The sequence below is a fragment of the Methanococcoides seepicolus genome (assembly GCF_023684405.1).
GTDB lineage: Archaea > Halobacteriota > Methanosarcinia > Methanosarcinales > Methanosarcinaceae > Methanococcoides > Methanococcoides seepicolus.
The window spans coordinates 1-57,671 of sequence record NZ_JAGSOI010000008.1 but is presented as its reverse complement, the minus strand read 5'-3'; the positions used below and the strand labels follow the sequence as shown (position 1 = coordinate 57,671).

Sequence of the window (57,671 nt, the reverse complement as noted above, 5' to 3'; positions counted from 1 at the left end):
CACATCCAATGGGTCTTTTATCTTATCAACCTCCCTCTGAATATCAGCGATAGAAATAAAGGGCTACCCATTTTCCTTTAAGGTCCTCTAAAGAGATCTCATTGCCTTCTGGATCTGGAAGGCAGAGTTGTGGGGCTTTTTCCCCTGCAGAAAGTGATGTTTTAGCCATTTTTGTACCTCACATTTATTTTAGGCATCCAGCTACAAAAAACCATCTACGAATAAAATGATCCATCCATAAGATATGCTTTACATTAGCCTTTTCTTAAAGAATCCACAGGGTCAAGCTTTGAAGCTTTGTTTGCAGGATAGACACCTGCGATCAAACCTACACCAACGGCTATGCCAACGCCCAGAACGAAAAGGTACATGGGGAAAATGTAAGGCAGACCAAGGATAGTCACTGCAGCATAAGAACCGACTAAACCCAATATCGTCCCCAAGATACCTCCTATAAGCCCAAGTATTATTGATTCTGTGATAAAAAGGGAAAGGATATTGGACTTCGTAAAACCCAATGACCTTAACAGACCGATCTCTTTTGTCCTTTCGGTAACGGTCACAAGCATAATGTTCATGATCCCAATGGAGCCGACTATCAATGAGATGAGTGCAACTGAGATAAAAAGAGAAGTAAGACCAGCTGAAAGCTCATCAAGCTGATCAAGAATGTCAGCCTGATTGAATATGGTATAAGGCTTTACATCCTCATTATCAAGCTCCCTTTCAGAAACTCCCAGGCTTCTGGCGATCTTCTTATCGATCTCATCAGAAACAGGACGTACCGATTCAGCATCTTCAACTGTTATTGAAAATCCACCATAATCTTCAATTCCCAGCATCTCGTTCATCGTATCTATCGGAATGAATATCCTTACATCGGATTCAGCCCCGGTCTGTATAAAAGTAGTATCCGGACTATCAATGATACCAATTACTTTGAAACTGTGTTTTACAGGTGTACCATCCCTGCGTATGAACTCGATATCAATAGAATTGCGATAAGAGATCTTCTGGTCGAACTTTTCATATGCAACATCTGAACCCAATACAGCAGCATATTTATCCTGGTCCGAAAAGAAATTCCCAACCTCCAACTGTATATTGCCGATCTTTTCATAATCAGCCGAGCTCCCTTGTATATCGATCTGTCTGATAGTACTGATATAAGTAACACCCGCCAATTGCTGCCGTATAGGGGAAACACCTTCGACCTTTGGAGTGTTTCTTATAGCTTCAAGCTGGTTGTCATAGAGTAGATTGATGTCCTCACTATAGATGACAATGAAGTTCGAGCCCTGAGACCCAAGCTCATCAACAAAGAACTGATTAAAACTTGCACCAAGAGATACATTTGCAACAACAGCAGCTATCCCTATGATGATACCAAGAGTTGTTAATGCAGATCGAAGCTTGTAGCTACTGATACTACCGATCGATAAATGCAGAGCCTGTGAGAACTTCAGCATACCGGAACACCCCTTTCATTCATAGCTCAGTGATTCCCCCGGGTCCATTTTAGCCGCTTTATTGGCAGGATAAACGCCTGCTACCACACCAACAAAAAGTGCGATCCCAAATCCCAGGAAGATAAGAGATATCGGGAAAACGAACGGCACATCTATGTACTGATTTACGAAGTAAGAAGCTATAACTCCCAGGATAACACCAAAGATGCCACCTAAAAAACCAATGATGGCTGCCTCTACAACAAAAAGTGTAAGAATATCCCTGTAAGTGAATCCCAGAGACTTAAGGATGCCTATCTCTTTTGTCCTTTCAGTGACCGTCACGAGCATGATGTTAGTTATACCAATGGAACCAACAAGAAGGGCTATCAGTGCAATAACTGTCAATATCGAGGTGAGTGCAGTGGAGATCTGGTTGAGCTGTTCAAGAATATCCTGCTGGCTGAAGATCACATAAGGTTTTGCGTCCTCATTATCGAGATCACGGCTGGGGACACCAACAGATCTTGCAAGGTTCTCGTCGATCTCATCAGTAACGGTTTCAAGGACTTCAAGGCTCTCAGCTTTTATGAAAAAAAAACCAATATCATTTACACCCTGCATCTCCTGCATCACATCCAGGGGAATAAATACCCTGAACCTTGGATCGAGCTCAGGGGCAACATAAGTAGCATCTGGATCCAGAACTATACCCTTCACCGTGAACTTGTGGGTGCTTACAGTACCATCGATATTATTAATGGAAATATTGATGGAGTTCTTTACAGAAAGGTTCCTTTCAAATTTATCATATGCTATATCCGAACCTATCACAGCAACGAATTGGTCCTGATCAGTGAGGAACTGACCTTTTTCCATGACAATATTCCCAACTTCCCCATATTCGGAACGGACACCATTTATTGTGGCACTTCGACTCGAAGATTGATACGTGACAGTACCTATTTGTCCATTGACAGGCGATACCGCCTCAACACCCTGTGTGTTCCTTACAACTTCAAGCTGGTTATCATGGAAGACATTGTTCTTTTGCGTAAAAACAACAATGAAATTAGAGCCTACAGCTCCAATGTTATCTTCAAAGCTCTGGCTAAACCCCACGCCCAATGAAATGTTCACAATGACAGCAGCCACACCTATGATAATACCAAGTGTGGTCAAGGCAGAGCGTATTTTAGCACTACGTATGCTTCCAAGTGCGATCTTCACAGCGTGTGAGAGTTTTACCATGATCTCAGCTTTCCATGGATATCCTTAGACCTTTCTTTCGGTACAAGTAATAAGCAACAACTACAATGACACCTCCAATTAACAGGACCACCAGTGTAGTGTGATCGTTGTCCTCCCCCACATGTTTCAATGTAAGGACACGTGTTCCAACAACTTCATCGTGTTCATTCAACCCATTCCTGTAGTTCGTATTGATAGTAAGATTCACCGTACCGGTCTTATCAGGATCTTCTGCCTGTGCTTCGACCTCAATGGTGAACAGTTCATCCGAGTCCATGGAGCCAACGAAATATTCCTGCGGAAGGAACTCAACACCATCTGCTTCAAGTTCTACAAGCACAGAAGATAGTGCATTCGGATGGATGTTCGCAACATCGAACTCCAGGTTCGCCTGACCATTCTCCAGAACAAGAGGCATGGAAGGAATTACCCTCACCGATGAGGATTCCACAACGACAGGTACCATCCAGTTATTATTAAAAGAGTGGGAGTTACCTATCATGACAAGATCAAGGAAATAAGTACCATCTTCTATCGAATCACTTACCTTGAGATTATAAGTGACCTGCACGAAATCTCCCTGTCCGAGGACACCCTTACCTTCATAAGGCTGACTGGTCACGGTGATCGTATCAGTACCTATGAGTGTTGCGGATTGTACCCTTGCAAAAGTATCATAGTTCACATCATCAATAAGGATCGTACTCTGTTGGGCAGTATTTGTCAGGGTAAAGCTCACACTACCCACATCACCTGGCATAAAGACCTCAGGAGAAGCGATTATATTTGAGAGTCCCACGGTACCTTTGCTATCAAAAGTGGTGGAGCCTACTTTGATATCAAAAGTACTTTTTTGCCAGGAGGAGTCATCACTCGCACGATACAGTATGTCAAAACTGCCTGTACCTGCCTTTGCACCATCATCCACATAAAGACGATACTCATGGATAGCAGCCCTGTCAGGAGGTAATATGCCGAAATTCTCCATGGCATTGTTTTCTGAATCCAGTGATAAAGGATAATCAGGCTCGATCTTAATTGTGACATCTTCAGCAGTACCGGCTGCAAAGTTCTCAATTTTAATCCATACATCCACGTAAGCACCTATTTCTGCAGGATAGGGATCGTACCTCAAGAGGTCCGCCCTTAATGTACTGCTGGAAGATTCTGCACCAGCAAGTATGGGAGCTAAAGCAACAAACAATACCATTAACAATACCAGAATTCCGATTGGTCTTTTATAGTTTTTCACAATATACTCCACCCTTCTATCAATTAATGACATCAGTACGGTCTTCGACAGATCCATCTTTCAGGTTTATCACCCGGTCAGCATATATTTTTGCAAGATTTGGATCATGCGTGATCATTATGACAGTACGTCCCTTTTTGTTGAGATCAGTGAACAGGTCCATTATCTCCTTACCGGTTTTGGAATCAAGGTTTCCGGTAGGCTCATCAGCCAGGATAAGGGAAGGGTCATTGATCAGAGAACGTGCAACAGCCACCCTCTGGGATTGCCCGCCTGAAAGTTCAGTTGGACGGTAATTCATTCGATCTTCCAACCCCACCAATTCCAGAAGCTCCTTTGCATGTTTTCTATTATCAACACCTGGCCTGCTATTGGCATAGGTAGGAAGTTCTACATTCTCAAGAGCTGTCAGCCTCGGAACAAGATTGAAGCTCTGGAACACAAAACCAATTTCCAGCCCCCGAAGTCTTGCCAGTTCATCATCAGAAATAGTGCTCACATCTTTGCCCATTAGAATGACACTACCACATGTAGGCCGGTCCAGACAGCCTATAAGGTTCATAAGTGTACTTTTACCTGAACCCGAAGGACCCATTATAGCTACAAATTCTCCTTTTTTAACAAGCAGGTTCACATTTTTAAGAACTGGAACCATCATATCACCTACCTGATAAGAACGACAAACATCATTCGCCCTTACAACAGCAGGATCATCATTTTCCGGATTCTCTATAGTTTTCAAATAGTCACCTCTAAAGGACCATAAATAGCTCAATGTTTTCTATGATTAATATAACATTAGTGAAATATAAACGAGGGTTGTCCACAAAAATAACTTAATAGAAATATTGAGTCTCTGCTTATTTAAGAGTTAGCATATATCGTAAACATTGACCCCCTGAGTAGTCATTTTAATGACATATACAAAGCCGAACCTTTATTAACCCAAAAGACCAACATTTAACAGCAAATTCCGTCAACAGTAATGGAGATCAACTATGGGGATAATCGACAAGAATCAAAACATCATAAGCGAAATAATTGGATTCGTATTCTTACTTTCTGCTTTGAACAATCTATTTGGAATTGGCATACCCTACATTTCGAACAGCAACATAACATATTTCCAGTCGTTCATCCTGATGATACTTGGCATCTACCTTATGGGATACAAAAGGATCCCAAGGGAGCTTGCACCCAGATTAAGAAAACAGTGAACGGTTTTTGTTGAATTTTGGTCCAACGTAGCAATATTAAAAATAAATAAGAAACGGCAGGGAACTTATTTCCTGCCAATGAAAAAATAAGCTACTGCACCAAAGATTCCGAAGAAAAGTGCAAGCATCACCCCCACCAAATAAATTGATACTTTAGCAAAAAGGTCACGTGTTGCTAAAAATTAGTGCCATATTCTTTCTTTAAGGACCCTTACCTTTCTGCAAATTTCACAAGAAGCAATTTTAGAAAACGAATATTAACTATCATATACAAATTATCAATACAGAATGGAGGGATGAACTTGCCAAATAATAAATTAGAACGTATTCATTCGGATAGTGCATCAACTTGCAAACTATGCCAGATGGAAATGGATAGTATCCATGAACGTTTAGATATGAAAATGGAAGAGATAGACATTCTGGACACACCCAGACGCTCATTCTCAGTTCATTTCCCGGTACGTATGGATTCCGGAAAAACAAAGATGTTCATCGGTCACCGAGTTCAGTACAACGATGCCCGGGGTCCCACCAAAGGAGGGATACGATATCATCCTGAACTTACCGTCGAATATCTTCAGAACCTTGCATTCCTCATGGCGATCAAATGTGCTTTAGTGGAGATCCCTTTCGGAGGTGCAAAAGGAGGGATAGTCGTGAACACAAAGGAGCTTAGCAGGGGAGAGCTCGAACGGGTCACACGCGCCTATATCCGTGAAATGTCCGACTATATTGGTCCATTTAAGGACATACCCGCACCAGACGTCTATACCGATGAACAGGTAATGGTGTGGATAATGGACGAATTCGAAAGGATAAAGGGAGAACATGTCCCATCCATCGTAACAGGAAAACCATTAGCCCTCGGCGGCAGCAAAGTGAGGAAGTATTCAACAGCCCTTGGGGGCGTCTATATCCTCGAAGCAGCCCTTAACGAACTGGGCATTACAGGATCGGACATCAAGATCGCAGTACAGGGATTTGGAAATGTAGGCAAGAACGCAGCCCGCATTCTTCATGAAAAAGGATACAAAGTATGTGCGGTCAGTGATTCAACTAGCGGGATATTAAATGAAAAAGGACTTGACATCCCAGCTGTTATCGAACACAAATCCAGAACAGGTCATTTGATGGATTTTCCTGATGCAAAAGAGATAACCAATAAGGAATTGATCACCTCGGATTGTACAGTGCTTATCCCAGCAGCGCTTTCAGATCAGATCGATCTTGAAAATGCAAATAATGTAAAAGCACAAATAATCCTTGAACTTGCAAATGCACCTACATCTAGCGAAGCAAGTCAGATCCTGCTTGGACGCTCTGTACTGGTGATACCGGATATACTGGCAAATGCCGGCGGCGTTGTTGTTAGTTATTTTGAATGGATACAGAACCTCAATCAGGATTACTGGGAAGAAGAGAAGATCCTCGAAAAGCTAAGAAAAAAGATGATGACAGCTTTTGAAACAGTATATCCAATTTATTGTGAAGAAAAATGCAGTATGAGAAGAGCAGCCCTCCAGCTTTCTATTGAAAGAATACTGGAAGCCGAAAGATTGCGTGGAAATCTTTGAATGTGCCTTAAAATACTTGCACAAGTATTAAATAAATTTAGTTATGATAAGAGGTATAATTAAATAAAATATATATTTACGTGTGCAAAATATACCCCGATCAAATTTATGACATGGAGTTAATTTGAATTATCTTGATAATATTTCGATCAGAAAAAGACTAACCATTTACATCGTTATTGGAACATTTCTTGTGCTCATAGCATCAAGTTTTCTGATCATATCAACTTCAACGACCCAGCACGAAGAACTTGCCTATCAACAAGCTAAAGAGACTGCCGGTAAATATGCAAATCAGTTCAACGGTGATATGGTGAGAAGCCATACCATCGGAAGAACGATCGCGTACTCAATGACAAACGATGCAACGCGAGACAGAGATGAAGCAAATCAGGTCCTTCGGGAAATACTCATCCAAAACCCTGAACTCATTGGAGTGTATGTCGCATTTGAACCCGATGCATTCGATGGAAAAGACAAGCAATATATCAACGCAGTAGGTCATGATACCACAGGCAGGTTCATCCCATACTGGAACAAATTGACCGGTACCATAGAATTAGAGCCTTTAAAGAACTACGAAGATCTGGCTTATTACTCATCACCTAAATTATTAAAGACCGATATCATCACTGAACCTTACTGGTACAATGATAAAATTGTCATCAGCTATTCAACGCCCATATTCTCTGATGGTGAGTTCATAGGGGTCGGCGGTGTCGACGTATCACTGAACGATCTTGACAGTATGATCAACAACATCACGATATTTGAGTCGGGTTATGCATTCCTTAGCAGCAACAAAGGGATGATCTTGTCACGCCCTACCAATAAAGACTGGATAGGTAACAAATCCCTATGCGAATTCAATAACCATATCCATGAAATGTCACAAGATATCGAAGAAGGGAAAAGTGGGCAGATCGAAACAATTGATCCCACCACAGGAAAAGAGGTCATCGCATTTTATGAACCATTAAAAGAAGGAAACTATTCGTTCGTGCTTGTAGTCCCAAAAAAAGAAATGCTTGCAGGAGTAGTTTCTTTAAGGAATGAACTGGCATCCTTCTCAGCGATCGCAATAATCTTTATGGGAGTCGTTGCGTCCTTAACAGCAAATACAATAAGCAAAAGAATCGAAGACATTGTAGACGACTTCAAGCAAATTGCAGATTCTGCTTTGAACGGGGACCTCAAGGCCCGGGCAAATACAAATATAGGTGCAGATCTCGAAAAGATCCCCATTGGCCTGAACGAGCTTCTTAGTACCCTCCAGAGTTCACAAGAACTTAATGAAGAGATGAACAATATCATTGACCATAGCCCGGCAACCGTGTTCAAGTGGAAAAATGAAAAGGGTTGGCCCGTAGAGCTCGTTTCTGAAAATGTCACTCAATTTGGCTACAGTGCCAATGATTTTATCTCAAATACGATTAACTATGCAGACATAATCCATCCTGATGATATAAGTCGTGTAGAAGACAGACTCGAAGAAAGTCTGAAAAGGAATGTTCCAAATTTCATCAGCCAATACAGGATAATATCGGGATCAGGGTATCTTCACTGGGTGGAAGAACAGACCCTGTCCCATAGTGATCAAAACGGCGAGATCAAGCACCTCCATGGAATAATTGTTGACATCACTGAAAGAAAAAAAGCAGAGGATATAGTAATTCAAGCTAAACTGGCTGCTGAGGCCGCGAACCAGACAAAGAGCGAATTCCTCGCAAACATGAGCCATGAACTAAGAACACCTTTGAACTCTATAATCGGTTTTTCAGGACTCCTTATGGAAAGGACCATTGGGGACATCAATGACAAACAGGAGAAGTATGCCAATAACATCCTGACCGGAGGCAAACACCTGTTAAGTCTCATCAATGATATTCTCGACCTCTCAAAAGTAGAGTCTGGAAAGATGGAACTTTACTATGAAACGTTCCCCATAAGTGATATCATCACAAATGTTGTGACACTATTGAACCCACTTGCAGTAGAAAAGAGCATTGAAATAGCTACAGATCTCGATGAAAGACTCTCATTGATAACTGCTGACAAACAGAAAATTAAACAGATACTTTACAACCTATTAAGTAACGCTATTAAATTCACTGATGAGAAAGGTGCAATCTCCATAAAAGCTCTCTATGATGACGAACTTGTACAGATACGCATAAAAGATAGCGGAATAGGAATAGACAAGAAAGACATCGAAAAGCTCTTCCAGCCATTCCAACAAATAGACTCCGCTGCTTCAAGGAACTATCAGGGCACCGGTCTCGGACTTGCCCTTGTCAAGAGCTTTGTTGAAATGCACGGAGGGAATATATGGGTGGATAGTGAAAAGGGTAAGGGAAGTATATTCACGTTCACTATTCCGGTAGAAGGGATAGTAAGACAGGATAATGGACAGTAATGAATAATTTATATCACATCCATTACAAATAAATATATACATGCCTGGAATCAGCCGTCTTGTTGACCATCAGCTGTACATTCTTTCATTGTCCAAAATATTCAAGGACCTTGCAACCGGAATGATGGTATTCATAATTCCATTGTATGTTGCGAACATAGATTCCCTCATCCTTCAGGACATGCCTATAGTACTCAAAGCAGGTCTTGCAACAACTGTTTTCGGGCTGGCTAATTCCATTTCCCAACCATACATGGGAAGATTGAGCGAACAACTCAATAAAAGGAAAGGTTTTCTGCTCCTCGGATATGCTGTTTTTTCAATTATATGCTATCTTTATTCTGTATCAGAGTCTTTTGAATCTATACTTGTCTTAAGGACGGTTCAGGGAATTGCAATAGGTGCAACAATTCCTGCCATCGTTACAATGATCACTCATCTTTCAACATCCACAGTAAGAGGTCAGGCCATCGGCATATATTCCACCCTGCGCGGAGCTTCCTTTGGAATTGGTACGCTTGTAGGCGGTGCGGTGGTGACATACTATGGATTTGTTGCAGGGTTCTATGTAAGTGCAGCCCTTGTGATGATAAGTGCATTCATGATCGCTGTCTTCGTGAAAGAAACAAGATCACATGAAGTAGCCACTGTTGAAGTGTCACATGTTGATGATCCGTTCATCATCAGAGTGCTTGCTGTTGCAATGTTCATGATGCTTGTGGGAATAATGCTGATCCTCTCACTCCTTCCTGCATACCAGACAAGACTGGGTGCAAGCGAACTCCTGCTTGGTGTTGCCCTGTCTGCATACGTGATCTCGAGAATAATATTTCAAGTGCCTATCGGGATGTTCTCAGACCGCTTTGGAAGAAAACTACCGATCCTTTGCGGAATATTCTTCAATGCTCTGATAGTTTTTGCCCTTGGTTATGCACCAGACATTAATTCACTCATATTCTTAAGGCTACTTCAGGGAATAGCCATGGCAGCAGTTGAAACCCCGCTACTTGCCCTTGCGGTCGATATTGTAGGAGAGTACAACATCAGCAGCCGGATAAGCACCATCACAAGTGCACAGGCAGCAGGAGTTGCAGTAGGTCCCCTCATCGGCGGAATTTTCGGAGGATATGTCAGCTTTGAAACGCCATTCCAGATCAGCAGTTTGATGATAGTGCTCTCAGGAATAATGGTCTGGATGGTTTTGAGGAAAAAGAAGGAAACGAGATCATAAAAGCTCGATATCCGTATTCAAATGAGCTTCAAGCGACCTCAAAACAAGAGGATTTATGGCCACACCTTCCAAACCGATCTCATCCATTACCTTTTCCCATGAAACTGAAGAGAATTCAACAACAGCTTCATGGATACAATGGATATGTTCGATGCAGCCATCGATATAACTGTAGGCATCCTCACCCTTTACAGGATCGTCCCATGATGATAGAAGGGTCTCGATGTTGTCGACATCCTTTATCCTTCTGAGAGATGAAAGAACTTGTTCAACATCCTCATATATAGGAATATCGCCAACAAGAGGAAGAGCATCTCCCGTGAACAATACGTTGTCAGGGAGTAGCATCAAAGAGATGGAACCTCTAGAGTGTCCCGGAGTGTGCATGACCTTCAGGGAGAGAACATCATCAAGCTCGATGAGATCACCATCTTCGAGAATGTCATCGACCTTGACCGAACCACCGGTAATATTCTCAAAACCCGGAACTGGACGTAGCTTTGCCTGAATGTCCGGATGCTCGATCCACTCAACGGCCTCCCTGTGAGCTGCTACTTTGCAACCTGTAAGCTCTTTTATTGCAGGAGTGGAACCTGTGTGGTCCGCATGGGAATGCGTCTGGACGATAAGTGAGATCTCATTTGGATCCCTTCCTGTCGCCTTAATATGATCGAAGATGATCTTCTCCGACCCAGCGACCCCGCAATCTACAAGGCAAACATCACGACTATAGATAAGATATGAATGAACATAACGTTCGATCCGCTCACCAGAATTACCCATCAGGGTAAAAGGTATCTTTATTGCATGAACATGCCTTGTGAGCTGCATGGATATCTTATTTCTTTGCTACAACGGTTATCCAATTGTCCTCAGGGACCTCATCGATCTCAATAGCTAAAAACCCTGCACTAGTGAGTGCTTTCCTGTATTCTTCAGCAGAGTAGATGTTCATTCCCTTTGCAGTATTATAAGGAGAATTACGCTCAGTAAAAAGTTCATGGTCGTACATTTCATTGACGATCAGAAGCGTACCGCCTTTTTTGAGAACGCGCTTGATCTCCCTTAGACCTTCCTCAAGGTCCGGCCAGAAATAACAGGTCTCAAATGCGGTCACAAGATCGAATTTATCATACGGGAACGGTAGTTCTGAGACCGAGGACTCCATGATGGTCACACGTCCAAGGTCTACTTCCTTGCTGTTGTATTCAGTAGCAAGATCCACCATATCCTGTGAGTGATCGATACCATATATCTTGCCCTTTTCTGCAAGTTCTGCAAGGATGCTGACAGTACGACCGCCGCCACATCCAACATCAAGTATGCTGGAGTCAGGTTCAACACTAACATGGTTAAGTCCCCATCCCCACAGCTTAAAATGATGCTCGTTCATTTCCAGACCTATCTCCTTGCCTTCTTCCCCTGTTGGCCTGGAATGCATCCTGACCGTTTCCTTGACATTCATTTTTAACACTCCTAAAGTAACATTATTAACCGGAATTATATCTGTAAACACATCAATTATTAAATGGAATTGTATTCTTCAGTGCATAAAGGAACCTTTCCCATATAGAATAATTCCCTTCCCTCATAGCTGAACACTAAAGGACATACTTGCACCCCGGCATTGACAGCATCCTTGAAAGTTTCTGCAAAATCAGGATCAATACTCGCGTTCGCTTTAAAACAGGAAGCATTTTTTCGGAGAACGATAAACATTATAAGTGCCTCAGATCCACTTTCCAATGCTTTTTTCAACTCCCCAACATGCCTTTTCCCCCTTGTAGTTGGAGCATCAGGAAAAGTGGCAGTACTACCATCGATAAGTGTGCACCCTTTTACTTCGACCCATAATTCAGTATCACTTTTCTTCAGCAAAAAATCCAGACGGCTATCCCCGAATTTCTGTTCGGGTATGACCTCAAGCACATTTTCAAAACAGGAGCATACCTTATTTGCTATTGCCCATTCAGCTATTTTGCGATGGAATGCCGAATTTATCAATATCCAACCGTCATCAGCCTTTGCAGCAATTACATCCCATCCTGTTTTACGCTTGGGATTGGTAGCTTTTCTTAAAAGCAGCCTGTTCCCGGGAAAAAGGAGGTCTTCAAGCCTGCCGGGATCATGAATGTGAACTTTCTCCTGAATGAACCCAGAAGAAGAAGTGAAATTGGATGATGGAAAAGTGGATGGGTCCAGCTCTACAATGCCAAGAAACCTGTTAGGTCTTGACAGAAGTGTAGCTTCAACATCCCAGGGGATCTCCATGACCAGATCGTTGCGAACCATCAAAATACTCCTTAGATGATAAGAGTAAGGTTATCGATCATCAGCCACGGCACCACCAACAACACCGCCAATGATACCGAAGATCGCAGTATAGATCATAATAGCAATTGTAATAACGATACCTGAACCTGCCAAAATTGCACCGATCACTGGTATTTCGGACATTAGTGCAACAAAAACTCCTGAGATAAGGAATCCAGGTACAGCAAACAACAATGTCATCAGCAGACCAACCTTGACGCCGCCAATACCACCTTCTTTTGCCACATATCCACCGATAGCACACCCAAAGAACGGTGAGAGTGCGTTTAAGACCGGTACCATGTAAAGAACTAACGTACAGATCGATCCTATGATAGCTCCTTTAATAATGTTCATCTAGACACCTTGTCCTGTTATTTAGTATAAATGGAAATGTAGCTATCTATATTGACATCATATTTACATTGTAGCCTATTCTAAAAAAAGGGAAATACAACTAGACCGAACTGTAGACATGCCCGTTTTGTACAATTTGAAATATTCATAGCGTTAACATATATATACAATGAGTTCATAGCTCGAGAGTACTAAGAAGTATTATACTTATAGCCAAACCCTATTTGGATACACTTTTTAGGAAAAAACGAATGTACTACCACCACCACTTTGAACCCGGCACTGGGCTCTGCTCAGTGTCGGGATCCCCCTCATTTTTGGATCTGATTGCATTGGTTTGAACATAACACCCCATTTTAAGTGTAGGAATACATTTCATAAAAATATTCACACACAGTGATCAGCGTTGAAATACACTTCATAAGGCATTGTTATGTGAAATAATATAGATCATGCCTGAGTTTGCTATTGTATATACAATCGATACATATACGCAAACTGAATTCACATTGTGCCAATTCCAAAGGAACTAAGCCGACATGGAAGCTGCCCAAAGAATATAAGCTTAAAAAACTAATCTATGATCCATGAAGAAGCAGATAGATAAAGATTATCACCTTCACATTTTCCATGCTAAACAGTGTGACCCGAAAAAATGTACCGGGAAAAAAATGGCGCGTTTTGACCTTGCCCGTATCTTTGATAAAGTACAGAAGATTCCCCGTGGCTCCATATTACTGGATCCCATGGCAAAGCAGGCATTGTCCCCTGCGGACAAGAACGAACAGAACATCACCGTACTTGATTGCTCCTGGGAGACAGTAGAAGAAGTATTTCCGCACCTCATGAGATTACATCTACAACATCGTGCTCTTCCCTACCTTGTAGCAACCAATCCAGTCAATTTCGGAAGACCTTTCAAGCTCACATCAGTGGAAGCATTCGCAGCAGCACTATACATCCTGGGCAACAAGAAACAGGCTGAAAGGATACTTTCAAAGTTCAACTGGGGACATGTGTTCCTTGATATGAACAAAGAGCCACTTGAAGATTATTCAAAAGCCAAGGACAGTAATGAGATCATAAAGATACAAAGCGAATACATGTGAAAAAGCAGAAAATGATTGCTGTCAAACTGGCAATTACACTTTTTTTACCGAGATAATAATCCTTTAATAGTATGATGAAGATATTTTCTTTGGGATTATAGTGTGGCGTAGTATCGTTTTGTGACTTACAGAGATCATGGGAGAATATTATGGCTGAAATTGAGATCGACACCCGGGGGGAAACCTGCCCCGTACCTCTTGTAGAATGCCGAAAGGCATTGAGAAAAGCAGAATCAGGTGATAAAGTAACTATTATTGGAACACATCCGGCTTCAAAGAAGGAAATTCCGATGGCTTGTAAGGCACTTGGGCTGGAGATCATCGATATAAAAGAAGACGATAAAGAGTGGAAGATAAAGATACGAAAATGAAGGGGGAGTACGTTCGACCGATAAAACTGTCATAATAGTCCATAGCGGGGATATGGATAAACTTTACAGTGCCCTTATTCTGGGAAATGGTGCACTGGCCATGGGAATGGATGTTTCCATGTATTTTACTTTCTGGGGACTTCAAAGATTGAAGAAGGGCGGTCTTGAAAAAGGTCCATTGTCCAAGATGAACATGCTGGGACTTGGAAAATGGATGATTAAGAGACGGATGAAACAAGCCAATGTTGCATCTCTTGAAAGGCTCATGAACGACTACAAGGAACTTGGGGGAAAGATCCTGGCCTGTGAGATGACCATGGAGATCATGGGAGTTAAGGCTGATGAGCTTCGCAGCGAATGGATCGATGAATATGGTGCAGTTGGCACTTATATAAACGAAGCAAGAGATGCACAGATAACACTTTTCATTTAAATCAACTTTAAGGGGTGGGGAATCAAATGACGGAATATCGATGTAATGTCTGTAATGTTTTTGAATATGATGATGCTGAAGGAAATGCTGAACTTGGAATTGATCCAGGGACAAGACCAGAAGACTTTCCTGATGACTGGAAATGCCCTATATGTGGTGCAGACAAGAGCCACCAAATGCCGGTCTGATAGCTTTAAGATAATTGAAAGAAGGTGCCGTAAAAATGACGGAATACCGCTGCAATGTCTGTAATGTCTTTGAGTACGATGATACAAGAGGGGACTCGGACACAGAAGTGAGACCGGGAACCAAACCGGAAGATTTTCCTGATGACTGGAGATGTCCGATTTGTGGTGCTGATAAGAACCACCAAATGCCAACCGAAAAGAAAGAAGTTGAACATGTAACATCCAAAGAGATCGTCACATGTCCAAAATGTGGCACCAAGAGTAAAGTAACTGTTTCTGCCCTTGAGGAGGTGGATGTTAAAAGCTATCTTGGAGAATGGAGGCGAACAAAGGATGAGTTCGAGACATTCATGGAGGATATCCACAAGATATCAATTACCGGCGAATCGATCATTGAACCGATGAGAACAAAGCAGAATGTGATCGCCTGGAATGATATACTCATAAAAGGTGCACAACTTGCCAAAATGCCTCTGAACGAAGATGTGCCAGTAAACACCACTACCACTATCGGACCAAATGCGAAATATCCTCTTGTCATTGAAACACCTGTGTTCATCACACATATGTCCTACGGTGCTCTCTCAAAAGAAGTGAAACAGGCACTTTCAAAGGGAAGCGCGGCTGTAAAGACAGCAATGTGCTCAGGAGAAGGCGGGATCCTGAAAGAGAGTATGGAAAATGCCTACAAGTATATTTTCGAGTACGTTCCGAACAGATACAGTGTGACGGAAGAAAACCTTAAGAAAGTAGATGCTATCGAAATAAAGATAGGACAATCTGCCAAACCTGGAATGGGAGGGCATCTGCCTGCTGAAAAAGTAACTTCCGAACTGGCAGACATCAGAGGCTTTCCCGAAGGTACTGACATTGTAAGCCCCGCTAACTTTGATGATATCAGGAACAAGGATGATCTAAAGAAGAAAGTGGAATGGCTCAGGGAAACTTCCGGCGGCAAACCGATCGGAATTAAGATCGCAGCCGGGAACATTGAAGCTGACCTTGAAGTTGCTACTTATGCAAAGCCCGATTTCATCACTATTGACGGCAGGCCGGGAGCTACTGCAGCAGCATCGAAGTTTGTTAAGAACTCCACATCCATTCCCACTATTTTCGCACTCTGGCGTGCAAGAAGATATCTGGATGAGAAAGGCATAGAGGATATCTCATTGATCATAACCGGCGGTTTGAGGACCTCACCCGATTATGCAAAGGCCCTTGCATTGGGAGCAGATGCTATAGCAATTGGCACAGCCGCACTTATGGCATGTGCATGCCAGCAATATCGGTTGTGTGATACGGGAAAATGTCCGGTGGGAGTAACAACGCAGGACCCGGAACTTCGTTCAAGGCTGAAGATTGATATTTCTGCGAAAAAACTGGAAAATTTCCTGAAGGTCTCTACAAAGGAACTTGAAGCATTCGCAAGACTGACAGGAAATGATGATGTTCATAAACTTAGTATAAACGACCTTTGTACGACAAATTCGGAGATATCGGATCATACCGAAATAGAACACGTCTAAAGAGGAGTTTTAAGACCGTTGTGGGAGGGGGTCATATCCGATTAGAAAAAGACACTTTTGGGGAAATTGAGGTCCCTGAGGACGCATATTATGGACCTCAGACCGTACGGGCAATTAACAATTTCAGAGTAAGCAGACAGAGGCTTCCGCCTTCTTTTATCAGGGCACAGGCAGCCATCAAACTGGCTTCAGCAAGTGCCAATCTTGAAGCCGGTAAACTTGAGCCGGAGATAGCTAAAGCAATAATATCAGCAGCTTCCGAAGTACGAGAAGGAAAGTTCGATGACCAGTTCGTTGTGGATGTTTTCCAGTCAGGAGCCGGAACCTCACAGAACATGAACGCGAACGAGGTCATTACAAATCGGGCCCTTGAAATAAGGGGATATGAGAAGGGACGATATGACATCATTCACCCTAATGACCATGTGAACATGTCACAGTCATCCAATGATACCACACATACTGCAATACATATCGCAGCCGTTGAGACGATGAACGCAGAACTCATGCCTGCACTTGTTGATATGCTGATGATCTTTTCGGAAAAATCTGCTGAGTTCATGGATATTGTCAAACCCGGCAGAACACATCTTCAAGATGCAGTCCCTGTGACACTGGGGCAGGAATACTCTGGATATGCACGTATGCTGGAACTTGGGATAAAACGCCTGGAAAGATCTGTCGTAGGCCTTTAGGAATTGAACATGGGGGGCACGGCTGTCGGTACTGGACTGAATATACCTGAGAATTTCAGCAATATCGCTATTCGAGAGGTCAGAGCGATCACAGGACAGGATTTTGTCATTGCAGGAAATCCTTTTGAAGCAACCCAGGCAGCAGAAGCTATTCTGGGAGCATCAGCTTCCCTGCGCAGCATTGCGGTCAGCCTGATAAAGATAACAAACGACCTCCGGCTTCTTTCAAGCGGACCCAGAACAGGGATCGGAGAGATAAATTTACCTGCAGTACAACCCGGCTCCTCCATCATGCCCGGAAAGGTCAACCCGGTAATGGCGGAGATGTTGAACATGGCATGCTTCCAGATAATAGGCAATGATTCCGCCATAATGATGGCAGCTCAGGGTGGCCAGTTCGAACTGAACGTGTTCACACCCCTGCTGGCATACGACCTCCTCAATTCCATAGAGATACTCACAGGAGCTGCCACTTCTTTTACAGAACGCTGCCTTCGGGGAATTACTGTGAACAGAGATAGGTGTGAAGAACTGTCAAAACAAAGCCTTGCTCTTGTAACCATACTTGCGACAAGGATAGGTTACGAGGAAGCTGCAAAGATAGCCCATATTGCACACGATGGGGGTAAAACCATAATCGAAACTGTAAAAGATATGAGAATAATGGATGAAAAGGATGCAGAAGAGCTGCTAGACCCATTGAAGATGACCGGGGTGAAACAATGATATCACACGATATAATTGTTATCGGAGGAGGACTTTCAGGACTCCGGGCTGCTATCGAACTTCACGACAAGGGCGTGGATGTTGCAATTATTTCAAAAGTACCCCCCATACGCAGCCATTCAGGTGCTGCACAAGGTGGTATCAATGCATCGCTTGGAAAGGACGATGGCTGGGAATCCCATGCTTTCGACACCATAAAGGGAAGTGATTATCTCGCAGACCAGGATACTGTGGAAATACTTACAAAGGAAGCACCTGACAGGGTCCTTGAGATGGAACATTGGGGAACCAATTTTTCAAGGAAAGAAGATGGTACAATTGCACAACGCCCATTTGGAGGTGCTGGATTTCCCAGAACGTGCTATGCAGGGGACAGGACAGGACATAACCTGCTACATAGCCTTCATGAACAGGTAACAAAAAGGAACATAACAGTTTACAAGGAATGGCTTGTAACGCGACTGGTCATCGATGATAACAGATGCATCGGAGCCATAGCCATAAACCTGTTCGATTCAAAACTGGAGATATTCAAGGCAAAGGCAACTGTACTGGCAACCGGCGGTTACGGACGTATATATAAGCGTTCGACAAATGCGATGATCAACAAGGGGCATGGTATTAGTCTTGCGTATCGAGCGGGAATTCCATTGCAGGACATGGAATTCGTACAGTTCCATCCCACAACACTGCTGGGTACGAATATATTGATAACAGAAGGCGCAAGGGGTGAAGGTGGCTACCTTTATAATAAGGACCATGAAAGGTTCATGAAAAGATATGCCGAAAGCTCCATGGAATTAGCCCCAAGGGATATCGTTGCAAGGTCGATCCAGCAGGAGATAGATGAGGGGAGAGGATTCCCCGAGGGATATGTAGAGCTTGACATTACACACCTTGGGAAAAAGCTGATCGAGGAACGTTTACCCGGAATTCGCCAGATAAGTATCGATTTTGCCGGTATCGACCCTGTTGAAAAGCCCATTCCAGTGCAACCGGGACAACATTATTCAATGGGAGGCGTGAGTTCCGATAAAGATGGATGCACTCCCGCAAATGGACTTTATGCTGTCGGTGAATGTGCCTGCATAAGCGTCCATGGTGCAAATCGCCTCGGAGGTAATTCCCTTCTTGATACAGTAGTATTCGGAAGAAGGGCCGGAGTGCATGCTGCGAACTATATCAGTACTTTTGAGGATCCAAATGATGAGATACTTGAAGATGCCCTTGAAAGTGAGAACAAGAACATCTCAGAGCTTATGGGAGACAGTGGGGAAAGTTATGCGTATATAAAGGATAGCCTCAGGAAGAACATGCAGGAGAACGTGGGAGTTTTCCGAGAGCGTGAAAGACTTGAAAAGGCAGTTGATAAGATAAAGGAACTGGAGGTGCAGGCAAGATCATTGAAAGTAAGGACATTGTCGAAGCAGTTCAATCTTGAACTTATCAATGCCATCGAACTTAAGGGGATGCTGGACCTTGCCCACACAATCGCGCTAGGTGCATTGGTGCGTGAGGAAAGCAGAGGAGCACATTACAGAACGGATCATCTGGAAAGGGATGATGCGAACTGGATGAAGCACACTCTTGCTTATTTTACACCGGAAGGACCAAGGTTAGAGTATAAGGATGTCACCATTACAACGTTCCAGCCACAAAGGAGGCAGTACTGATGATAACGCTCAAGGTCAAGAGACAGGAAGAGGAAAATGTCTGGTATCAGGAATATGAAGTTGAGGACAGGCCCGGAATGACCGTTCTTGAAGCATTGTTCTACGCACAGGAAAAGCTTGATACAAGTCTGACATTCCGATATGCATGCAGGGGTGCTGTCTGTGGTAGCTGCAGTATGCTGATCAATCGTATTCCAAGGCTTGCCTGTAAAATGCAGATCTCTGAGATGAGAAAGGAGCCAACAAATGAAGGGAATCTGGAAGTTCTTATCACTAACAAAAAGACGGAGATAGACAATAACGTCATACTGATAGAACCATTGCCTAACCTGAGAGTGATAAGAGACCTTGTGGTCGATATGGTACCTTTCTATTCACTGGTTGAAGATATAAAGCCTTGGCTTGAGATGAAGGAAAATGTACCGGAAAAAGAGAATCTTATGGACAGGGATACTCAGGTAAAGATCGAGCAATATACCAATTGTATCCTATGTGCACTCTGCCATGGTTCATGTCCCGTTGCAGCTAAGGATAAACAGTATTATGGGCCTGCTGCACTCGCAAAAGCATGGAGGTTCTATCTTGACCCAAGGGAGAACGAGGAAAGTAAGCAGGAACGCCTTGCCATAGTTGATTCGGAATCAGGAGTGTGGGGTTGTGATACCGTGTACAAATGTGTTGCTGTTTGTCCGAAAAAGGTCGCACCGACCCTTGCAATAAATGAACTTCGAGACAGGATCGAGGATAAGAAAGAAAAAGGGGCAAAGTGATGGAATAAGAAGATATGGCCCTTGTAACCGTACAAAAGGGCCATAAAGGACATCAAAAGACAAATATATATTAGATTCAATGTACTCAGAAGCTTTAAGATATCCATATTAATGTTTGTGACACAAACGTTTTTATGATATAAAGATTTTCAACTACTATTATTTCCCTTATACCATTATAATATACTGCAACATAATTATAGCAGCAGTTACAAATACGTATTCACAATAACCATACTGGAGTTTTCGATGCATCTTATCATAGCGGAAAAACACATTGCAGCCAAAAGGATAGCAAAGATCCTGGCCCCGAAGGAACCAAAGCAGGTACGTGTCAGCGGAATGGATACGTTCGAATATAAAGACCCTGACGCAGAGGACAGAACAGTCGTAATGGGACTTAGCGGACATATCGTACAGCTCGATTTTCCAAAAGCCTATAACAACTGGCAGAAAGTCGATGCAAATGAACTTATCGATGCTGAGGTAATTACTACACCCACCCATGTAAAGATAGTGGCAGCCCTCAGGAAACTAGGAAAAGAAGCTACGCATGTTACCATTGCTACTGACTACGACCGTGAAGGAGAGCTTATTGGTGTTGAAGCACTGAACATTATCAGGAAAGTGAACCCTGATGTTGAGTTCGATCGTGTATTTTACAGTGCCATAACCAAGACGGAGATAGAAGGAGCTTTTGAGAACCCTGCTTCAATTGATTTTGATCTTGCGGATGCAGGTCATTCAAGACAGGTCATCGACCTTGTATGGGGAGCGTCCCTTACAAGATACCTTTCTATTTCAGCAGGCAGGCTGGGAAAGCTTTTCCTGTCAGTGGGAAGAGTGCAGTCGCCAACACTTGCATTGATAGTTGATAAGGAAAAGGAAAGGCAAGCATTTGTCTCGAAGCCATACTGGGAGGTCAATGCGATCCTTAAGGATAGCGACGATGCAATGGTCAATGTACAGCACAAGAACTCCAAGTTCTGGGAAAAGGAAGAAGCTGATGCGGTAATGGAAGTGGTCGGAGATAAAGCATCCGTATCATCCGTGGAAAGTTCGAAGAAGATAGACAAGGTTCCAACTCCTTTCAATACTACAGAATTCATCGGTGCTGCAAGTTCCATCGGTTTTACAGCATCCAATGCCATGAGGATAGCAGAATCCCTTTACACTAATGGTTTCATTTCATATCCAAGGACGGACAATACTGTTTATCCTGAATCCATCGACCTGAGAGCGCAGATAGAGATATTCAGTAAAGGTCCTTTCAGGGAATATGCCCAAAAATTGCTTGCTAAAGATAAACTTGTGCCTACGCGTGGTAAAAAACAGACCACTGACCACCCTCCTATCTATCCTGCATCACTTGCAAAGAAGAGTGAACTTAATGAGCAGGAGTGGAAACTTTACGAGCTGGTGGTCAGAAGATTCTTCGCAACCTTTGCAGATGAGGCTGAATGGGAGACCATGAAGGTAAGGTTCGATATATCTGGCGAGGAATTCAAGGCTAACGGTGCAAGACTTGTGCAACCGGGATGGAGATGGTACTACCCATATAATGCCCCGCAGGATAGACTGCTTCCGGCACTTTCTGAAGGTGATGTGCTTGATGTGACTGGTAAGGAAATGCTTGACAAGGAAACTCAGCCACCTGGAAGGTACGGGCAAGGACGTCTGATAAAGCTCATGGAGGATCTTGGCCTGGGTACAAAGGCTACACGCCATGAGATCATCAGTAAGCTATATTCAAGGGCATACGTCCATGGAAACCCGCTTCAGCCTACCAAGACATCCTTTGCGGTGATCGAGGCCCTTGAGAAGTACGCACCAACCATTACCAAGCATGACATGACCAGTCAGCTCGAAGAGGATATGAATCGCATCGCTGAAGGGAACGTTAAAGAAGAGAATGTTCTGAATGAATCAAGAAAGATGTTGCATGAAGTGCTTGCAGAGCTTGCCAATAACAGTGAAAATATATCGGAATCCCTGCGTGCAGGTCTTCGCGAAGATAAGGTAATAGGAGAATGCCCAGATTGCGGTTCGAAGCTCATGGTCAGAAGATCGAAGAGAGGATCCCGTTTTATCGGTTGTAATGGATATCCGGATTGTAATTTCTCACTTCCACTTCCAAAGAGCGGACAGATCATCGTTACTGAAAAGGTATGTGAAGAACATGGAATTAATCATGTGAAGATAATCAATCCCGGAAAACGTCCATGGGACCTAGGGTGTCCGCAATGTAATTTCATTGAGTGGAAGAAGACGCAGGAAGAAGAAAAGGCCAAGCAGCCAAAGGTCCCGATTCCTGATAAGATCACGGATGTTCCGGGTATCGGGAAGGTCACTGCTGAAAAACTTAAAAATGCAGAGATCGATACTGTTGATGAGCTCAGGCAAGCAAATGCCATTGAGCTTTCAAAAATCACAAGCCTACCTGCAGGTAAGATCATGAAATGGCAGGAACTTGTTACATAAAACTATAAAAGAGGGGGATTAAAGTGAAACTCGGATTCAAAGGTGGATGTAGGGAAGTCGGACGTTCCGCACTTCTTGTGAATGATGAGATACTTGTGGATTATGGGATGAAACCGGGAGAGGAGCCACTTTACCCGGTGGATTATGTACACCCTAAAGCTGTTCTTATTTCGCATGGACATCTTGACCACTGCGGTGCCGTTCCTAATCTGATGGATATGCAACCCGAGATCTTCATGACACCCCCTACCGCGGACCTTGCACAGATACTTGCAAAGGACACTCTGAAAATTGCAGAGAGGGAAGGAACACCCATAGCATTTGACGAACGGGAGATCCAACAAATGGTGCTGAACACCAAGACTGTCGATACGGGTGTGGAGTTCCATACACATGGATATACAGCCCAGTTCTACAATGCGGGTCATATTCCAGGCTCATCTGCGATCTATCTTGAAAAGGATGGAAAAAGCATTGTATATACTGGTGATATCAGTACGCAAGAGACACGTCTTGTCCCCTCAGCAGATGAATTGCCAGAAGCAGATGCACTTATCATTGAAAGCACATATTTTGGAGAGGACCACCCTACGAGAAAGGAAACTGAGAGGGAATTCATCGATTCACTCAGGGATACCATCGACCTTGGTGGCAATGTCATTATTCCTGCCTTTGCCATTGGCAGAACACAGGAAGTCTTGATGGTGTTGAGCGATAACGGCATTCCTGCCTATGTGGACGGCATGGGAGTCAGCATCTACAAGCTTCTTATGAATTATCCGGAATACTTGAAGAATCCAGAAAAACTCAAGCATGCTTTTGATAATGCTACAATTGTCAAGGGGCGTAAGAGAGAAAATATACCACTTAACGGTACAGTTATCGTTACGACCGCTGGAATGCTCAATGGCGGGCCTGTCCTTCATTATATTAACAGGCTATACAAGGACCCAAAGTCCAAGATAATGCTTACCGGTTATCAGGTTGAGGGTACCAATGGAAGAATGGCACTCGACACCGGCAATATCGATAATGATGGTATTCTACAGAACATACGCATGAAGATCGAGCAATATGATTATTCTGCACATTCCGGTGATAAAGAGCTTAAAGCCATGGTCAATGATTTCTGCGACAAGGGCGGAGAAAAGGTATTTGCGATGCATGGTGAAAATACCGAGCAGTTCGCAGAATGGGTGAGAGATGAGATTGGTGTTGAGGGTTACGCACCTGCCAATGGCGAGGAGATCACCATTTAACTTCATTCTGCCACTTTTGAAAGTGGCAATCTTTTTTTAGAGTTCGATCAACTTTTCTAAAAGATGAGGGAAAGAGATCGTATAAACAATGAAAGGTGAAAAAGAAGAAAAAGGAAAGAATAGTTTTCCAATAAAATACCCCGCTAATAATCGATCGCATATGATCGATCAAAGGAAGTATGGGAAATTGAAAGGAACTGTATTATTTTGCGGGAATCCGTATAAATGCCTGTCCGGAACTTGAAAAGAACCCGTGTTTTTCCTTTTCATTTATAAGCATAGTAGTATGTTCATCTTCATCTTTCTTTGAGCTCTCTGTATTCCCCATGTTATCCCCTCTCTTAAGCAGATAGACTGCGATCAGAGGATTATATCATAACCCTCATCATAATAATAATTATATTGTGTGCAATATATAAGCCTTACGATTGTATATTAAAAAACAAGACCTTTAAACAACATGAAAAACAAAGGAAGGAGCAATATAAAGAAAAAAATAGAGAACATGACCAAAATTATCAGCAAAGATCGAATCGACCCAGGTCTTCAAGAGTATTAATATTAATAAGGCTCTTAAGCTGAGGATCGAATTCCTTTAGCAGCTCGATGCTGACCTTTGCAACATCATCCAACTCAAAGACTGGTGCCAGTATAAATTTTCTGTTTGCCTGTATGGAGCTTTCTATCAGAGGCAACATCGGTCCAACGCGGTAGACACTGCACAAAGGCTCCATTGAACCATCGTTGTGCACAGGAACCGCAGCATCATGCCCTTCCGCACAATGGAACATGAACTTCACGACCTCTTTATCAATGAAAGGCATGTCGCATGCAGTTACAAAGATGTATTCGCCTTTCGCCTTTTTAAATCCTTCAAGCATACCGGCAAGCGGACCTACATCCTCATAGGTATCGAACACCATTTCCTTCCCACAGGCATCGCCTGCAAGCTCCTGTGCCTGCTCTTCATCCCTTACAGAAACTATGACATCATCCACGATACCCTCGAGTATGCCAATTGTACGCTCAAGCAAAGACCCTTCACTACCCCTTATAAGAGATTTCTCCACATTCCCAAGACGCCTGCCGCGTCCACCTGCAAGAATCAGTGCTGATAAGCTCATCAGAATCTAATTTGGAATATTAGTACATATAAGTAAGCCTTAAAGCAGAAAATATTAAGTTCAAAAATGTCATATGTAGACATATGATCACAAATCCAGAATCCGAGAATATCGAAGTGATGGCAAAGATGATATTGACCGCAGCAAGGACAGCTCCAAAAGCAAAGGGCAGAGATAGCATTGTTACCGGGCTTCTGGAACCATCCGACATAAAGATACTTGCAGACTCCATGGATGCAATGGCAGAAAGTAAAGGAGAAGGATTTGGGTTCTTTAACCTTAATGCTCAAAATGTCAGGGATGCGGATGCAGTAATACTCATCGGCCTTAAGACATCAGAACCAACCGGATTGAACTGTGGAGCATGCGGTTTTTCCACATGCAAGGAAATGATAGGACAGACACTGGTCAAAGCCGATTTTAACGGCCCGAAATGTGCCTTCAAGTACATTGACCTCGGGATCGCACTGGGAAGTGCAGCAGCAAAGGCAAAGGACCTCTGCATCGACAACCGTATAATGTACACCATTGGGGCAGGTGCATTAGCAGCCGGATTGCTTGATGCCGATATTGCATGCGGAATACCGCTGAGCGTGAAAGGAAAAAACATATTCTTTGACAGGAAATGAACTCAAATTAAGAGATTTCAGGAAAGACCTCTACAATTGGTTCCATTCACAGAATCGGAGTTGGTGTGACATCCATACCAATAACTGCAGGTTTCCCATATTCACCAATATTTTGACAAATTCATCATGAGAAATGCCACGAATACTTTTCAAAAAGAGATACTTCAGAGCCAAAACCCATATATACAAGACGAGAACAGGCCTATGCCCCCTTATTGGAATCAAACTGATGAAGGGACAATCCATTTTATTGCAAGATATAAAATGGATTTCTTGTGCAGAACACCTGTGCTCCGGATGAGCCTTTGGCAATGTCAATGCCGAATATAACCCCGGTTCCCACAACCATTATAAATTAAATTGTGAGGTCATAGAATATACATCATTCGCCCTTGATAATTCGAACGACCTCATCCAGGTCCTTTTCAATATTATACTTCCGCTTAAAATGAGTAAGCACATTGAAAACATCGCGCCTTAGCAGATCTTCTGCATTAAGATGATCAAGGGTCACATACTGTGGCCAGTCGATGAACTCAACGCCTTCCTCACTGACAAAGATATTGTATTCACTAAGGTCTGAATGGATGATGCCCAGAGAATGGACCTTGGTCATTTGGGAAAGGATCTCCTCAAGTACCCAATTCGGCTCAGTGAGCTTTGTTTTAACAAGAATGCTGCCCTTTGCAGGAGCCATCACAATAGCATGTCTGTTGTAATCAAGAGGCTTTGGAATTGAGATCTCGGAGTATAACTGCTCCATAATATCGAACTCTCGCTTTGCGGAAAGCCTTGCAGCATATATCCATGAGAAATGTTCACGGTAAGCAAGGTGCTCACGACCCCTTTTTACACTCTTGAAACTGGTACGACCTTCCCGGTGGAACTTAATAATGACCGTAGTAGGATCTCCAATAGCAAGTTCAGGTTCCCTGATAGCCTCATGCACGACAGACTCTTTACCCACACCGATCTCATCGCCAATTGCGCTGACAGATCCCCTCTTGACAAAAGTGTTCAAAGCGAGTGCATCATAACCGTCAAAATATATCTGATAGCCCTCGTAGGGAGTTTTCGTACCCACGACCATATTAGACCTGAAAAGCTGAAGGAGCTTATACTCAAGCTGACTATATGAGAATCTAGTATATTTCCGGACCTCCTCAACAGGAACCCACTCATAGTGTTTCATTCCTATTTCGATACCCATCAGTATACGAAGGTCTTTACTATCCAGTTGCCTGAATAGTTTTACTACATCATCTATCATCGACTGTTATTATCCCGAATCTTAAAGATAGTTTTTGGTCGTACAACAACACCACGATCAAGAAAGACGTTTCCTTGACTCCTCCACCTCATCCACAATATCAGGATATTCGCGGAACACAGACAGAATATCAAGTGCAGCGACAATGTCTACCACCCCAAGAGCCGCCACGACCTCCCCATCAGAAGTTCTGATAGGAGTTACGACCACTGCCTTTCCTTTGTAGACACCCTCTGTCGGCATTTTTCTTATGATCTTGTTGGTCCTTATAACCTCTTCAAGGACAGGACCAGTATAATCATCATCCACAACGACCCCCCGTTCCATACGAAGCCCCTTTAAATTCTTACTTCGGATCGTAACAGGGATCCCAAGCACAGCATGCACTGCCTCAGCTATTGGTTTAAGGTCTTCAGATTTTGAATCGCCACATATTTTCAAACAGATCATATTTTATCCCACCTTTATGACATTTAGATATCTAAAACACTCAAAATGAACATAACGAGAGTTATTTCCCACTCCTATTGAGCCCGGAAACATAATTATAAGCTTCGAACGCTGCAATTACGCCATCACTTGCAGCTGTTATAACCTGTCGCAAAATAGCATTGCGACAATCACCAACCGCAAAAATACCCTTTTCAGAACATTCCATCTTTTCATTGGTTATGATGAAGCCATATTCGTCTTTATCCACATCCACAAATCCAGTATTAGGCTCCACACCCACATATACAAAGACACCATCGATAGGAACCCTACGGACCTCATCGGCATTGATATCGCGTATAACTGCCTCTCTTACGACAGAATCCCCGACAATTTCCTCAAGAGTAGTGTCCCATAAGAACTCAATATTTGATCTGGCAAAAGCCCTGTCCCTAAGTATTTTCGAAGCTCGCAACTCATCCCTTCGATGAACAATACAAACAGATGCAGCCACATCAGAAAGGATCAGAGCATCCGTAATTGCAGACTCGCCGCCGCCCACCACTATTATATTACGACCTGAAAAGAAAGGACCATCGCAAGTAGCACAATAGGAAACGCCTTTTCCACGGAACTCATCCCCCCCCGGAATTCCAAGATGCTTAGGTTCTGCACCGGTTGCAATAATAACACTGCTCGCTTCAAGGTCACCTTCTGAGGTGTGGACGATCTTCCTATCCCCCTCCGACCGAACCTCAAGGACATCCTTATCCTCAACAACGACTCCTGCTGCCTTTGCATGTTCGGCAAATTTGTCCATAAGCTCCATACCGGATATGGAAGGAAAGCCCGGATAGTTCTCCACATTACCAGTAGTTGATATCTGCCCGCTAACAAATCTTTTTTCAAGAACTAGCGTATTGAGACCATACCTTACAGCATAGATCCCTGCAGAAAGACCCCCTGGCCCTCCGCCAATGATTATAAGATCATAGACCACTTTAAATACCTCATCAAGATAGCATCGAAACAGCTTTTTCCTTGTCAGGAACACCAACAAACGCCACTTCCCCATCGATAATAGTGGTAGGAACTGACATTATAGAATACTCCTCTGCAAGTTTTTCACCCTCAGGAGTGTCAAAGTCAATTTCATCATAATCAAAATCATGCGCCTCTTTTAAGCTCTGCCAGAGCTTCTTTGCCTCAGGACAGACATGACACCATGAAGCATGAACAAGTATAACTTTTGTCATCAAATACCCCCATATAGTTCTATTGATACTATATAATAAGAAACTCATCCAATAAATACAATACTAAAAAAATAAAAGGGAAATACCCGATCATCAGGCATCCATATTCTTACTGAACGTTCAGCCAGACCTGATCAAGCTGTCCGCTGTAACGAGTTCCACAAAATTCAAATCAGCGGTTGGCTCTTCTATCGCAGCCCACCCCGGAACATTATAAGAAAAACTCGGTATCGATCAGCATAAATACGAACCTTTTGACGAAGATGAATACATGGATTCCGAGGATAGTGACTATGTCTGAGGGAATAGATGTTGAACATGAAAGGAAGGTAGCAGAATTCTACCAGTCATTGGGGATAAATCAAGGACCAGGAGATATTCAATACCGCCTTATATTATTAGTTCTAAAGAAAAATGAAGGTAAAATAACGGAATTTGCAGAGATAGGGGCATACACAGACCAATTTGCAGATAGAGGAAGTATTGGAAGTAAGATGAAGAGCGTCTTCCAATTAGAGGGACTTGCAGAGAAAGTACAACGCGGTGGTTATGTGATAACAGAAAGGGGATTAATAGCCGCTAATTTTTTGAAGTATACATCTGCATTCTACAAAAAGACAAAGAGCATGCAGGCAATGCTTGATCGTCTTCCGTAATGGCGAAAGATGTATATAGAATAAATTGTATGTACATATTTATACGTCAATGTACATAAGTGGTTATTATGCACTCTGCAATACATGAAATTATCAATTCTACGGAAAAGCGGATCAAAACGCTTTATGAAGCGGAAGATCGTCCTACTTTGAAGGGAAATACACAGGGGATAGAGAAGATAATCGAAGCTATCCAATCGAAAAAGAATAGCGGAAAGGTTCCGATAATCGCAGAGGTCAAACCTGCATCCCCATCTATGAAAATAAGGGACATTTCACCGGAAGAAGCGGGAAAAATAGCCATGGATATGGAAAATGCAGGAGCTATTGCCATATCTGTTCTGACAGAACCGGAGTTCTTTGAAGGTTCTATTGATAATCTTAAAGCTGTCAGAGAAGCTATTTCATTACCTGTCCTGAGAAAAGATTTCATTATTGATAAGGTGCAGTTCGATGAGGTGAGAAGTGATCTTATACTGTTGATAGCAGGCATTCTCGGTGAGAAACTGGAGGAGCTCATTGAATATGCACGATCAAAGGGATTCGAACCCCTCGTGGAAGTACATAATACGGAAGAACTTACATATGTTCTTGAGAATAGTTCAGCAAAGATAGTAGGCATCAATAATCGCGACCTTACAACCCTTGAGGTGGATATTGCCACCACAGAGGAACTTATACCGATAATAAAGAAGTACGACAGGAGAACAGGTGAAGAGCACCTTGTGATCAGTGAGAGTGGCGTACACACATCTGAAGACGCAAGAAGGATGATGAGAGCCGGCGCTGATGCGATACTTATAGGAACTTCCATTGTCAAAGATGGAGACGTTTATAGAAAGACCAAAGAACTGGTCGATGCACTTGATGACACTATTGAATGATAATAGGGAGGTATGATATGAGCGATACAAAATATGGTAAGTACGGCGGACAGTTCGTCCCGGAGATATTGATGCCTGCTCTCGAAGAGCTTGAACAGGGATATGAGAAGTACAGGAACGACCCACAATTTCTGGAGGAGCTTAATTATTATCTGAAAGATTTTGCAGGTCGGGAAACACCTCTATATCACGCCAGGAACCTTAGCAAGAAATACGGCACAAAGATCTATCTGAAAAGGGAAGATCTGGTACATGGTGGCGCTCACAAGCTGAACAACACGATCGGCCAGGCATTGCTTGCGAAGTATATGGGAAAGACAAGACTTGTGGCAGAGACCGGAGCAGGCCAGCATGGCACTGCCACTGCCATGGCAGGGACTAATCTGGGATTCGAAACACATGTGTATATGGGTGCCAAGGACACTGAAAGGCAGCGCATGAACGTTTATCGAATGGAGATCATGGGAACAGAAGTACATCCGGTCGAGTCCGGATCAAGGACACTTAAAGATGCTATCAACGAAGCACTGCGCGATTGGGTCTCAAATGTAGAGAATACACATTATCTGATAGGTTCAGTAGTTGGACCACATCCATATCCGATGATGGTAAGAGATTTCCAGAGCGTGATCGGAAATGAGGTCAAGCAGCAGATAATGGAAAAGGAGGGACGTTATCCGGATTCCATAGTTGCATGTACAGGTGGCGGTAGTAATGCAATGGGCATATTCTACCCGTTCATTGAAGAGGACGTGAAACTTATAGCAGTAGAAGCAGGCGGAAAAGGTATGAAATATACCAAGGATGCTGCACTTCATTCGGCATCACTGTCCGTTGGAGAGGATGGCGTTCTCCAGGGTGCTTGTACCCGCATACTTCAGGATGAGTACGGCCAGATCCTCGAATCAAGTTCCATTTCAGCAGGATTGGATTATTCAGGAGTAGGGCCCGAACTTGCCCATCTTGCGGATATTGGAAGAATTATCCCCCGTGTTGTCAATGATGATATGGCATTGGAGGCATTCCATGAACTAAGCCGTGTGGAAGGCATTATCCCTGCACTGGAATCATCCCATGCAATAGCACATGTCATGGAAGCAGCAGAGTCAGGAGAACTTGGCGAGCTTGTGGTCATCAATCTCTCCGGAAGAGGAGACAAAGATCTTGAAACCGTGATCGGACTCGAAAGGAGGGGATGATATGAGATTAGCTGATAAATTCAATGAACTAAAGAACAGGAACGAAACAGCACTTCTTGCTTATGTGTGTGCAGGAGATCCCGATATTGATTCAACTTCACGAATTGTTGATTCACTGATAAAGGGCGGTGCAGATATTATTGAACTGGGATTGCCGTTCTCTGATCCGGTGGCAGACGGACCTACCATACAGGCAGCATCTGAAAGAGCACTTTCAGCAGGAATGAACCCGGACAGGTATTTTGAACTTGTGGCAAACCTTGATGTGCAGGTCCCACTTGTGTGTATGACATATTATAATCTGATATACAAACGCGGAATTGAAAGATTTGTAAAGGATTGTGTCAGTTCAGGCATCAGCGGATTGATCATACCAGATCTGCCGGCAGAAGAAAGCCATGATCTTGCAAACTGCTGTTCACAGGAAGGAGTTGACCTGATATTTTTGGTAGCCCCGGTTACCACGGATGAGAGAATAGAGATGATATTGTCCAAGACGTCCGGCTTTGTGTATATTGTCTCAAGATTGGGCGTTACAGGGACGCGAACCGATGTTACAGCTGCGACCTCCGACATAATTTCAAGGGTCAGGACAGACATCCCGAAGGCGGTTGGTTTCGGAATTTCCAATGCAGAGCAAGCTGCAAAGATTATAGAAGCAGGTGCGGACGGAGTTATAGTGGGTTCCGCTTTTGTAGATATTATTGCATCAGGGGATAATGTCAATAAAAGACTGGAAGACCTTACAACTGAAATAAAGGCAGTCTGCAGAAGGGACTGAAGAACAGAAATTAAACTTAGAGGGAGTTTGCTCCCTCTGTAATTATTCGAACAACTGGTCTACGAACCATTTAGGATCGAACTTTTTAAGGTCGTCATACCCCTGGCCCATTCCGAGGAACAGAATTGGCTTACCTGTTATGTAGGCAATGGATATTGCTGCACCACCTTTGGAATCAGCATCTGTTTTCGTTAGAATTGAGCCATGAATTGGGACAGCAGCATTGAATTGCTGAGCACGTTCTACAGCGTCATTGCCTGCAACTGCCTCGTCCACAAAGATTATGAGATCGGGAGAGCTTACACGGCAGACCTTCTCAAGCTGTGCCATAAGATTCACATTGGTGTGCATCCTACCGGCCGTATCGGAAAGTATGACATCTACATTATGTGCCTTTGCATGCTGTACAGCATCATAGACAACTGCTGCAGGGTCACCGCCTTCCTGATGCTTGATCAGTTTTACGCCGATCCTTTCTGCATGAATAGCAATTTGATCGATAGCTCCTGCCCTGAAAGTATCACCGGCTGCAATAACAACAGAATAATTCATGTCTTTCAGGCGTTTTGCCATTTTTGAGATGGTTGTGGTCTTTCCAGTACCGTTAATACCTATGAAAACGATATGAACCGGTTTTTTCGCATCCCTGATATACTCATCAAGATCAAAAACGTTTGCAGACATGACTTTATAGATAGCACTTCTCAATGCATTCTCCACAAGTTCACCAGTATTGCTTCCGAGCTTCTTGCGACTTCCCACAAGTTCTCCTTTCACGGACTCGACTATCGCTTCTGCGACATTGATGGCAATATCACTCTCAAGCAAAGCCATTTCAAGCTCCCAGAGTGAATCTTCGATATCACTTCCATCGAGTATGACCTCCCTTTCGAAAACAAGGGCTTTGGCCTTTTGAGCAAAACCGATCTTTTGTTTTAACGGAGCGGGAGCTTCTGCTTTGTCAAGCTTTTCTTCAGAAGAAGAAGAAACGTTTTCCGAAACCTCTGGAGTTGATACTGGCCCTTCTGCCGGTTCGACCTCAACAATCTCTTCGACAGGCTCTTTCAACTCAACAGCCTTCTCATCGATCGTCTTACCGATCGATTGTTTGAAACTACCAAGTTTTTCCTTGAGCTTATTAAACACTAAAACTCATCCTTAAAAATGATAAAAATAAAAAAGGAATCAGAACATAATGAACAAGATCACTGCGGAGGTCTGTTTCCAACTGTTGATTCAATTGAAGCCAGACGCTGCCCTATCTGAGTAAGGGTTCCATTCAAGCGTTCAACAACCTTGCCGAGCTCTTCCTTGCGCTGAGTGAGCGTTTCAATGGCTTCAGCCGGAGTTTTCTCCACACTGATACCTGCTCCGACACTTACAACGATCTTATCGACATCTGCAATATTTGCATGTATCAATGCCCCTGCTCCCAGAGGGATCATCGTATTAATAGCACCGGAAGCGGATTTAAGCTCCTCCAGAGTTAAGATGGCACGTGCGCAATCCTCAATGGACCTCTGCACCATACCGAGCTGCTGATTAACTGATTCAGCATTCTGCTGCAACTCGCGATGTTGCGCTGCGAGATTTCGTGCGTCCTGTTCACTCATTTCTGACATAGATCTCATGCCTCTGTGACACTCTCGATCTTTATTAATGCCCTAACGATCCTATGTTTACTACCAAAAGTGGACAATGTCTTATCACGAGCATTCTTTTCATTTTGGCTCTCGACGTTCTTGGTGAACTTCTCCCAAGAATGTCCTGCTTTGAATGTGCCTTTGACAACATAATTCTGCATATGAAATCACCTGTTATATTTATTAATTTAAAGACCAATGATCAAGCAAAGAACAGTGCGTCCTCAACCCTTCCGAGTTCGTGACCCGTAGTATTGGAACCTGCTACATATCCTTTTGAATTGGCGAGCAAACCTGAGCCTACTGCTTGTGAACCATAGTTAGTGGTACCCACTTCGACAGGAAGAGCGAACACATCCTCAAGAACGGAAAGTTCATCCGGTGTCACCATTGGGTGGACCAGTAAACCTCTGTTCGTGGCAACGCCTGCCATTCCAACAGTTCCCAGACCTGCAATAGTGCCTCTGTGAACATCTACTCCAAGAACCCTTGAGATCACTTCTATCGAGCTATCGGTCATTTCCGGATGTACAAGTGCTGCCGTATCATTTGCCAATATCACATTTCCAACGGCTGTGAGCATATCTGGAAGCACTTCGACTGGGACCTCAACGTCTTTGAGATCACTGACATTGGCATCCCTTGATATCAGGAAACCATTTGAATTGCCTTTGGAAAGTGAACCTACCACAATACTGCCATTTATCAATGTAGAGATTACCTTTACATCAAGCTGTTCTGCAAGCAAGTCGATAGCCTTTCCGGCAGTACCGATAGGAACGATAGCCACATCTTCCGTACATGTGGCAAATACCCCTAATACAGGGTTATCATAGATGTTCACTGTTTTGATCATTATTGTCCTATGCTATACGATATAAGATCCATCTTAAGATCAAGCAAGTTCTGCCTGAACTTCTCCATCTTCGAACTTTGCAGCTCGAATACGAATGGACGATGGTGGTTTCTGAGAACCTCGTTCCCAGATTCTGTGATTGATAGTAGCATCTATCTTAATCTGTGAAGGATCTGCTTTCATGTGCCTTACAAGATATTTTCTTATAAGAGACATAGCTCTGCCGGTACGCTTCCACCTTGGAGCAAGCTTTGCTTCACGAAGTGGAATAGTGTAGATCTGTTCCTTTACCGCGTCTTCTGCCATTGTCATCACCTTATTTCACGTCTAAACTGTTCCTTCTCCAGTGCCTTCTCTTTGGGTGGCTAACAACCTTTCTGTTAGTCTTGATGATCACCCAGGTTGGTACGCGCTGATTCTGATTATGCGCTTTTGCCAGCCTTATCTTCTGTCCTTTTGTATTGTGGCTCACTTATCTCACCTGTGATTTGATTAATTGTAACGCCAATCATAAAGATTTGCGTCTATAAATCGATTATCCTATAAATCATTAATCTATGGGCAATAAGATTCCCCATCTGATATCATCTTTATGTTCAAAAAAGAACATTATATCAGATACGCTTTAAAACTCTTGATTGCAAATGTTGCGGAAATATATCGATAACTTTTTCATTTCCATATTGTTGCCTTATCAGTTCACGCAACTCTGTCTCATAATCTGCCTTGGCAATACTGTCACTTTGACCTTCATCGATCACCAGATGCTTTTCCACAAGCATGTTGACCGCACTTCTACCATATCCCTGAAGAGGGCAGATGTATTTCACACCAAACCGATCCTCAATGCTTCGAATTTCTGGATCCGTAAGCCTTGGTACGCGATCATCACGCCTTACACCATCAGCGATCACTGACACCGCATCTTCCTTTGCGAGTGTCTCGATCACATTCTTGTGTATGAAGTTGATCGCGTTCTTCGGATAACCGTCCTCAATTATGATATTCAATGCAGTTTCCAGAATAGTACGATCAAGCTCCAGTACCCTGTGGGAAAAGCCCAATTCATCAGCCGTTACTTTTGCAATATCCCCCACCGGAAGTATCGAAAATGTGCATGTTACAAGTTCGATATCGAAAAAGGGGTCGAGCAGGATAGCCGACAATGAACTGTCCTTACCTCCACTGAAAAGTACATGAGCTTTCATATTTCACATACGAGTTATGGAAGTCTGGCGTTTCTGTGGCTGCATCTGTGTAAGAAGAACTTTAAGCTTCTCATCATCTATCTTTGTCTGAAGGCGACCATTTTGTGCAAGCATCACAAGCTGGGATTCAAGCTGTTCAGCCAATTCCTTGCGAGAGAGCCTCAATCGAGTCAATCTCTCACGCGCCTCAGGTGTCATGACCTGACGAAGAACTGCCTGAACCTGCGCGTCCCTTTCAGCTTGTGCCTGCTCCTGCTGATATGCAGCCTGAGCATCATTCTGTGGAGATGATTGCTGCTGCTGCTGCTGGAGCTCTGCGAGCCTTTTTTGTCGGATAGCTTCAAGATCATCCACTGTAGATCACATCCATTTATTATATATCAAAGATGACCGCTGGGTCATTGACAGGCAACTTCGGAGTGACATGGATGGGAGCAAACTCCCAATAACCATATCAGTATTTTGCAAGTTCCGGAATGGTCTCAACAAGCTCGTTCTTGACTTCAGTAGAGAGATTGTCAAGTAAAGACTGACCTGCAGGAGCGATAACCCTACCGCTTTTCAGCTTGCGCACAAAACCTGCAGTTTCAAGCTGCTGGAATGCTTCCCTCACAACAGAGCCACTGCCCTTTGCTTTCTTGGATGGGTTTGCACCCCTACCTTTCTTACCACCATAGACAGACCTGAGCCTCTCAACACCAACAGGACCCTGCATATAAATAGTCCTCATGATAGCTGCACAGCGGGTGTACCACCAGTCTTTGTCAACTGGAGCGTGCTCCTTGTGAACACCGGTCTTAACGAAAGCTGCCCATTCGGGTGGCTTGATCTGATCATTCTCTTTTAGGTTCTCTGCCAGCTTTGCAATAATATCTGAAGCAGGAACGTCGTATGCTGTAGTCATTATATCCTCCTTGGAATGAAATGTATCGATTGAATTTCTGCATATTTTGATCTTTCGTAAACTTGTTGCAAGCAAGTCATACTCTATCACAATATGTGCATGGAAATAGGGTGTAATTTATTGATTAGTATATACGTGTTTCGGCAGTGTCCCATATCCTCATCTCATACGAGAAAGAAATTAAGGGAAACTACCCTCATTTTTCGAAAGTCTGTGCCCTTCCAGGTCCTACGGACACATATTTGATAGGGACTCCCATCATACCCTCCAGCTTCTCCACATAATCACGGGCAGCCCGAGGAACATCCTCATAGCTCTTCACACCCGTAAGATCATCGGACCAGCCTTCAAGGTCTTCATAGATAGGCTTACACATGCTCAAAAGGGAAGTATCTTCCGGTGGATAGTCCAGCCTTTCACCATTGAGATCATATGCCACACAAACCTTAACGACATCAAGATCTGAAAGCACATCCAATTTAGTCAATGCAACACTGGTATAACCGTTCAGGTTTATCGCTTTCTTGAGCAACGGAAGGTCGAACCATCCGCATCTGCGGGACCTGCCTGTAGTGGTACCGAACTCGTGCCCCACATCATGAAGATGCGCTCCGGCCTCATCATGAAGTTCAGTAGGTAACGGCCCTTCGCCTACCCTTGTGATATAAGCTTTCACAATTCCCAGAACCTCATTGACCTTTGTCGGGCCGACACCAAGATTTGCACATGCAGAACCTGCAATAGTGCTGGAAGAGGTAACGAACTTCTGAGTACCGTGAATAACATCAAGGAAAGTGCCCTGCGCACCCTCGGCCAGTACATTCTTACCTTCAGAGATAGCTTCATTTATCTCATAGGAAACATCAGTGACATACGGAGCAAGCCTCTGACCAAGCTTCACATACTTGTCCATCAATTCAGTATCAGTAACTATTGAAGGATCGCCGCCAAGTTCCCTGATAGCAGCCTCCTTGGATGCAGCCATCTCAGTAAGCCTGTTCATGAGCCTTTCAGAATTCACAAGGTCCGACATTCGGATCTCATCCCTTGCGATCTTATCAACATAAGCAAAGCCAATACCCTTTTTAGTAGTACCGATCATCTCTTTGCGTGATGATTCACGAAGGCCGTCCAGTTCAACATGATAAGGCATAATGATACTCGTCTTAGCATCTATACCCAATTTATCAGAAGATACCTCAACACCTGTCTTTTCAAGCATATCGATCTCTTCTGCCAAAACCTCTGGATTAAGGACAGTTCCCGGACCTATCAGAACCCTTGAATCGAGCAGGAAACCGGATGGGATCAGATGGAGCTTATAGACATCATCCCCAACGACCACCGTGTGGCCTGCATTATCCCCGCCCTGGAACCTGACAACAAGATCGTAGTCTTTTGATAGCAGATCAACGATCTTTCCTTTTCCTTCATCACCGAACTGTGACCCTGTCAGAATCGTAAACATAGTGGGTGCAATTGCAGTTTAGCTTTAATAAGGTTTTGATTGATAATCTGCAGATAAATTTAATTTACGACAAAAATACTATATTAGCATAGATCATACATAATAAACTAACAAAAGGGGATCTCGTATTAGGTGGTAACATTGGGAAAAAGTACAAACATTCATTCATCTGCAAAGATACTTGGGATCAGTTCCATAGGTGACTATTCAGTAGTCCTTGAGAACGTGCTCCTTGGCTATCCTGAACATTCGATCCTCACGGGACTGCTGGAAAAAGGAATGACAGCTGAAGAAGCAGAATATACAGGTTGTACAATTGGCTCGAACTCGTTCATAAGACCAAACACAACCATATTCAGCAACGTGAGAACAGGTGACAATTTCAGGACAGGCCACAACTGTATGATACGTGAGAACACCACCATTGGAGATAACGTACTTATCGGAACCAATGTCATAATCGACGGGAATGTAACAATAGGGGACAACGTCAGTATACAGGGTAATGTCTACATACCCACGCATGTGAAAATAGAAGATAATGTGTTCATCGGACCCTGCGCCGTTCTGACCAATGACAAATACCCCATCAGAAATGAATATCATCCCGAAGGACCAATAATAAGAAAAGGTGCATCCATAGGTGCAAATGCCACAATACTCCCCGGAGTGGAGATAGGAGAAGGAGCAATGGTCGCAGGTGGAGCATTGGTAACAAAGAATGTACCTGCATGGAAACTGGCCATCGGTTGCCCTGCTGAAATAAAAGAACTGAACGAAGAACTGCAAACGTTGAACAAAATCTAATTACATCAATGAGGCTAAGAATGATCCCAATAGCAAAACCAGATATCGGCGAAGAAGAAATAGAAGCCGTGTGTAAAGTGCTTCGCTCAGGAATGATCGCAGAAGGTAAACGTGTTGCAGAATTCGAGGAAGAATTTGCAAGCTATATTGGAACAGAGTATGCCGTTGCTGTCAATTCCGGCACAGCTGCCCTTCATGCTGCCCTCCTTGCACATGGGATCGGAAGTGGGGATGAAGTGATAACAACCTCTTTCAGCTTTATTGCCACCGCAAACTCGATAATGTACACCGGTGCAAAACCCGTATTTGCGGATATCGAACCGAATACGTTCAATATCGACCCCAGCCTTATCGAAGAAAAGATAACCGATGATACAAAAGCAATTATGCCAGTCCACCTCTATGGACATCCCGCAGAGATGAAGGCCATTACAGAAATCGCCGAAGACCATGACCTGATACTCATCGAAGACGCATGTCAGGCACATGGGGCAGCATACCACGGAAAGAAGGTCGGTTCTTTTGGAACAGGAGGATTCAGCTTCTACCCTACCAAGAACATGACGACCAGCGAAGGCGGGATGATGACGACCAATGATGAAGAGGTTGCCAGAAAAGCAAAGATGATCCGTGCCCATGGATCCCAGCAGCGCTATCTCCACGAAATGGTCGGTTACAACCTGAGAATGACAGATATTGGAGCTGCCATAGGGCTAACACAGCTTAAGAAATTACCCTCGTACAATTCCCTAAGGCAGAGAAATGCAGCCTTGCTCTCAAAGGGACTCGAAGATACAGACGGAATCACCGTACCTGTTGTAAGAGAAGGATGCGAGCACATGTTCCATCAATACACCATACGTGTGAACGATAGGGACGAAATACTAACAAAACTGGGACAGGCAGGAATAGGCACTGGAGTATATTATCCAATACCCATACACATGCAGCCTATTTACAAAGATGCAGGTTATAAAGACGAACTTCCAGAATGTGAGAAAGCATCAAAGGAAGTGCTCTCCCTACCAGTGCATCCGGGAGTTTCAGAAGATGAAATTCAACAAATAATCGATGCAGTCATAAGAGGAGTTGAATTATAATGCTCCGCGTAGGCGTCATTGGCGTAGGTGCCATGGGGCAACACCATGTCAGAATATACAATGAAATGGAAGGCATTGAACTTGTAGGCATTTCAGATGTCGACCAGAAAAGAGTGGAAGAACTGGCAGGCCAATATGGCGTCAAGGCATTTACGGATTATAACGAACTGCTGGAAGAAGGGCTGGATGCCGTAAGTATCGTTGTACCTACAACCCTTCATAAAAAAGTTACTCTCGATGCCATAAATTCAAATACCAACGTACTTGTGGAAAAGCCAATCGCGGACACACTTGAAAATGCTGACATTATGATAGAAGCAGCGGAGAAAGCAGGCCTTACCCTGATGGTAGGTCATATAGAGAGATTCAATCCCGCCACTTCAAAAATGAAAGAGATCATCGAGAGCGGGCTTCTTGGGAAGATAGTGTCCATATCTACACGAAGGGTAGGACCATATAACCCAAGGATAAGGGATGTCGGCATAATTCTCGATCTTGGTGTACATGACATTGATGCGATCTCCTACATGTACGCAAGCAATGTGTCGGAAGTCTATGCCATTGCAGGGAAGGACATACATTCACAGGAAGACCATGCATCCATAATGCTTCGTTTTGGGGAAGACAGAGCAGGACTTGCCAGCACTAACTGGCTGACCCCACATAAAGTAAGGAATATGGAAGTAATTGGCGTGCATGGTGTCGGATATCTGGATTACATAGACCAGACAGTAACGATACACGATGCTAAATGGATAAGGAATGCAAAGGTAGAAAAAGGTGAACCTCTGGCAAAGGAGCTTGAACATTTCACAGAATGCATCCGAACAGGCAAAAGACCTATCGAATCAGGTGTTGAAGGAAAACATGCATTGAATGTCGCTTTAGCGGCTATAGAATCATATAATACGAACAAGATCGTCAAGATCGAATGAAGGGATTGACGATCATATTGCATCTTTTTCATTTTTTTCTGAAAAAAATACTTTTGAAGACAACTACCCAGAAAATTATCTGAGCCAGAGCTATACCTATACCATCCGCTACAATATCATCAAAGCTTGAAGTTCTACCCGGAACATACATTTGATGGAGCTCATCCGTAATTCCGTAAGCTATCCCTATAAAGATAGCAAAGACAGGAGCATATTTTCGAAGCGTAAGATTATCGGAATGACGGAATGTAAGGTGAAGGAGGATTCCGAATCCAAAATATAGGATCATGTGTGCAAATTTATCAAAATTATGAGCAACAAAATATGCAATATCCAACAAATAGGCATTATTACTGTTTATCACAAAATCAATAAGTTGATCATAAAAAGGAATTGGTGAAGATGAAGGTATCTCAATACTGGACTGTGCTGAAAGATAGAATATAATAGCTGCGTAGAATAAGGAAAGTGCAACAAAAATATGAAATATTAATTTCTGCCTATCGGTCATTTTCGCACCTTTCGATTAAAATAATAAAGCTTATTATCAACAAATGAACTTTTGCCCTTACAAGCTACACACTCACAAAAATATATAAATTGAGAGGCACCATTATAAAAATAATACAAATACTTTAACTAAAATGCAATATGATTTTGAGGCAACAACCCGGATAAATAAAAATTGACAGGTCCAAAAATGTTCAATTTCACATCTCTTTCAACGATACAATATCTGGCGATCATAGGTAATTTATTATTGCCAATTATATTAGTTACAATTTCAATGCCATATTTCATTAAGAAATTTACTGAAAGTGGGGTTCTTGGAAGAGACTACTACAAAAAAGGAGTTGTAAAAATTCCTGAAAGTGGTGGTATCGTTATTTTGCTTATCACCCTTCTTTCGATCTCTTTCACATCACTGTTCTTCAAGTACTCGACCACGAATTACGTCGTCCTCATTGTTATTTGCCTCTTTGGAATATTTGGAATACTCGATGATATGATCGATATCGGAAGGGTATCAAAGCTGTTTTTGATGTATTATTGCTCTTACCCACTTATCCAATACGCCACAAGTACAGCACTTGTGCTTCCAAGTGTCGGACACATAGAGCTTGGGATACTTTATTTGCAGTTCATTGTTCCAACATACGTACTTGTGGCCTCGAATCTTGTGAATATGCACTCCGGATACAATGGACTTGCATCCGGACTTTCTGCAATAGTTCTTTTATCCCTCATCATAAAATCCATAATGCTGGGTGATGTGGAGAATATCTTCACAATAGTTGCCATTACAGGAGCACTGCTTGGGTATTTCCTTTATGACAGGTTCCCATCACAGATCTTCTGGGGCAATGTTGGTTCACTTACAATAGGAGCAACCATAGGTGCATTGATAGTGATACAGGGATTCATCATAAGTGGGTTCATAATGCTTATCCCGCATACAGTGAACTTCCTGCTCTACGTTTATTGGAGGGTTCGAAAGTTCCCAGTCGCAAAATTCGGCCATGACCGTGGTGATGGGATACTTGAAGTACCAAATCCATATACATTGAAATGGGTGCTTCCATATTATTACAACCTTACAGAAAAACAGGCAACCTATGCCATGTACATGCTTACGGGAATTTTCTGTCTGATAGGAATATTCCTTCCGGGAAAAATTTAAAGGATATAAAGCAGGACCATTAACTTTAATTGATCCTGCTACGCCTTATTGCCAGAATAAATATAGAAAGGATACTTATTGCCAATGTATTCTGAGCAAGTGCCTTCTCATCGGGCAGATCATCCGGGGTACTTGAAGATCCATTTGGACCTATCTCACTTCCAGAAATATCATCCGAAGGATGAGCACTAATTGCAAAAGGTGAAAAACCTGGAGTTAACGACTCGAAATAAACATATTCCTCACCTTCTTCTGTCACTTTTGTTTCAAGAGTGGACCAACTATTATCAGAGTATCGATTCAATCTTATATCCGAACTATCAACACCATTCATCTCCATCCAGGAGGAATTTACCCTAAATCCGATTGCTGGAAGATCTATGTTCTCCGGTGTCGCAAAACCAGCATTACCAACCCAAATGTTCACATTCTTATAAACAAGCCCATTTGGAGCATCTTTCACCAGAGCAGAAGTGTTTTTCAGAACTTCAATGGTTGTCGAGATAGCACCTGAATTTTTTTGAGCGGTAAAATTAACAGTTACAATGGGGTTTCCGGGAGAATCGAAATCATATGAGATAGCCTGACCCGACCTTACATTTTTTTCAGCAACATCTTTAAACTCGATGTTCCCAAAATCCTCCCCTGTTGCACCGCTGCCGCCACTGCTTCCACCTCCTCCAGATCCAGAATTGGACATTTCACCATCAGACGGAGCAGACTCACCTATTATTGAGACCATACCATTAACAACTGAGATCGGAACCGCAACAGCACTGGAATTGCTGACCACCACATTGCTGACCACCACATTGCTCAACAGCAAAGAGGAAGTACCTGATCCTTTTGTATCAAAGACTATCGTAGCAAGTGTTCCAGACTCCATTACCTCAATCTTGCCTAAAGGATAATTTTAAATACGTTCATAATGGTCCCTTCCGAATTATCGATAGTACCCGCATTGAAAATTGTAGAAGCACCATTTGTGAAAACATCACCTTCAGAGATAGAGACCACAGAAAGGAGGTCACTGTCAAATGAAAGGTCAAATTGAGCACCTGATATAGGAGTATCCGGTTCAATATACACTACCACGGTTACATTTGAACCAGTAGCTATAGACTGTTCAGAAGGAGATATACTTACAACGCTCTCCGCTGAGGCCGGAGTAATTAAAATACTGGCAAAGAGTACAAACAGGAACAATGTGAAAAAATAACCAGATGATCTAAACTTTAAAACATCATGCATTTCGAACACCACCTATAAAGGAAGAAATACCAATTTTTTGAATATAAGAAAAGTTATACCGTATAACATATTTAGTTTTTGGGATAGAAGAATAAGAGAGATATTTGAGTTAGAGGGGGAGTATGTTGGTTGGTGGTACAAATTTTGTGTTGTTTTGTGGTTCAAGAAGGGGCTCAACTATCTCTCCCAACAACAAATTATAGATAGGCGATATAATACATACGCTTTACCATAAATCGCCTGATTTGTTGAAATTTATGAAATTGATATAACTTCAGCCCTGATCAACAGATCATAAGCCCACAACAATTCAATCTGTCTTTCGCGGGAAAAAATGTTTACATATCGAATCAAGAAGGACCTTCTTGCCGACTTTACCTTTTTTCCGACATGTTCCCCCGGAATTGAACTTACAGGTTTGACAACAATAGATACGGTTTGCAAGCTTGTCACGGACGATCTTTTCATTAAGATCAGTCTCACCCAGCCCACGATGATATTTGTAGTCGTTCCAGCCGGAATAATATAATTGGCTTGCTAATGTCGCTATCGCCGGAGGGTCCCATTCCCCATAAGGAGCACCTATATCCGAAGCTTTAGGAGTAGGGTGCGGCAGTACTGCCGAAGGAGTGCCGTTTAGAAGGTCGAGTATTTCTTCCTTTAATTCCAGGAAAATTTCTTCATCCGGCCTTTTTGCAAGTGCCCTGTTAATGTACGTCTTTGCGCCTTCCAGATTACCAAGTCGCTTAAGGCATACTGCAATATTGTAGTATATAGGAGAAGGTTTTGTCACTATCCCGGGATCAAGTATGATCTCATAATATCTGATAGCTTCCCGAAACTCACCTTTCTGTTGCAACAACAGGCCCATGTTGTTCAATGCGCGGATATTCTTAGGTTGTATTTGCAGAGCCATCTTGAAATAATGTTCTTTCCGTTCAACATCCATTTCAGATCTGCCGGAGGAAATGTACCTCTCGACAGCACTATTTACATCATCTTTTGCCATGAAATGTCCTCATATCCCTCTTATTCTCTGCACATACCAACCCACAACCGGTGGAATCCAGCATAGATTTGCAACAATGGTCTCAAGGGCAGTAAATGTTTGGGTAGTTGGGCTGAAACCATATATGCGCAATAATAAAAGACCGAAAGGCACGATGACTATTATTGCCAGACTTGCGACCATCACCGGATGATGCATATATTTATTGAACGCTCCAAGCCAGGTACCTTCTTTTCTCCTCAAAAAGAGCATCCCGGAAATGTTGGCCCCCATCTGGTCACTAAGTGCATAGAAGTAAGGAATATAGAATCCCTCAACGCCATATACGTTGACACCTGCAAGACGGCTGGCGAGATCGATCATCCAGGGGACTGCCAACCCAAATAGCTTGCCCCACCCGTAGGCTTCCGCCATTGTACTCGAACCACCGAGAAAGCGCTGGCGAATTGAATAGATACCTTCCAGTATGCTTTCACCTTCCCCTGACAAGGTCCTGACCAACCATTGCCCGATAGGACTTCTCTGATAACCCTGCATATCAAGGAAAACACCTGCAATAAGACCCAGTACATATCCAGGAATAGTATACCTTATCAGCTCTTCAAAACCCTCACTTTCAGGAAGTTCGCCCTCATCGCCCATACATATTCGAGAATGTTGTTTTTGCTAATTATAGTATATGTTCTACTCCAACTTGATCATTCGAAATATACTGTTCAATAAAAAGGAGAGTAGCATCTTTCGCAAAAATGAGACATTAAGATAGGAATTTGAAGATACCCGACCTTCATGAGAGCTACAGGTAGATAGAATATGGAAAAAATGGATGAAAAGTGAAAATGCAGACCCTACCTATGTTCAAATCTCCTTGAACACTTTTGCCAGAGATTCACCACGAACGCTGATCGAAAATTCTGAAAAATACCCAAAAGCAGTTGTATGAACTTCAAATCCTTTATCTTCCATCTTATCCCTGACAGATGATATCACTTCAATTGCCAGTTCCGGAGAGGATTTGCTTGATGAAAGATGAGCAAATGAATGCAGGACTATTCTTTCCTTGTTAACCTTGTTAAGATACCATTTCAGATTCGCCACAGCTTTTTTTACCACTTTATCTTTTCTTTCCTCATCTTCCGCTTCAACGTGAATAAAAGCGACTGCTGTATCTTCTATCCTCTCATCCCTGTGAACATCCTCCACATGATCAAGCGTTTTGCTGAAGGTCTCGAACCAAAAATATTCCGTATCGAACATTAGCATTTTCATGGATCCTTATCCTCCGTTAGCGTCATGGCAAGACTTTTCTGAAACGTCATACAATTCTTAAAGTATGTTAGTAGATTCTGCCCATATACATAACGGCAATGTATAATTAACTACGACAAACATTACATTTATATCATTTGAAATCATTAGTATTTTGTGGTCATCATGCCCAGAAACCCAAACAATCCAAAGAAAGCTTTAACCCTTGATGAGAAACTACAAAGGAAGTTAGATAAATTAGCAGTTGAAGGCAATATTAACCCTAAAAACATAGAGTTGGTAAATCAATTCATTAATAATGCAATAAGGGAAGGCAAGAGCAGACAAAGCTGTTTGACATATTTAGGATCGTTAACCTATGTATTAAAAAATACAGATATTGTTTTTTCAAATGCGACAGTTGAAGATATAGAATCTATGTTAACGACTTTGGAAATGTGGACCGCAAGAAGTGGCAGAAACAAAGACAAGCCATTATCACCTTTTACAAAAAACAGTATCAAAGGGCACACTAAAACTTTTTTAAAGTATTTGGGAGATACTGAAATTGCCGATATGATCAAATGCAAGAACCTTAAAGGCAAGAAGCTTCCAGAGGATATACTAACAAAAGATGAGGTATTATCCATAATCGACCACGCAGGAAGCATAAGGGACAAAGCTCTATTTGGTTTGTTATATGAAACCGGATGTAGATCAGGCGAATTGCTTTCAATGAAAGTTAAGAACATTGAATTTATGAATAATGGAGGGTGTGCTGCAACCTTCCCACAGGGCAAGACAGGACCACGCAGAGTTTTATTTTTTAATTTTGCACCATATCTCCGGCAATGGATGGAATCACACCCATTAAAAGATGATCCAGAAGGTGCACTATGGCCAACAACAGATTACAGATTAACACCCCTTACGAATTTAGGAGTACGGTATCTTTTAAATGAAACCGTGAAACGCACAGGTATTAAGAAAAGAGTTTACATCCATGGTTTTAGACATGCGAGAGCTACCCATATCGCAGAGCATCTAACAGAACAACAGATGAAGTCATATTTAGGATGGACACAAAGTTCAGACATGGCTGCCATATATGTTCATTTGTCAGGGAAGGATATTGATAAGGCTATAATGGCTATGAACGGCATAGAGGATATAGAAACACCTATAGACACTATGAAGGCGGGAAAATGCCCCAGATGCAGCGAAATGAACGCACCTAAAGCTAAGTACTGCATGAAATGTGGACTGGTGTTATCAAAAGAGCAGGGTGAGGCTGTGGATGAAACAATCACTGTAATACTGGAAAAGCTCAGAGCGAATCCATCTGTATTGATGGAGGCATTAAGTAAAGTGAATGCAGGCACATAATACCTGCACTCATTTATTTACTCTCCCACACTCCCATAGGCCGATGGAGCGAACGGGCGTAACAGCGTGTTTGTATGAAGACGCATCCATAAACATTTTTTGAACATCATCACTTAGTTGGACATATCCATTTTGAATCCCAATTTCTTCCATCAAGTAACATATCTCAAATACTCGTTGGTTCTTTATTTTGTTATCTTTTTCCTTTTCCGGGATAGTATATTCGGGGTCAGTTAGCGCGGTAAGGAAAGGTGTCAGACTATCCCTAGTGAAAACCTTTTTTAGCTGGTCTTCTGGCATACATTGTGCATACAATGTAAGATCCTCAAGTGCTGTAATCATCTTATCTCTGATTGTTTTGTTATTCTGACGCAAAGATCCTAGTTTTTGACTGTCTGCTTTCCACCCAGCTTGTTCCCGCACATTTTTGTAGCTTTTTAAGTACTCTTTCTGTGAATCTGCTAACAATTTTTTTGAACCCTTCCTTTCTTTATCCATTTTTAATCACGATAATTAGTTTGTAAGTATTAACTTAAATACATTTGCTAACTCCAAACCTTTAACGTTACCAATGACAGATGTAACAACTATGACAGGAATAACATATACTGGCATATCAATAAATACTGAAGTTTTAACAGAGCTTGATGAGGAACGTGGCCTCATTCCACGAAGTCGGTTTCTTCAAAAGATATTGGAAGAAAGGTACTACTCGAACAATGGTATAGCTGTCCACAAGGGGGATATTGATGAATGAATTAACCGGGCAGAGTACCGATTTCTTACATCTTTGGGCTTGTGACTTCATCAGGGAACGTAAGGACACTCTTGAGTATCTGAGCAAATTCGGTAGTCCAGTTGACCGTGCACTTGTGAATGCAGTGTTTGAATTGGCCAATGATGAAGGGGTGCTTTCAAAATGATCAAGTTCAATGTTGATGCTATTCCCAATGAACTCAAAAAGCTGAGTCAGTGGGTCGTGTGGAGGTCCGAAGTAAAAGACGGTAGGCAAACAAAAATACCGTATGATGCCAAGATGGGCAACAAAGCAAGTTCTACAACCCCTCAGACGTGGTGCTCATTTGATGAAGCCGCAAAAAAGTTTACAGAAAATGGCCACTATGATGGAGTAGGTTTTGTCTTTTCGGATTCCGATTCTTTCTGTGGAATTGACTGGGATGATGTAAGGGACCCACAGACGGGAGAGTTTGATCAGGAGATACTAGCTGAGATAAAAAGCCTGAACTCATACGCTGAACTTTCCCCCAGTGGGAAAGGTGCGCATGCAATCATACGAGGCACAGTTCCAGGCAAGCGTAATCGTAAAGGTTGCCGGGAGATTTACGATAAGGACAGATATTTCACAATGACCGGAGTGCCCATCAATGGATCACCGGAGGCGATCAATGCTCCATCATCTGAATCTTTACAGGCCATCTATGACAAAATTGATGTGCAGACTCAAGTCAAAGAGGAGATGGGATTTGATCACACCGAACCAGATTGTTTAAAGTATGGCGATGAGGAGCTTATACAAATTTGCAGACATTCCTTTAAGAGTCAAAAGTTCAGGAAGCTTTTTGATGGGGCCACTGATGACTACGGAGACGATGATAGTGCTGCAGATTTAGCTCTATGTGATATCCTCGCAAAGCACACACGTGATTTTGATCAGATTGATCGCATATTCAAACGTTCAGGCCTCTTTCGTGAGAAGTGGGATAGACCAGATTATAAACAACGTACAATAAGAAAGGCACTTGAAAATATTGGTAACAAAGAGCAGGCACTGGGTAAGAGCAAATACTTGTCCAATAATGGGAAGCTGCTGGTCCAAAAAATAAGTGAAAGCATAATGAATAGCTGTCATTTCATCACGTTTCGAGATACTGGTGAAATATATCAGTACGCTGAAGGTATATACAAGCCAAATGGCGAACAACTAATAGCATATCTTGTTCAAAGTGAACTGGGCGACCATTCTCGGAGACATCACATTGATGAGGTTATTAATTACATCAAGATTGCCACATACGTTGATAGGGATTCTGTAAACAACGATATTAATCGTATCAATGTCTTGAATGGAATATATAATATTCAGGATGATGTACTTGAACCTCATGCTCCTGATATTATTTGCCTTGTTCAGATTCCTGTAATATACAGTCCTAATGCAGATTGCCCTGAAATCACTAAGTTCTTGGGTGAGGTAATGCTTCCGGAAGACATTCCTGTACTTGAGGAATGGGCAGGATATATGTTAACAACCGAGACAAGCTTTCAGAAGTCGGTTATGCTATATGGTGATGGTGCAAATGGTAAAAGTACGTTACTCGAACTCATCACAACTTTTGTTGGTGAAAATAATATAAGTGGTGAGTCATTGCACAGACTTGAGAATGATAATTATTCTGTAGCAAACTTATACGGAAAGCTAGTTAACGTGTTTCCAGATCTTGCTAATACGACTATTTATCAGAACAGTATCTTTAAGTCAATCACTGGTGGAGATCGTCTGCGTGGGGAGAAGAAGTACAAAGATGTATTTTATTTCAATAATACTGCTAAATTAATGTTCAGTGCAAATCAGCTTCCTGCCGTGCCTAATGGAGGTCATGCATATTTCAGGAGATGGATATTAATTAGCTTCCCTAACAAATTTGAAGGCACAAAGGAGGACAGGTCACTGATTGGAAAGTTAACCACTCCCGAGGAGTTGTCCGGGTTCTTCAATATTGCAGTTAGTGGACTAAGGAGACTGAGGAAGAACAATCAGTTCTCATACAGCAGATCAACAGAAGAGGTCAAACGTGAATACATAATCAAAAGTGATCCTGTTGCAGCATTTGCTGATGAGTGGTTGATTTACTCCGAGGAACCCACACCGAAAATGGTTATGTACGGACATTTCAGCAAATGGTGTAAAGAACATGATGTTGCAACAATCAGTGAGGGCATGTTCGGTAAACGAATGAAGAAACTTGGATATGCTGATAAAAGGCAGTCCACTGGGGATCGACTAAGGTGCTGGGAGAATGTTACAATCAAAGGGGAATCTGTCCACGATGGTGAGGTTAACATGGACGAAGATAACCGAGATCAGTAGTCATCAAATATACAATTCGTCCAGGTGTCCATGTCGAAAAGACAACTGTATGATAAATCAACAAAGACGGATGTTGATGATGTGGATAATAGGGTATTACAAAACAATTGTGAAAATACCCTGTACACCTGGACGGATGAGTTAAAACAAATATCAACAGCTTGTGAAATGCCGTCCAGGTTAAATTGTGATTCTCGGACGGATATATTGAATGATCGTACAGAGCAAGGCAAAAAACAAGATCTCAATGCAGTCAGCACACCTCTGAAGAAACTAAATCCAATTAACTCACTACATATTCCTCTTTGTGTGGCATGTGGTGGTCAGGCTAGAAGTCAATCAATTGTGGATAGTTATGGTGTGGAGTGGAGGTGCGATGAATGTTATCGTAAGTACTACAATAGGAGTTCTGGATGGCATGCAGATAAGGACCAATCACAACCAAAAACAAGCTTTAAGGAGGCTTAATATGGTCAAAAAAGAAACTATAGCGCTTCCTTCTAGAGAAAAAATGGGACGTGAAGATTTACTTAATGTTTCTTCTGAAACAATCCGAGGTCTGCAAACACGGCTTGCTGTGGAACGTTTCCGGGAAAGAGAAGGAGATAGTACCAAACTACAATATCTCCGTGTCCTTATAGCTGCAATGCAAACTCACAACGCAATTTTGAGAGACAGTGAGCTCGAAGAGATGAAGTTAAGGATAGCAAGCCTTGAAGCTGCATGTGAGGCCAACAGATGAGTTTTATAGCACTTGAACACAAGCTCAAGCTGCTGGAGGAAAGTATAAAAGGTCCACCTAAGTCCTATTATTTCATATTTATAGAAGGTACCCCAGAAGAAGAGGAAGCCATGCTGCAGATTGCAGAAATTGAGAAACATGAACCCAATGCAGATGTGCTGGTAATTAAGATTTCGGGAGTTAAGAACGATTAAACCATATATTCTTGATGCAGTGGGATTCGTTACCATAATAGCATTAATCAACAGCATTAAGAGTAAAAAACTTTTTGATGTTCGCATCTAATATAAAGAATCGGGTGAAGAAAATGTTCCATGTTTGTGGATATTTTTTGAACTGCTGAAACAATATTCAGTTGGTACCACCAAAAACCAAACTCTCACCATAAGCAGTTGCTGTGAGATAGTGAGGTGGGAGAATTTGGGGAGTTTCATGGGGTACTTACAAGTGGTTCTTTCCGGGGAAGTGAATAAGACATAACACTGATAATACGTTTACCAGAATGACTGAAGCAGCCGCCCCATGCACATTAAAAATTGTTAATCTAACCATCGGCTATAAGCAAAAACGTCAAAAGCCCAAGATTCCCTTTATACTGTTTATGGCATGCAGATAACCAAGTATTGAGAATCGATAACCAAATTAAAAAAATAAAAAGACACTTCGACAACATTATCGAAGTGCTACTAAATTGATGTTAGATCCTTCGTCTCCTGAATCCGATAGTTATGGCACCAACGGCTAATATGACCAACACGCTGCCTAAAATATCAGCACCGGAGAAGGATGTAGACGACGAGGCTGAATCACTTGTTGTGGATTCTTTTGTCATTTCATACCCTTCAACGTAGTTGTCTGGTGTGTTTTGCTGAGAAGACTCTGTTGGCTGGTCGGTTGTAGTTCCATACCCTCCATCATTTACCATTGTCTGGTTGCTTGTGGATTCGACGATCGAAGCAGATGAAGAACTGCTACTACTACTACTACTACGAGTACTGGATTCAGATGATGGAGTCTCCCTCTGTGTGGCTTCCTGCATCAGTCTCTTGTACTCTTCTGCAGTTTCCTGTGATACAACACCTGGGACTGACATAACACCCTGTATGTAACTGTCAAGTAGCGGGTTACCGCAGGTGTGGTGACAGCATGTTACGCCGTTCTCGACCACGGATTCAACATATTCCCTCACCAGGTTCTGGATAACCTCGTCCGAGGCATCCCAGTGGTCTTTCCTTTCTGTTTCGATCATTCGTGCGGTCAGGGACTGGTATGCATACGCGTTGTGATCATCGAAGAAGTCATCCATGCCAAGATCATACTTGTCAGTGACGTAGATGTCGTATATCTCGTCCCAGTCAGAATCTTTGATCATGTCAGGGGTCATAACTTCCCAGCCCCACATATTCTCGGTGTACTTCGAGAACATTCTGGCACCGGCGTAATCGTGTTCCATCATTCCTGAGACCCATTTTGGATTGAAGAACCGTGAACGCAACTCTATCCTGCACGCCTCATTCAGGGTGATGATCTGGGGATTATCTACACTCTCCTGGCTGGATACATACATATCGGGAGTTTCACCTGTCAGTGATCTCACGGTGAGTCCAAGCCCTCCTAAATATCCGTAGAAACAATCCCCATCAAAGATTCCAAACAGGTTCGAAGAATCACTGTGTACAGCTGCATCCACATCTATCAGGTTCATCCTGAACACATCCTTGTAATTATCGCCCCACATGTCCTGTCCATAGATATTGGACATCCATGATAGATACAGGTCCGCAATTTCATCCTCGCTGTCCCATGTATCACTCGCGACCACCGGGCGCGAAACTCCGGGACCGTATGTACCCGGGGCTGGCGCGAATATCCTGGACCGTGCGATCGCCTCTGCTGTAGTATTGTTGTATCCACTGGCGATGAGTGCATCTTCCATTATCAGGGAGTTCCACCTGACATAGTTCGTTTCATTGGTCTCGTTGAGCGCTGCAACCGTTCGGACCGCCTCGTCGATCAGCTCAAGCTGATACGGGAATGTATCCCTGTACAGTCCGGAAGATGTGATGACCACATCGATTCTGGGGTGGTTCATGTCCTCCAGCGGAATTACCTCAAAACCTGTGACCCTACCCCTGTATCGTACGGGTTCGACACCAAGCAGAGAATGTATCTGGGCTTCCATGAGTCCATGATGACGCATTGTTTCCATAGACCACAGAACATAAGCCACCTTGTTTGGATAAGTCTCGTTGTGTGTCGTATAATACTGTTGCACCAGTTGATTTGCAAGGATCGTACCCATAGCTGTAGTTTCCACATCAGGGAACTTGCGCTGGTCGAAACTGTAGAAGTTCCTACCCGTTGGCAGAGCATCAGGATTCCTGATTGGACCGTTTCCCATACCTGGCTCAATATATCCTGCATTGAGGGCATGCAACGTCTCGCTGATCTCACGAGTGGTCTGGTTCAGAGCAATGGAATAATTCAGTGCCAGATTCAGATCTGCCGTGATGTTCGAGTCGGTTAAGTTCAGCACAGTTAACTGGGCAGTTGAAACATTCGTTCCATTGAGCAATGTAGCATTCAGAAGCTCGGTTGCATAAGCACTTGCCGTATTTCTCCAGTCCTCCTCATCTCCGGTAACTTTTGGGATCACATTTACGATATGATCAATGAAATCGCTGCGAAGCATCGATTTGACCATACAGACCAGTTTCTCATCCTGGGGTGCGACACCAAATGTATGGAGACCATAAGGCATGAGCGCACCTTGTAATTTATGCAGATGGAGGTGGAGAGTGTTTGAAACGAAGTTCGCATAATCATCTTCTGTCATTGCTCTTAGTTCATCGGGCGTCACATCAAGATCATGTTCCATCGAGAGGTTCTCGTAAAGCTGGATGGTACTGTTGCGATAGTGTCCCATCATTGCAGTATCATTGAGACTTGTTGCATCCTCATAACTATGTATCTTCTCGTGAATGGTAGCCAGCTCTCCATATAGGTCTGCCTCTGTCATCGATGGGATCAGATAGTCTATGATCACTGCATTGCCTCGGCGTTTGGCCTGAGTACCTTCACCCACATTGTCCATGATGTAGGGATATACCACGGGCGTATCTGCCACCATGATGGATGGATAATCATATCTCCAGAGCCCAACCTCTTTCCCAGGCAACCATTCCTGTGTGCCATGTGTCCCGAAGTGAATTATGGCATCGGCATCGTAGACGTTGTTGATCCAGAAATATGCAGCCATATACTGGTGTGTCGGTGGTATTGATTTGTCGTGATATATAAGCGATTCATTAGAGAGCCAGGCTTTGGTTGGTTGGGGCATAAAATTGATATTTCCAAACTGTACTGTTGGAATCACGAAATCTCCTTTATATACCATAATATCTCCAGGTGCCTCGCCCCATGTAGCTTCAACTTCAGCACGCACTGTATCTGGCAGATTGTTGTACCAGGAAAGATACTCATCTACAGGTACGAGAGTGACCTTACCCGAGTTTACAACTTTCTCAAGCTCACCTGGCGCCCATGAACCAACGTTCCTGCTCTCGATGAACAGGTCGATAAACTCGCTGCCATTTGGAATTGTGCCATTTCCAATATCATATCCCTCAGCTTGCATCTGCTCAAGCAATAATGTGAAACTGGAAGACACATCAAGGCCAGTTGCACCAATGTCGCTCTTGCCGCCTTCGTGATTGTAATATATAATACTAACCTTCTTGTCAGCATTATTGGCTCTCCCAAGATTCGCCCACGAAATTGCCCTGTCGCATAACCAGTCCACCTGGGACATCAGTGGTTCATAGTAAGTCTGCTTGGAATTATTTGGATTTATGACCTTACCTGCCACCCATATGTAATCGATGCAGCCATCGATCTCAGGCGAGGACACATAGTGAGGAATGGTCGATGGATTTAAACCACGTGCACTGGCATTGTACTCATCAGGTGTCTGTAACCCATCCTGCACAGCCTTGATGACCGGAACATCGTAACTCTTCAGATACTCCACGCCCAGTTCTTGATTTTTATTGTTCAAATAGAAACTTTTCAGAGAAATTATGGAATCCACGAGCACGGTTCCGTTTTCGGTGAAATATTCAACATCATCACTACATACTTTACTGGTGGCATAGATTACATTATAGCCTTTTGATTCCAGGTTCCTTATAATTGCATCATCTGTAGCAAAATAAATTTTTTCCTTCGCAATCTTATAACTGGCAATTATGCCGATTGTGGGTGCAGATGCATTATACCCGTTACCAGCATACCACTCAAGATATTCTGTACTATTCTCGAATATCCTAGGGAAAGCATCCGGATGATATATGCCGTGATCAGGGATTGCCGGGGATACGGCAGGAGAATACTCGATGTAGGCATCTTCAAGAGTTGCTCCGATACAGCGGATCCAGTTCTCCATGTTCGTGTACCCACTGTTGACATGATATTCTTTCATGGTACTGTGTGGCAAATCATCCATGTTGATGGTGCTGACATTCCACGGATCGGGCATGGGAATAATACCGATCTGTGTGCCATTATCCTTTGCAGCAAGAAGTGCGTCCTTGAACTCTGGAAGCTGGTTGCTGATCATGCCCAGCATGATGAAATCCTGATCGGAGACGTCAGTCAGGTTTGCAGCAGCTTCATAGCCATCCATCACGGTGACATTGAACCGATCCGTGATTATGTTTCTCTCGCCTAAAACTTTGAAAAGATAATAGTTGTCAGTATGATAATTCATAATGTAAGTTATATTGATCTTTGGACGCAGGACTACAGGTTCTGGAATTGTCTCGTTCGCCCATGCATCGCAGAACTCCTGTCCCATGAATTTGAGCATGGATTCCATGTTGGTGTCGCCGCCCTGTATCCAGTAGCGCTCGATGTCGGTGCAATCATCTGAGTACAGGTCTACATTGGCCACGGTGATGTTAGAGGGCAGATTGTATCCTATCACCTGACTGCCACTATCCTTGGCGGTGGTTAAGTTAGACGTTAAGTTCGCCTGCCAATCATTGACAACGCTCTCTGACTGCGATTCGATGAATATGACCGCATAGTTCGAGAAATTGAATCCTGCCGGAACAGTTTCTGTACTGTTGACGATCGTTACGGTCAGGTTGGATGTGATGTTGGAGTGCGAAGACATAGTTGTTAATGATGCTTCATTCACATCCGTGCCCAGCACAAACATTACATTCGTTTGGTTTTCTTCTGCCGATACCACTGGCGAAAACGCCAGTAAAATCAAAACACTTAATAGTAATAATTGATGTTTTAAATTACGCATATTATCACCTCGATAATGTGTAAGACATCCCGGCAATTTGCTTGGAGGCTTTTCCGGGATGTCTCAAAAATTCATCATCCACACATTTTCATTCTATTTTCTTATTGGTCATTCCACACTCTCTTGAAAGGATCAACCACCTGTTTCATTACCCGAATCCGGAACATAGACGACCCTTCCATCACCCAGCTGATAAGCAGTACCAAGAGCCTCACCGGTACCACCGCCGATCTGATCGGTCATATTCAGTACTTCGATATTCTGACCTTCCTTGACGATTATCTTCATATCGGGCTGACCCGGATTTTTAACGATCGTGATATCTGCCGTAGGACTTAGAAGCTCAGGGAGCTGGAAAGACATGACAAGAGCTATCATAAGTGCTACTGAGAACACCATGGCGATATCGAATAGATTCGCAACCCCGGTCAGAGGGTTCTGGTCTTCTTCCTCATAGAGGATGCCAGGCCTATGATAGCGTTT

General features: G+C 43.0%; 62 protein-coding genes and 2 pseudogenes. 30 read left to right on the top strand and 34 right to left on the bottom strand.

Translation table 11 applies throughout. The annotated features are described in order from the left end of the window. Window positions 1-43: 43 nt before the first annotated feature. The 5 genes from KDK67_RS03575 to KDK67_RS03555 form a co-directional block, all read right to left on the bottom strand. Entirely contained in the window at window positions 44-169 is a 126-nt protein-coding gene (locus KDK67_RS03575; protein ID WP_250867463.1) for a redoxin domain-containing protein, read from the bottom strand. Between the two features lie 85 nt (window positions 170-254). Further along, window positions 255-1,469 (bottom strand): ABC transporter permease, encoded by a 1,215-nt coding sequence (locus tag KDK67_RS03570; RefSeq protein WP_250867462.1) that lies wholly within the window; start codon window positions 1,467-1,469, stop codon window positions 255-257. Window positions 1,470-1,484: 15 nt separating this feature from the next. Beyond that, entirely contained in the window at window positions 1,485-2,699 is a 1,215-nt protein-coding gene (locus KDK67_RS03565) for an ABC transporter permease (protein ID WP_250867461.1), read from the bottom strand. Between the two features lie 4 nt (window positions 2,700-2,703). Beyond that, window positions 2,704-3,951, bottom strand: coding sequence for a COG1361 S-layer family protein (locus KDK67_RS03560; protein ID WP_250867460.1), 1,248 nt, complete (start codon window positions 3,949-3,951; stop codon window positions 2,704-2,706). 19 nt (window positions 3,952-3,970) lie between these two features. Next, window positions 3,971-4,693 carry an ABC transporter ATP-binding protein gene (locus KDK67_RS03555; protein WP_276575050.1) on the bottom strand — a complete coding sequence of 241 codons (723 nt, stop codon included), beginning with the start codon at window positions 4,691-4,693 and terminating at the stop codon, window positions 3,971-3,973. Window positions 4,694-4,949: 256 nt separating this feature from the next. Here KDK67_RS03555 and KDK67_RS03550 point away from each other — a divergent pair, with 256 nt between their 5' ends. The 4 genes from KDK67_RS03550 to KDK67_RS03535 all read left to right on the top strand — a co-directional run bounded on the left by KDK67_RS03550 (window position 4,950) and on the right by KDK67_RS03535 (window position 10,392). Then, entirely contained in the window at window positions 4,950-5,168 is a 219-nt protein-coding gene (locus KDK67_RS03550) for a hypothetical protein (RefSeq protein WP_250867459.1), read from the top strand. 302 nt (window positions 5,169-5,470) lie between these two features. Further along, window positions 5,471-6,745: a Glu/Leu/Phe/Val family dehydrogenase gene (locus KDK67_RS03545; protein WP_250867458.1), complete on the top strand. Its 1,275-nt coding sequence runs from the start codon at window positions 5,471-5,473 to the stop codon at window positions 6,743-6,745. A gap of 124 nt (window positions 6,746-6,869) precedes the next feature. Continuing rightward, a complete protein-coding gene (locus KDK67_RS03540; RefSeq protein ID WP_250867457.1) occupies window positions 6,870-9,161 on the top strand; it encodes an ATP-binding protein in 2,292 nt (763 codons plus the stop codon). Window positions 9,162-9,201: 40 nt separating this feature from the next. Further along, entirely contained in the window at window positions 9,202-10,392 is a 1,191-nt protein-coding gene (locus tag KDK67_RS03535) for an MFS transporter (RefSeq protein WP_250867456.1), read from the top strand. On the opposite strand, the gene KDK67_RS03530 is transcribed toward KDK67_RS03535, so the two are convergent. Genes KDK67_RS03530 through KDK67_RS03515 form a run of 4 tightly spaced genes read right to left on the bottom strand, consistent with a single transcriptional unit; the run spans window position 10,387 to window position 13,062 of the window. After that, window positions 10,387-11,223 carry an MBL fold metallo-hydrolase gene (locus KDK67_RS03530; RefSeq protein WP_250867455.1) on the bottom strand — a complete coding sequence of 279 codons (837 nt, stop codon included), beginning with the start codon at window positions 11,221-11,223 and terminating at the stop codon, window positions 10,387-10,389. The genes KDK67_RS03535 and KDK67_RS03530 overlap by 6 nt on opposite strands. A gap of 7 nt (window positions 11,224-11,230) precedes the next feature. Further along, complete coding sequence (locus tag KDK67_RS03525; protein ID WP_250867454.1) at window positions 11,231-11,857, bottom strand: class I SAM-dependent methyltransferase; 627 nt, start codon at window positions 11,855-11,857, stop codon at window positions 11,231-11,233. A 59-nt stretch (window positions 11,858-11,916) separates the two neighbouring features. After that, on the bottom strand, window positions 11,917-12,684 hold the full coding sequence (gene sfsA, locus KDK67_RS03520) for a DNA/RNA nuclease SfsA (protein ID WP_250867453.1): 768 nt from the start codon (window positions 12,682-12,684) through the stop codon (window positions 11,917-11,919). Window positions 12,685-12,714: 30 nt separating this feature from the next. Further along, a complete protein-coding gene (locus tag KDK67_RS03515) occupies window positions 12,715-13,062 on the bottom strand; it encodes a DUF5518 domain-containing protein (protein ID WP_250867452.1) in 348 nt (115 codons plus the stop codon). Between the two features lie 587 nt (window positions 13,063-13,649). Between KDK67_RS03515 and KDK67_RS03510 the strand changes: the two genes are divergently transcribed. The 11 genes and pseudogenes from KDK67_RS03510 (at window position 13,650) to KDK67_RS03460 (ending at window position 24,293) form a co-directional block, all read left to right on the top strand. Further along, window positions 13,650-14,171, top strand: coding sequence for a DUF367 family protein (locus tag KDK67_RS03510; RefSeq protein ID WP_250867451.1), 522 nt, complete (start codon window positions 13,650-13,652; stop codon window positions 14,169-14,171). A 149-nt stretch (window positions 14,172-14,320) separates the two neighbouring features. Next, window positions 14,321-14,542 (top strand): sulfurtransferase TusA family protein, encoded by a 222-nt coding sequence (locus tag KDK67_RS03505; protein WP_250867450.1) that lies wholly within the window; start codon window positions 14,321-14,323, stop codon window positions 14,540-14,542. A gap of 19 nt (window positions 14,543-14,561) precedes the next feature. Beyond that, a pseudogene (locus KDK67_RS03500) lies at window positions 14,562-14,975 on the top strand (DsrE/DsrF/DrsH-like family protein); the annotation flags it as partial. Window positions 14,976-15,001: 26 nt separating this feature from the next. Beyond that, entirely contained in the window at window positions 15,002-15,163 is a 162-nt protein-coding gene (locus KDK67_RS03495) for a rubredoxin (protein ID WP_250867448.1), read from the top strand. A gap of 35 nt (window positions 15,164-15,198) precedes the next feature. Further along, the gene (locus KDK67_RS03490) at window positions 15,199-16,689 is read left to right on the top strand and encodes a glutamate synthase-related protein (protein WP_250867447.1); all 1,491 of its coding nucleotides are present in this window, start codon (window positions 15,199-15,201) and stop codon (window positions 16,687-16,689) included. A 20-nt stretch (window positions 16,690-16,709) separates the two neighbouring features. After that, window positions 16,710-17,729, top strand: a pseudogene (locus KDK67_RS03485) (lyase family protein); the annotation flags it as partial. Next, window positions 17,709-18,110 carry a hypothetical protein gene (locus tag KDK67_RS03480; RefSeq protein ID WP_331521927.1) on the top strand — a complete coding sequence of 134 codons (402 nt, stop codon included), beginning with the start codon at window positions 17,709-17,711 and terminating at the stop codon, window positions 18,108-18,110. The pseudogene KDK67_RS03485 and the gene KDK67_RS03480, both read left to right, overlap by 21 nt. Then, entirely contained in the window at window positions 18,107-19,783 is a 1,677-nt protein-coding gene (locus KDK67_RS03475; protein WP_250867446.1) for an FAD-dependent oxidoreductase, read from the top strand. Before KDK67_RS03480 ends, KDK67_RS03475 begins: the two co-directional genes overlap by 4 nt. After that, window positions 19,783-20,553, top strand: a complete 771-nt coding sequence (locus KDK67_RS03470) for a succinate dehydrogenase/fumarate reductase iron-sulfur subunit (protein ID WP_250867445.1) — start codon at window positions 19,783-19,785, stop codon at window positions 20,551-20,553. Before KDK67_RS03475 ends, KDK67_RS03470 begins: the two co-directional genes overlap by 1 nt. 249 nt (window positions 20,554-20,802) lie before the next feature. Then, the gene (locus KDK67_RS03465) at window positions 20,803-23,034 is read left to right on the top strand and encodes a DNA topoisomerase I (protein ID WP_250867444.1); all 2,232 of its coding nucleotides are present in this window, start codon (window positions 20,803-20,805) and stop codon (window positions 23,032-23,034) included. 23 nt (window positions 23,035-23,057) lie between these two features. Continuing rightward, window positions 23,058-24,293, top strand: coding sequence for an MBL fold metallo-hydrolase (locus KDK67_RS03460; RefSeq protein WP_250867443.1), 1,236 nt, complete (start codon window positions 23,058-23,060; stop codon window positions 24,291-24,293). A gap of 202 nt (window positions 24,294-24,495) precedes the next feature. On the opposite strand, the gene KDK67_RS14240 is transcribed toward KDK67_RS03460, so the two are convergent. Next, a complete protein-coding gene (locus tag KDK67_RS14240; RefSeq protein ID WP_276575049.1) occupies window positions 24,496-24,621 on the bottom strand; it encodes a hypothetical protein in 126 nt (41 codons plus the stop codon). 190 nt (window positions 24,622-24,811) lie between these two features. Further along, window positions 24,812-25,417, bottom strand: coding sequence for a molybdenum cofactor guanylyltransferase (mobA, locus tag KDK67_RS03455; RefSeq protein WP_250867442.1), 606 nt, complete (start codon window positions 25,415-25,417; stop codon window positions 24,812-24,814). An 83-nt stretch (window positions 25,418-25,500) separates the two neighbouring features. Here mobA and KDK67_RS03450 point away from each other — a divergent pair, with 83 nt between their 5' ends. Next, window positions 25,501-26,046, top strand: a complete 546-nt coding sequence (locus tag KDK67_RS03450; protein WP_250867441.1) for a ferredoxin domain-containing protein — start codon at window positions 25,501-25,503, stop codon at window positions 26,044-26,046. 382 nt (window positions 26,047-26,428) lie between these two features. On the opposite strand, the gene KDK67_RS03445 is transcribed toward KDK67_RS03450, so the two are convergent. The 4 genes from KDK67_RS03445 to KDK67_RS03430 form a co-directional block, all read right to left on the bottom strand. Next, window positions 26,429-27,316, bottom strand: coding sequence for an RIO1 family regulatory kinase/ATPase domain-containing protein (locus KDK67_RS03445; protein ID WP_250867440.1), 888 nt, complete (start codon window positions 27,314-27,316; stop codon window positions 26,429-26,431). A gap of 57 nt (window positions 27,317-27,373) precedes the next feature. Beyond that, window positions 27,374-27,766, bottom strand: coding sequence for a DUF2111 domain-containing protein (locus tag KDK67_RS03440; RefSeq protein ID WP_250867439.1), 393 nt, complete (start codon window positions 27,764-27,766; stop codon window positions 27,374-27,376). Between the two features lie 61 nt (window positions 27,767-27,827). Then, complete coding sequence (gene trxB, locus KDK67_RS03435; protein ID WP_420846917.1) at window positions 27,828-28,796, bottom strand: thioredoxin-disulfide reductase; 969 nt, start codon at window positions 28,794-28,796, stop codon at window positions 27,828-27,830. After that, entirely contained in the window at window positions 28,762-29,004 is a 243-nt protein-coding gene (locus KDK67_RS03430; RefSeq protein ID WP_250867437.1) for a glutaredoxin family protein, read from the bottom strand. Before KDK67_RS03430 ends, trxB begins: the two co-directional genes overlap by 35 nt. 293 nt (window positions 29,005-29,297) lie before the next feature. Between KDK67_RS03430 and KDK67_RS03425 the strand changes: the two genes are divergently transcribed. From KDK67_RS03425 to trpA, 4 genes are all read left to right on the top strand, one after another. Beyond that, a complete protein-coding gene (locus tag KDK67_RS03425; protein WP_250867436.1) occupies window positions 29,298-29,660 on the top strand; it encodes a hypothetical protein in 363 nt (120 codons plus the stop codon). 68 nt (window positions 29,661-29,728) lie between these two features. Then, a complete protein-coding gene (locus KDK67_RS03420) occupies window positions 29,729-30,544 on the top strand; it encodes an indole-3-glycerol-phosphate synthase (protein WP_250867435.1) in 816 nt (271 codons plus the stop codon). Window positions 30,545-30,561: 17 nt separating this feature from the next. After that, a complete protein-coding gene (gene trpB / locus KDK67_RS03415; protein ID WP_250867434.1) occupies window positions 30,562-31,743 on the top strand; it encodes a tryptophan synthase subunit beta in 1,182 nt (393 codons plus the stop codon). Between the two features lies 1 nt (window position 31,744). Beyond that, window positions 31,745-32,524 carry a tryptophan synthase subunit alpha gene (gene trpA / locus KDK67_RS03410; protein WP_250867433.1) on the top strand — a complete coding sequence of 260 codons (780 nt, stop codon included), beginning with the start codon at window positions 31,745-31,747 and terminating at the stop codon, window positions 32,522-32,524. A 42-nt stretch (window positions 32,525-32,566) separates the two neighbouring features. Here trpA and ftsY read toward each other — a convergent pair whose 3' ends face one another. The 10 genes from ftsY to KDK67_RS03360 form a co-directional block, all read right to left on the bottom strand. After that, window positions 32,567-33,670, bottom strand: a complete 1,104-nt coding sequence (gene ftsY / locus KDK67_RS03405) for a signal recognition particle-docking protein FtsY (protein ID WP_250867432.1) — start codon at window positions 33,668-33,670, stop codon at window positions 32,567-32,569. A 59-nt stretch (window positions 33,671-33,729) separates the two neighbouring features. After that, window positions 33,730-34,155, bottom strand: coding sequence for a prefoldin subunit alpha (gene pfdA, locus KDK67_RS03400; protein WP_250867431.1), 426 nt, complete (start codon window positions 34,153-34,155; stop codon window positions 33,730-33,732). Continuing rightward, window positions 34,152-34,328: a 50S ribosomal protein L18Ae gene (rpl18a, locus tag KDK67_RS03395; RefSeq protein ID WP_011498294.1), complete on the bottom strand. Its 177-nt coding sequence runs from the start codon at window positions 34,326-34,328 to the stop codon at window positions 34,152-34,154. Before rpl18a ends, pfdA begins: the two co-directional genes overlap by 4 nt. A gap of 41 nt (window positions 34,329-34,369) precedes the next feature. Next, a complete protein-coding gene (locus KDK67_RS03390) occupies window positions 34,370-35,023 on the bottom strand; it encodes a translation initiation factor IF-6 (protein WP_250867430.1) in 654 nt (217 codons plus the stop codon). A 39-nt stretch (window positions 35,024-35,062) separates the two neighbouring features. Further along, window positions 35,063-35,329 (bottom strand): 50S ribosomal protein L31e, encoded by a 267-nt coding sequence (locus tag KDK67_RS03385; protein WP_011498296.1) that lies wholly within the window; start codon window positions 35,327-35,329, stop codon window positions 35,063-35,065. Window positions 35,330-35,339: 10 nt separating this feature from the next. Continuing rightward, window positions 35,340-35,495: a 50S ribosomal protein L39e gene (locus KDK67_RS03380; protein ID WP_011498297.1), complete on the bottom strand. Its 156-nt coding sequence runs from the start codon at window positions 35,493-35,495 to the stop codon at window positions 35,340-35,342. A gap of 142 nt (window positions 35,496-35,637) precedes the next feature. Next, entirely contained in the window at window positions 35,638-36,231 is a 594-nt protein-coding gene (locus KDK67_RS03375; RefSeq protein WP_250867429.1) for a DUF7411 family protein, read from the bottom strand. 3 nt (window positions 36,232-36,234) lie between these two features. After that, window positions 36,235-36,585, bottom strand: a complete 351-nt coding sequence (locus KDK67_RS03370) for a DNA-binding protein (RefSeq protein WP_250867428.1) — start codon at window positions 36,583-36,585, stop codon at window positions 36,235-36,237. Between the two features lie 100 nt (window positions 36,586-36,685). Further along, window positions 36,686-37,135 (bottom strand): 30S ribosomal protein S19e, encoded by a 450-nt coding sequence (locus tag KDK67_RS03365; RefSeq protein ID WP_250867427.1) that lies wholly within the window; start codon window positions 37,133-37,135, stop codon window positions 36,686-36,688. Between the two features lie 196 nt (window positions 37,136-37,331). After that, complete coding sequence (locus KDK67_RS03360; RefSeq protein ID WP_250867426.1) at window positions 37,332-38,603, bottom strand: adenylosuccinate synthase; 1,272 nt, start codon at window positions 38,601-38,603, stop codon at window positions 37,332-37,334. A 141-nt stretch (window positions 38,604-38,744) separates the two neighbouring features. Between KDK67_RS03360 and KDK67_RS03355 the strand changes: the two genes are divergently transcribed. From KDK67_RS03355 to KDK67_RS03345, 3 genes are read left to right on the top strand one after another with little or no spacing between them, the layout of a single operon-like run. Next, window positions 38,745-39,410: an acyltransferase gene (locus KDK67_RS03355; protein ID WP_250867425.1), complete on the top strand. Its 666-nt coding sequence runs from the start codon at window positions 38,745-38,747 to the stop codon at window positions 39,408-39,410. A gap of 20 nt (window positions 39,411-39,430) precedes the next feature. Then, window positions 39,431-40,510, top strand: coding sequence for a DegT/DnrJ/EryC1/StrS family aminotransferase (locus KDK67_RS03350; RefSeq protein WP_250867424.1), 1,080 nt, complete (start codon window positions 39,431-39,433; stop codon window positions 40,508-40,510). Next, window positions 40,510-41,445 carry a UDP-N-acetylglucosamine 3-dehydrogenase gene (locus KDK67_RS03345; protein ID WP_250867423.1) on the top strand — a complete coding sequence of 312 codons (936 nt, stop codon included), beginning with the start codon at window positions 40,510-40,512 and terminating at the stop codon, window positions 41,443-41,445. Before KDK67_RS03350 ends, KDK67_RS03345 begins: the two co-directional genes overlap by 1 nt. A gap of 28 nt (window positions 41,446-41,473) precedes the next feature. Here the strand turns inward: KDK67_RS03345 and KDK67_RS03340 are convergent, their stop codons facing one another. Beyond that, window positions 41,474-41,956: a VanZ family protein gene (locus tag KDK67_RS03340; RefSeq protein WP_250867422.1), complete on the bottom strand. Its 483-nt coding sequence runs from the start codon at window positions 41,954-41,956 to the stop codon at window positions 41,474-41,476. 174 nt (window positions 41,957-42,130) lie between these two features. Between KDK67_RS03340 and KDK67_RS03335 the strand changes: the two genes are divergently transcribed. Continuing rightward, window positions 42,131-43,126 carry an MraY family glycosyltransferase gene (locus KDK67_RS03335; protein ID WP_250867421.1) on the top strand — a complete coding sequence of 332 codons (996 nt, stop codon included), beginning with the start codon at window positions 42,131-42,133 and terminating at the stop codon, window positions 43,124-43,126. 25 nt (window positions 43,127-43,151) lie between these two features. On the opposite strand, the gene KDK67_RS03330 is transcribed toward KDK67_RS03335, so the two are convergent. The 5 genes from KDK67_RS03330 to KDK67_RS03310 all read right to left on the bottom strand — a co-directional run bounded on the left by KDK67_RS03330 (window position 43,152) and on the right by KDK67_RS03310 (window position 46,655). Continuing rightward, window positions 43,152-44,012: a PGF-pre-PGF domain-containing protein gene (locus KDK67_RS03330; protein WP_250867420.1), complete on the bottom strand. Its 861-nt coding sequence runs from the start codon at window positions 44,010-44,012 to the stop codon at window positions 43,152-43,154. Between the two features lie 14 nt (window positions 44,013-44,026). Further along, window positions 44,027-44,377 (bottom strand): cohesin domain-containing protein, encoded by a 351-nt coding sequence (locus tag KDK67_RS03325; RefSeq protein ID WP_250867419.1) that lies wholly within the window; start codon window positions 44,375-44,377, stop codon window positions 44,027-44,029. Window positions 44,378-44,687: 310 nt separating this feature from the next. Next, window positions 44,688-45,386 (bottom strand): tetratricopeptide repeat protein, encoded by a 699-nt coding sequence (locus tag KDK67_RS03320; RefSeq protein WP_250867418.1) that lies wholly within the window; start codon window positions 45,384-45,386, stop codon window positions 44,688-44,690. A gap of 9 nt (window positions 45,387-45,395) precedes the next feature. Next, a complete protein-coding gene (locus tag KDK67_RS03315; protein WP_250867417.1) occupies window positions 45,396-46,028 on the bottom strand; it encodes a hypothetical protein in 633 nt (210 codons plus the stop codon). A 216-nt stretch (window positions 46,029-46,244) separates the two neighbouring features. Beyond that, entirely contained in the window at window positions 46,245-46,655 is a 411-nt protein-coding gene (locus KDK67_RS03310) for a threonyl-tRNA synthetase editing domain-containing protein (protein WP_250867416.1), read from the bottom strand. Between the two features lie 165 nt (window positions 46,656-46,820). Between KDK67_RS03310 and KDK67_RS03305 the strand changes: the two genes are divergently transcribed. Continuing rightward, complete coding sequence (locus KDK67_RS03305) at window positions 46,821-48,020, top strand: tyrosine-type recombinase/integrase (protein ID WP_250867415.1); 1,200 nt, start codon at window positions 46,821-46,823, stop codon at window positions 48,018-48,020. Between the two features lie 9 nt (window positions 48,021-48,029). Here the strand turns inward: KDK67_RS03305 and KDK67_RS03300 are convergent, their stop codons facing one another. Then, window positions 48,030-48,518 carry a hypothetical protein gene (locus KDK67_RS03300; RefSeq protein WP_250867414.1) on the bottom strand — a complete coding sequence of 163 codons (489 nt, stop codon included), beginning with the start codon at window positions 48,516-48,518 and terminating at the stop codon, window positions 48,030-48,032. Window positions 48,519-48,591: 73 nt separating this feature from the next. On the opposite strand from KDK67_RS03300, the gene KDK67_RS03295 reads away from it, so the two are divergent. From KDK67_RS03295 to KDK67_RS03275, 5 genes are all read left to right on the top strand, one after another. Next, window positions 48,592-48,777, top strand: coding sequence for a hypothetical protein (locus KDK67_RS03295; RefSeq protein WP_250867413.1), 186 nt, complete (start codon window positions 48,592-48,594; stop codon window positions 48,775-48,777). Further along, window positions 48,770-48,943, top strand: coding sequence for a hypothetical protein (locus KDK67_RS03290; protein WP_250867412.1), 174 nt, complete (start codon window positions 48,770-48,772; stop codon window positions 48,941-48,943). The genes KDK67_RS03295 and KDK67_RS03290 overlap by 8 nt, the downstream gene beginning before the upstream one ends. Continuing rightward, window positions 48,940-51,129, top strand: coding sequence for a phage/plasmid primase, P4 family (locus KDK67_RS03285; RefSeq protein ID WP_250867411.1), 2,190 nt, complete (start codon window positions 48,940-48,942; stop codon window positions 51,127-51,129). The genes KDK67_RS03290 and KDK67_RS03285 overlap by 4 nt, the downstream gene beginning before the upstream one ends. Window positions 51,130-51,505: 376 nt before the next feature. Then, window positions 51,506-51,871 (top strand): DUF8136 domain-containing protein, encoded by a 366-nt coding sequence (locus KDK67_RS03280; protein WP_250867410.1) that lies wholly within the window; start codon window positions 51,506-51,508, stop codon window positions 51,869-51,871. Next, window positions 51,868-52,065 (top strand): hypothetical protein, encoded by a 198-nt coding sequence (locus tag KDK67_RS03275; protein WP_250867409.1) that lies wholly within the window; start codon window positions 51,868-51,870, stop codon window positions 52,063-52,065. The genes KDK67_RS03280 and KDK67_RS03275 overlap by 4 nt, the downstream gene beginning before the upstream one ends. 503 nt (window positions 52,066-52,568) lie before the next feature. On the opposite strand, the gene KDK67_RS03270 is transcribed toward KDK67_RS03275, so the two are convergent. After that, window positions 52,569-57,125 carry a cobaltochelatase subunit CobN gene (locus tag KDK67_RS03270; protein ID WP_338101228.1) on the bottom strand — a complete coding sequence of 1,519 codons (4,557 nt, stop codon included), beginning with the start codon at window positions 57,123-57,125 and terminating at the stop codon, window positions 52,569-52,571. A gap of 195 nt (window positions 57,126-57,320) precedes the next feature. Continuing rightward, on the bottom strand, window positions 57,321-57,671 hold a 351-nt coding region (locus tag KDK67_RS03265), incomplete at its 5' end, for a DUF2149 domain-containing protein (RefSeq protein WP_250867407.1).

What these genes read in the sequence shown, in the direction of transcription:
- KDK67_RS03575 (WP_250867463.1), bottom strand. Translation starts at nt 169, where the DNA reads ATGGCTAAAACATCACTTTCTGCAGGGGAAAAAGCCCCACAACTCTGC.
- KDK67_RS03570 (WP_250867462.1), bottom strand. Translation starts at nt 1,469, where the DNA reads ATGCTGAAGTTCTCACAGGCTCTGCATTTATCGATCGGTAGTATCAGT.
- KDK67_RS03565 (WP_250867461.1), bottom strand. Translation starts at nt 2,699, where the DNA reads ATGGTAAAACTCTCACACGCTGTGAAGATCGCACTTGGAAGCATACGT.
- KDK67_RS03550 (WP_250867459.1), top strand. Translation starts at nt 4,950, where the DNA reads ATGGGGATAATCGACAAGAATCAAAACATCATAAGCGAAATAATTGGA.
- KDK67_RS03535 (WP_250867456.1), top strand. Translation starts at nt 9,202, where the DNA reads ATGCCTGGAATCAGCCGTCTTGTTGACCATCAGCTGTACATTCTTTCA.
- KDK67_RS03530 (WP_250867455.1), bottom strand. Translation starts at nt 11,223, where the DNA reads ATGCAGCTCACAAGGCATGTTCATGCAATAAAGATACCTTTTACCCTG.
- KDK67_RS03525 (WP_250867454.1), bottom strand. Translation starts at nt 11,857, where the DNA reads ATGAATGTCAAGGAAACGGTCAGGATGCATTCCAGGCCAACAGGGGAA.
- sfsA (WP_250867453.1), bottom strand. Translation starts at nt 12,684, where the DNA reads ATGGTTCGCAACGATCTGGTCATGGAGATCCCCTGGGATGTTGAAGCT.
- KDK67_RS03515 (WP_250867452.1), bottom strand. Translation starts at nt 13,062, where the DNA reads ATGAACATTATTAAAGGAGCTATCATAGGATCGATCTGTACGTTAGTT.
- KDK67_RS03510 (WP_250867451.1), top strand. Translation starts at nt 13,650, where the DNA reads ATGAAGAAGCAGATAGATAAAGATTATCACCTTCACATTTTCCATGCT.
- KDK67_RS03505 (WP_250867450.1), top strand. Translation starts at nt 14,321, where the DNA reads ATGGCTGAAATTGAGATCGACACCCGGGGGGAAACCTGCCCCGTACCT.
- KDK67_RS03495 (WP_250867448.1), top strand. Translation starts at nt 15,002, where the DNA reads ATGACGGAATATCGATGTAATGTCTGTAATGTTTTTGAATATGATGAT.
- KDK67_RS03490 (WP_250867447.1), top strand. Translation starts at nt 15,199, where the DNA reads ATGACGGAATACCGCTGCAATGTCTGTAATGTCTTTGAGTACGATGAT.
- KDK67_RS03480 (WP_331521927.1), top strand. Translation starts at nt 17,709, where the DNA reads ATGTTGAACATGGCATGCTTCCAGATAATAGGCAATGATTCCGCCATA.
- KDK67_RS03475 (WP_250867446.1), top strand. Translation starts at nt 18,107, where the DNA reads ATGATATCACACGATATAATTGTTATCGGAGGAGGACTTTCAGGACTC.
- KDK67_RS03470 (WP_250867445.1), top strand. Translation starts at nt 19,783, where the DNA reads ATGATAACGCTCAAGGTCAAGAGACAGGAAGAGGAAAATGTCTGGTAT.
- KDK67_RS03465 (WP_250867444.1), top strand. Translation starts at nt 20,803, where the DNA reads ATGCATCTTATCATAGCGGAAAAACACATTGCAGCCAAAAGGATAGCA.
- KDK67_RS14240 (WP_276575049.1), bottom strand. Translation starts at nt 24,621, where the DNA reads ATGGGGAATACAGAGAGCTCAAAGAAAGATGAAGATGAACATACTACT.
- mobA (WP_250867442.1), bottom strand. Translation starts at nt 25,417, where the DNA reads ATGAGCTTATCAGCACTGATTCTTGCAGGTGGACGCGGCAGGCGTCTT.
- KDK67_RS03450 (WP_250867441.1), top strand. Translation starts at nt 25,501, where the DNA reads ATGATCACAAATCCAGAATCCGAGAATATCGAAGTGATGGCAAAGATG.
- KDK67_RS03445 (WP_250867440.1), bottom strand. Translation starts at nt 27,316, where the DNA reads ATGATAGATGATGTAGTAAAACTATTCAGGCAACTGGATAGTAAAGAC.
- KDK67_RS03440 (WP_250867439.1), bottom strand. Translation starts at nt 27,766, where the DNA reads ATGATCTGTTTGAAAATATGTGGCGATTCAAAATCTGAAGACCTTAAA.
- KDK67_RS03430 (WP_250867437.1), bottom strand. Translation starts at nt 29,004, where the DNA reads ATGACAAAAGTTATACTTGTTCATGCTTCATGGTGTCATGTCTGTCCT.
- KDK67_RS03425 (WP_250867436.1), top strand. Translation starts at nt 29,298, where the DNA reads ATGTCTGAGGGAATAGATGTTGAACATGAAAGGAAGGTAGCAGAATTC.
- KDK67_RS03420 (WP_250867435.1), top strand. Translation starts at nt 29,729, where the DNA reads ATGCACTCTGCAATACATGAAATTATCAATTCTACGGAAAAGCGGATC.
- trpB (WP_250867434.1), top strand. Translation starts at nt 30,562, where the DNA reads ATGAGCGATACAAAATATGGTAAGTACGGCGGACAGTTCGTCCCGGAG.
- trpA (WP_250867433.1), top strand. Translation starts at nt 31,745, where the DNA reads ATGAGATTAGCTGATAAATTCAATGAACTAAAGAACAGGAACGAAACA.
- pfdA (WP_250867431.1), bottom strand. Translation starts at nt 34,155, where the DNA reads ATGAGATCTATGTCAGAAATGAGTGAACAGGACGCACGAAATCTCGCA.
- rpl18a (WP_011498294.1), bottom strand. Translation starts at nt 34,328, where the DNA reads ATGCAGAATTATGTTGTCAAAGGCACATTCAAAGCAGGACATTCTTGG.
- KDK67_RS03390 (WP_250867430.1), bottom strand. Translation starts at nt 35,023, where the DNA reads ATGATCAAAACAGTGAACATCTATGATAACCCTGTATTAGGGGTATTT.
- KDK67_RS03385 (WP_011498296.1), bottom strand. Translation starts at nt 35,329, where the DNA reads ATGGCAGAAGACGCGGTAAAGGAACAGATCTACACTATTCCACTTCGT.
- KDK67_RS03375 (WP_250867429.1), bottom strand. Translation starts at nt 36,231, where the DNA reads ATGAAAGCTCATGTACTTTTCAGTGGAGGTAAGGACAGTTCATTGTCG.
- KDK67_RS03365 (WP_250867427.1), bottom strand. Translation starts at nt 37,135, where the DNA reads ATGACTACAGCATACGACGTTCCTGCTTCAGATATTATTGCAAAGCTG.
- KDK67_RS03360 (WP_250867426.1), bottom strand. Translation starts at nt 38,603, where the DNA reads ATGTTTACGATTCTGACAGGGTCACAGTTCGGTGATGAAGGAAAAGGA.
- KDK67_RS03350 (WP_250867424.1), top strand. Translation starts at nt 39,431, where the DNA reads ATGATCCCAATAGCAAAACCAGATATCGGCGAAGAAGAAATAGAAGCC.
- KDK67_RS03345 (WP_250867423.1), top strand. Translation starts at nt 40,510, where the DNA reads ATGCTCCGCGTAGGCGTCATTGGCGTAGGTGCCATGGGGCAACACCAT.
- KDK67_RS03340 (WP_250867422.1), bottom strand. Translation starts at nt 41,956, where the DNA reads ATGACCGATAGGCAGAAATTAATATTTCATATTTTTGTTGCACTTTCC.
- KDK67_RS03330 (WP_250867420.1), bottom strand. Translation starts at nt 44,012, where the DNA reads ATGGAGTCTGGAACACTTGCTACGATAGTCTTTGATACAAAAGGATCA.
- KDK67_RS03325 (WP_250867419.1), bottom strand. Translation starts at nt 44,377, where the DNA reads ATGCATGATGTTTTAAAGTTTAGATCATCTGGTTATTTTTTCACATTG.
- KDK67_RS03320 (WP_250867418.1), bottom strand. Translation starts at nt 45,386, where the DNA reads ATGGCAAAAGATGATGTAAATAGTGCTGTCGAGAGGTACATTTCCTCC.
- KDK67_RS03315 (WP_250867417.1), bottom strand. Translation starts at nt 46,028, where the DNA reads ATGGGCGATGAGGGCGAACTTCCTGAAAGTGAGGGTTTTGAAGAGCTG.
- KDK67_RS03310 (WP_250867416.1), bottom strand. Translation starts at nt 46,655, where the DNA reads ATGAAAATGCTAATGTTCGATACGGAATATTTTTGGTTCGAGACCTTC.
- KDK67_RS03305 (WP_250867415.1), top strand. Translation starts at nt 46,821, where the DNA reads ATGCCCAGAAACCCAAACAATCCAAAGAAAGCTTTAACCCTTGATGAG.
- KDK67_RS03300 (WP_250867414.1), bottom strand. Translation starts at nt 48,518, where the DNA reads ATGGATAAAGAAAGGAAGGGTTCAAAAAAATTGTTAGCAGATTCACAG.
- KDK67_RS03295 (WP_250867413.1), top strand. Translation starts at nt 48,592, where the DNA reads ATGACAGATGTAACAACTATGACAGGAATAACATATACTGGCATATCA.
- KDK67_RS03290 (WP_250867412.1), top strand. Translation starts at nt 48,770, where the DNA reads ATGAATGAATTAACCGGGCAGAGTACCGATTTCTTACATCTTTGGGCT.
- KDK67_RS03285 (WP_250867411.1), top strand. Translation starts at nt 48,940, where the DNA reads ATGATCAAGTTCAATGTTGATGCTATTCCCAATGAACTCAAAAAGCTG.
- KDK67_RS03280 (WP_250867410.1), top strand. Translation starts at nt 51,506, where the DNA reads ATGAATGTTATCGTAAGTACTACAATAGGAGTTCTGGATGGCATGCAG.
- KDK67_RS03275 (WP_250867409.1), top strand. Translation starts at nt 51,868, where the DNA reads ATGAGTTTTATAGCACTTGAACACAAGCTCAAGCTGCTGGAGGAAAGT.